The following is a 57,671-nucleotide window of genomic DNA, read 5'->3' as shown; positions in this document are numbered from 1 at the left end:
CAACATTGCAATGGAAAATAGATGGTATACCGCTATTATTAGTTTGTATCAATCGTATGGTAAACCCGAATTGTAATTACCTTTTATAGGATAAAAAAAGACGAAGCAATACTTCGTCTTTTTTTATTAAAAGGATTCGTTATAGATTGAAATTGATGCCCAGTATAATGTTTCTTCCCATATTGGCAATGCCGTCGGCTTTTAATCGGGACAAATGTGACACATAATTTCTATTCAAAAGATTATTCGCATTTAGGGTGGTTTCAAATTTAAAATTTCCGAAAGTAATTTTGCCACCCAATCCAAAATTCAATAAGGTATAATCAAGTGTTTTCGTTTCAAAAGGCGAAATGTTGTTTTGCGCCAATGTGGTTTCAACTGCAGTGTTTATATAACCGTCGGTAACCGTTTTACCTAGTTTAAAATCGGCACGCACGTTGGTATTCCATTTGTTGGCAGGAATTAAAGGCAGGTTGTCACCGTTATCGTTTTCAGCAGTCACACTTTCAAAACTAGACGTCAAATGCAACCAATCGATAGGATGTGGATGAATGTGGATGCCCGCTTCACCACCAAACAATTTGGCATTGTCTTGTACATAATTATAAACATCATTATCGTCTATTACATCGCCAGTGGGTGCGATAAAAATATAATTAGCAATATGGTTATAAAATCCGTTTACAAAGACTTCAAAATGCTCATTCCCATATTCCAAATTCAAATCGGCTTGAATATTTTGTTCGTTTTTAAGGTTTGTATTTCCAATTTCATAACGGTTACTGCCTTCGTGGACTCCGTTAGACGTTAACTCTGCTAAGTTTGGCGCACGAAATCCTGACGCTACATTTACTCGCATCGTTATTTTTTCAGTTAGATTGGTTTTATAGCCCAAGGAAGCATTAAAACTAGTAAACTGCTTGTCAATAGCTTCAAAATAACCTTCCTCTCCTATTACACCGTGGTTTTCGGTAGTGATGGTGCGACTGTCGAAACGAATTCCGGCTTGAATCACGTTTTTATTCCATTCGTAATTGGTGGTGATTAATCCGCCCAAGTCTTTGGTCGTCGCATTCGGAATTAATAATTCTTCGCCCAAATTGTCATTGGTTTGATTCATTCCTTGTACGCCGACAATCGTTTCAAAATTTCCAAACTTCGGAAGGAAATACTTCAAATCATAATTCAACGTTTGCAAATTCATGTCCAATAACGGAACATTCGAATCTTCAAACTCTTTTCTTTTGTTGGAAATGTATCCGAAATCGGCTTCAATTTTCGAATTTTTCAAGAAAAAAGTATTGTGCAAACTCATAATTTGTCCTAAAACGCCTTGACGTGGAAAATCAGGATTTCGTTTGGTGGTTTGATCTCCCACTTCTTCTGGCAAGCCTAAAGCCAGGTTGTTGATGTTGTAACGGAACGTACTCGAGAATTTCGAGTTGGCATAGCCCACACCAATTTTGGCATCGGTTTCTTCAAAACGGGTATTGGTCACACGAGTGCCATCGGCTACTTTATAATCGGCATGTGAATTATAACCACCACGGACTAAAAATTTCCAATTTTCGGAAGAAGATTTTAAACCAAATGAAGTGTTAGAACCCATAGTATTACTAAAGTATTTCTGACTTAAATCAGCCTGATACGTGTTGGCTTTGGCAAACTTCTCAGGATTCAAATACAACACACCACCCAAAGCATCGGAACCATACAATAAAGAGGCAGGCCCTTTGATGATTTCAACACTTTCCACACCACTGTCGCTCAAACCCAATCCGTGCTCTTCGCCAAATTGTTGGTTTTCTAGACGTACACCCTGCGAATAGACCAAGACGCGATTGCCGCTTAAACCTCTAATGACAGGCTTTCCAATAGAAGTTCCAGTAGAAATTTGTGATACTCCTGGAATGGTAGCCAAACCTTCAATTAAGGTAGCCGCTCCTTTTTGTTGTAGGGCTTTAATGGAACTGTGCTCGACTTTCATGACGTTTTGCGATTGCACTTTATTGAATTTAGTAGAAAGGATAACTTCTTCAATATGGTGTGTATGTTCTTCTTCTAAAGTAATATCAAGAACTATTTCTTTATTGATTGCAATTACAGATGATTGTGTGTCAAAATTTGGATGGGAAAAAGAAATGGTAAAATTTCCGCTCGGAAGATTGGTAATACTATATTCTCCTTTTTCATTTGTGGTAGTTTCTTTGTGCAATTCGGGGAAGGAAACCATTACACCTTCAATGGTATTTTTAGTAGGATCTGTAACGGTACCTTTTATAGTATTTTGTGCCGATACAAATATCGAAAACCCTAGAAAAAGGGCTAGTAAAATGTATTTCATGAGATTTTGATTATTGTTAAATAAGAAAACTCCAATTGATTCTTATACAGAATAATTGAATTAAATAATTTAAGCAGTAATCGAAGGTGGTCCACGGGAATTTAAAGCACTACCAGAGAAAAAAATTAATTTTTCACCGTAACCAAACAAACTGATAGTATTGTACTCGATCGAAATAGGAATTTCGAAAGAAATAAAGTCGGTAAACGTAAAATTATTAAAACTGTACTCACAACTAAAACAATGATCAAAATCGGTGTGAGCGTGAGAAATTACAGTATGGGAATGATCGTATTGATGCGCACAATGTTCTGTACTTAATTGTTTCACCAAATGTTCAAATGAATGCACCGATTGGAAGGTTATGGCGAACAATAACGCTCCTAAAAGGGAAAAACTAAATATGTTTATTTTTTTATTCATTTGAAACAAATATAATAACAAAAAACAAATCCGCTCAACAAAATGTTAAACGGATTTTAAATATTATAAAAATGGATAGGTTATACCAATTTGTGCTCCACTAAATATTCTGCAATTTGTACGGCATTGGTTGCAGCTCCTTTACGCAAGTTGTCAGCAACAATCCACATGTTTAAGGTATTCGGCTGACTTTCATCACGACGGATACGGCCTACAAATACGTCATTTTTACCTTCTGCATATAATGGCATTGGGAATGTGAATGTATCGATATTATCTTGTACGGTAATTCCAGAAGTATGGTGTAAAATAGAACGCACTTCATTCACTTCGAAATCATTTTCAAACTCCACATTTACCGCTTCACTATGACCACCCACTACTGGAACACGAACTGCTGTAGCCGTTACAGCTATCGTTCTGTCATCAAGGATTTTTTGAGTTTCTCTAACCAATTTCATTTCTTCTTTGGTATAACCGTTGTCTTCAAAAACATCACATTGCGGAATTAAATTACGGTGAATTGGGTATTTGTACGCCATTTCGCCTTGAATTCCAGCATATTCATTTTCCAATTGTTTAACCGCTTTAACTCCAGTTCCTGTAATCGATTGATAGGTAGAAACAATGACACGTTTGATATCGTATTTTTTATGTAGTGGTGCTAAAGTCATCACCAACTGAATCGTAGAACAGTTCGGATTGGCAATAATCTTATCTTCTTTTGTCAAAACGGAAGCATTAATTTCAGGAACCACTAGTTTTTTAGTCGGATCCATTCTCCATGCAGAAGAATTATCAATAACGGTAGTGCCTGCTGCTGCAAATTTAGGAGCCCATTCTTTAGACGTATCTCCACCTGCCGAAAATATAGCAATATCAGCTTTCATGTCTACAGCTGTTTGCATTCCCACTACTTTATAGGCTTTACCCATATATTCCACTTCCTTCCCTACTGATTTCTCAGAAGCAACAGGAATTAATTCGGTTACAGGAAAATTTCTTTCTGCTAAGACTTTAAGCATAACTTCGCCTACCATTCCGGTAGCACCTACTACGGCTATTTTCATTGTATGGAGTGTGTTTAAATTTTATTTGACAAAAGTAAATAATAATTGTTTTTAAAATACGAGTTAACAAATTTTTACAATATGTTAAAAAATAAAATCATGAAAAAGGAAAAACCGCATCTATCAAGGGGAACATAAACTTATATTTACGAAATGATAACATCAGAAGGTCATCAAATAAACTGTAAACAAATATTTTTGTCAAAAAAATACGAAACACCAACAAACTAAAAAAAATGAAAAAAATGCTTTTTATGTTGTTATGCGTGGGGATGCATAACGTACTGTTTTCACAAACAACACTGGTGAATACTGGTTCCTCTTGGAAATATTTAGACAATGGTTCCAATCAAGGCAATGCTTGGACCGCCACTACAATTAATGAAACCGGTTGGGCACAAGGGAATGCACAACTAGGTTACGGAGACGGAGACGAAACAACCATTGTTAGTTTCGGTGGAAATGCTTCAAATAAGCATATCACCACTTACTTTAGAAAAACCTTTACCATAGCCGATGCTAGTTTGTTTTTAAACTATACACTACGAGTAAAAAGAGACGACGGTGTTGCTGTTTATGTTAATGGTACTGAAGTGTACAGAGATAATTTAGCCGCTGGTGCCTCGTATACTACTTTGGCGTCTTTAGCGAGTGATGATGGTGCAGGTTTTCAAACGGCGACATTACCAATTGGAACTTTCGTAACCGGAAGTAATACAATTGCGGTTGAAATTCATCAAAACGTAGCCAATAGCTCCGACATCAGTTTCGATTTAGAATTACTTGGAAATACTTCTGCTCCGCCATCTCTTACACAAAAACACATTCGTTGGGGAACGACCAAAAATCCATTGGAAGGATTAACCATAGCTTGGACAAATTCAACTGCAGCAACAACTGACCAAATTAAATGGGGATATACTACAGGTTACGAACAAGGAACCACCAATGTTACTTCGAGAGCCGGTTATGCTGCTGCAACCAATAAGTTTTTCAGCTTTACTTTTCCGGGTGTGTTAACTTCAAATGCTACTATCTACTATTCGTTATTTGATTCGGTTTCTGGCAATTGGTCAGCACAAAAAACCTATACTACTTCACCTCCATTGAATACCAATACTTTTTCTTTTGCCGCTGTGGGTGATAGCAGAACAAATGTTGGGGTTTGGAATACGATTGCAACTTTAATCAATAATAGAAATCCTGCATTTGTAGTATTTAACGGAGATATCGTCGATACTGGAAGTTCTAATTCGCAATGGGACGCCTGGTTTGATAATGGAACCAATTTAATTGAAAACAAAATGATACTACACGCACAAGGCAATCACGATGTGGCGGCGGCCTCTTATTATCAGAATATTTTTGATTTACCAAAAAACAATGTTCCTACAACCGAATTGTATTATTCAGTAGAGTATGGAGAAGCTATTTTTATTTGTTTGAATTCAGAAACGCCAGGCGATGCTGCTCAACGCACTTGGTTGCATAATACGTTGATTGCCAATGCAGGTAAAAAATGGAAAATTATATCCTTCCACCGACCTTTCTATACGGTTGGACCGCATGCAGGCGAAATGGACAGCTATTGGAATACTTGGTTTAAAGATTTTGATGATTATGGTGTAGATTTAATTTTAACAGGTCACGATCATTTGTACGAACGATTCAAACCCATCAATAGAAATATAAGCACTACAAATGCAGTAGCCAATTATGGAAGTTTGCCAACCGAAGGCAGATGTCAAGTAGTTTGTGGTGGTGCTGGTGCTCCTTTGTATACGGCAGGAACCTCTTCCCTATTGCAAACTTTTAAATCCGATTATCATTATGTGATGTTTGACGTGACCAACACAACGCTTTGCGGAACGGTTTACGACGATTCGAATACTTCTATAGATAATTTCTGCATCAACAAACCGTATTTAACGACTGACGCTCCTAAAGGCATTTTTTATCCGATAAAATTATATCCAAATCCAGTAAAAGATGTGTTCAAAGTAGAGTATTCTTCTCCAAATACCGGAGACGTAACCATCAGTATTTATGACATAAAAGGAAAACTGGTAGCAACAGAAAAAACTACGAAATCAGCTACTGAGTTTACTTATAGCTATAATGCATCTGCATTAACTGCTGGAGTCTATGCTTTTGAAATTCAAATGGAAAATCAAAAAGATAGTTCAATTTTAATTAAAAAATAGTTCAGTACGATGGATAAAATTCTTGAAAAGTGCATTAGAGTTGGTGTTTTCGGAACGTTTTTAGGTCATGGAATAGTAGCACTTGGTATCAATCCAAAATGGATTCCGTTATTGACTTGTTTCGGATTTAGCGAAAGTCAAGCCATTACTTTAATGCCTTATATTGGAATTGTGGATATTATAGTCGCCATTTTGGTTTTATTCTATCCCATTCGCGCAGTAGTGGGATGGGCCATTTTGTGGGCATTTATGACGGCTTTGAGTCGACCCATTTCAGGAGAATCTATCGTAGAATTTATCGAAAGATCGTCCAACTGGTGCTTACCTCTAGTCCTTCTGATACTATTAGGAGTACCGCAAAAAGCCAAAAGTTGGCTCACCGTTAGAGAATAAAAAAAGGAGGACTTAGGTCCTCCTTTTTATTTATATACAGATTCTTATTTTTTAAGTAAGTCTCTAATTTGAGTCAATAATTCTTCTTGAGAAGGTCCTGCTGGTGCCGCTGGAGCTTCTTCGGCTTTCTTCTTCATTCCATTAAGGCCTTTAACTAATAAGAAAATCACAAATGCAATAACTAAAAAGCTAATGATTGCAGCTAAAAATTTACCATACAGAATTCCTCCATCGGTTTTTAAGCCCGCTAAATCTTCCACTTGTGCAGCCTTAAGCGCTGGATTTAAAAGTGCTGGAGTAATTACATCTCCAACAAGAGAAGTTACAATTCCGCTAAATGCACCTCCAATAATAACCCCTACGGCTAAATCCATTACATTGCCTTTTGCAATAAAATCTTTAAATTCAGAAATCATTCCCATAATCAATTGTTTTTTTTGGTTAGTTTTTATTAATTGAATAGCTAATTTAACATTTTATTTGAAAAATCACTAAAATTTTATTCGCGATAAAAAACGCGTTTTACTCTAGCGGAAATACTAGTCAAAATTTCATAAGGAATAGTATTGGTTGCTTTCGCGATATCGTTTACTGAAGGATCTTTTCCAAAAATGATTACTTCCCCTCCTTCAAAACAATTAATATCGGTTACATCCACCATTAACATGTCCATGCAAATGCTTCCCAAAATAGGTGCTTTTTTATTGTTGACAAGAACATAGCCTACACCACTACCCCATAGCCTTGAAATGCCATCTGCATATCCAATGGGTATTGTAGCCACTTTTGTTTTTCTAGTAGCTATAAATCGACGTACATAGCTAACGCTTTCACCAATTTCAATAGTTCTGATTTGTGAAATGACAGATTTTAACGTCCCAACATGTTCTAATTTACTTTGCTCGTGTGATTCGTTTGAAACACCATACAAACCAATCCCCAAACGAACCATATCGAACTGTGCTCCTGGATAATTACTAATGCCAGAAGTATTGCAAATATGTCGAATAGGATTAATATTCAATCCTTTCATCAAATAAGTCGAATCGTTATCAAAATCGGTTATTTGCTGCAGTGTAAAATCTTTATGCTCAGGAACATCACTAGAAGCTAAATGTGATAATATACTTTTTATCGTTACCCTTTTGGAATGGCTCAAAATCTCAACTAATTCAGGCAGCATTTCGGTATCGAAACCCAAACGATTCATTCCAGTATTAATTTTAATATGAATCGGGTAGTTTTCCAATTTCTTTTCTTCGGCGATTTTCAGAAAAGCTTTTAATCCACGAAAGCTGTAGATTTCAGGTTCTAATCCATATTGAATAATCGATTGAAAACTGGTCATTTCAGGATTCATCACCATAATGGGCAATTCAATTCCCGCTTTACACAATTCTATTCCTTCATCGGCGAAAGCCACACCCAAATAATCTACTTTATGATGGGCTAACAATTTGGCAATTTCATAACTCCCACTTCCGTAACCAAACGCTTTCACCATCACCATTAATTTGGTTTTAGGGTTCAATTTCGATTTGAAATAGTTCAAATTATGACTTATGGCATTTAGATTAATTTCTAGAACTGTCTCGTGTGTTTTTTCTTCTAATAACGAAACAATATTTTCAAATTCAAATTGACGTGAACCTTTAATTAATATTGTTTCATTGGCAAAATTCAAGTCTTCAAAGGCTTTAATAAAATCCTCTGTAGTTTGGAATGAAACCGCATTAAGGAATTTATTTTTAAACTTCGATACCGTTTCACCGATACAAAAAACACGATTGATTTTATGAGAAATAATCAATTGAGAAACTCTCGAATACAGCTCTTCATCCGACAATCCCGACTGAAAAATATCGGATAAAATCAGTGCCCTTTTTTTATGTTGATTTTGATTTTCAAGAAAGTCTAATGCAATCTTAAGTGATTGAAAATCGGAACTATAGCTATCATCAATTAAAGTACAATTATTACTTCCGTTTTTGACTTTTAATCGCATCTCTACAGGATACAATTCAGCAATTCTTTCTTGAATGGTTTCTTGACTGTACTTTAAATATAGAAGTGTTAAAACACAGTGCATAACATTTTCAAGTGAGGCTTCGTCCGTAAACGGAATGTTCACTTTAAAACACAACTGATTGTAAGTGATATTTAACTCCGAATAATCTTCATACGTATTTTTTTGAAAGAAAACATCGGCATTTCGATCTTGCGTACTCCAAGTAAAGGTTTTGATATTTTTATTCAGAAAAGCTTCAATTGTCTTGTTTTTATTCAGAATTAAGACCTCAACTTCTGTAAACAATCGTAATTTTTCCTTTATTTTTTGAGAAATATTATCAAATCCTTCGTCGTGAGCAGAACCTATATTCGTTAAAATACCAATGGTCGGCTTGATAATTTGCTGCAAATGAGACATTTCACCAACAGTAGAAATACCCGCTTCAAAAATTCCGAAATTGTGATGTTCGTTAATTCCAATCACAGATAAAGGCACACCTACTTGGGAGTTATAACTTTTGGGACTTCTAATGACATTATAATCGGGTGCTAAAAGAAAATTTAGCCATTCTTTGACAATGGTTTTACCGTTGCTTCCGGTAATTCCAATCACAGGGAAATGAAACAGACTTCGATAATAGCTAGCAAAATCCTGAAGTGCTTTCAAAGTATCTTCAACTAAAAGAAAATTGGCTTTACTTTCTAATTCCTGAGGAACATGATTGACCACAAAATAACGAATCCCTTTATTTATAAGCTCTTCGATATATATATGGGCATCATGATTAGGACCAACAAGTGCAAAAAACAATGTTTTTTCGTTGTTCTGGGAAGAACGACTGTCGATAGAAATCGTATTTATCGTCTCCGAAACAGTGTCAAAATTAATATCAGCCTGAATGCTTGCTATAATGTCTTTTAGTAAAACACTCATTATAAATCGTTGTGTTGTGTGTTGGTTTTGATTATTTCTTCATCAATCACATCCATATTGTTACGCATGGCATTAAAGTAGGCAGCACGACTTAGTGGTTCGTATTCTTCTGTTTCTCCTAACAAAACCAAACTATCACTATCGGCTTTTCTAAAACTATAATGCGCTAAATTTCCGGTGCGAGTGCAAACCGCATGCACTTTAGTTACATATTCGGCAGTTGCCATTAAAGCTGGCATGGGTCCGAAAGGATTTCCTTTAAAATCCATATCCAATCCCGCCACAATTACGCGAATTCCAGAATTGGCTAAATCATTACAAACGGAAATAATCTCATCGTCAAAAAACTGCGCTTCATCAATTCCTACTACCTCGCAACCTTGTGCAAGAATTCTAATATTGGCCGCCGCCGGAACGGGTGTAGAACGAATCTCATTTTTATTATGAGAAACCACCATTTCTTCATCATAACGAGTATCGACCGATGGCTTAAAAATTTCCACTTTTTGTTTGGCGAATTGAGCACGTTTTAATCGGCGAATTAATTCTTCGGTTTTGCCCGAAAACATAGAACCGCAGATGACTTCAATCCACCCAAATTGTTCTTTATGATTTACTGTATTTTCAAGAAACATTTTTTATTTTTATGACGATAAAAATGAATAGTTTTTATTACTTTGTAACATAACAAAAATAGTATAAAAGAAATTTGTTCTTCCACTATAATTTAAATTTATTAATAATTTTAGAATAAATTCAACTAAAAAAACAAAACAAACCGATGAAAAAGAAGTTAGAAGCCGAATTAATGAGTATTGCACACCGAATTTTAAAACTTAAAAACAAGGAAGATGTTCGTGAATTACATCACGAAACGCAAAAATTATACGAAAAGCTATCTGTTTTATTGTTTGTTGAAGAAAATTTTGATGAAGTAAAACCAACCATTGGTTTACATGATATTGAAGTGAAATTAGAACACGCTTTCGATTTTGACGAAAAGATTGTTGTGGCCGAACTGAAGGAAGAAGAGGAAGAAGTTAAAATAGTTGAAAAAGCGGAAGTCAAAAAGGAAGAAAAAATAATCAAGACCGAAGCAAAGCCTATTGAAACGCCTAAAGAAGCAGTAAAAGTTGCCGAAGCTCTTCCAGAACAAGTTTTGGAAGAAGTCAAAAAAGAAGAGCCTATTATTGCGATTCCAACTCCTGATAAAAAACAAATTTCTTTCGACGATATCCTGAATACCATTCAACCTGAACCTGTATTTGACCGTGTTTCGGAGGTAAAAAAAGAAGAAATTATTCCGACACCAATTACCAAAATTATTGAAGATAAAATCGAGGAAACTCCAAAAGAAAAAGTAGCATTAACCACCGAATTTGTTCCGGATTTTACAGAAATTGCTTTTGAAAAAGTAAGTGAAAAACCAGCTGCAAATTTGAATGATAAAATGACCAAAAGTTCGGGTTTGACCTTGAACGACAGGGTGGCGTTTGAAAAAAATCTTTTTGATGGAAGCACTGAGGATTTGAATAGAGTAATCTCTCAAATTGCCACGTTCGACAATTTTGAAGATGCCAAGAATTTTATTGATGAAATGGTAAAACCTGATTATAACGAATGGGAAGGAAAAGAAGAATTTGCTTCTCGTTTTATGGAATTTGTGGAAAGTAAATTTGCATAAATGGGAAAGTTATACCTCGTCCCTACTCCTATTGGAAATCTAGAAGATATGACCTTTCGCGCTATAAAAGTGTTGAAAGAAGTTGATTTAATTTTAGCGGAAGACACTCGAACTAGTGGGAAATTATTAAAGCATTTCGAAATTGCTACACACATGCATAGCCATCATATGCATAACGAACACAAGACCGTTGAAAACATCATCAAACGCATTCAAGCGGGAGAAAATATTGCACTGATTTCCGATGCAGGAACCCCTGCTATTTCCGATCCTGGTTTTTTACTTACCAGAGCTTGTGTAGAAAACAATATTGAAGTCGATTGTTTACCAGGAGCTACTGCCTTTGTACCGGCTTTAGTCAATAGCGGCTTACCGAATGATAAATTTGTTTTTGAAGGTTTTTTACCGGATAAAAAAGGGCGTCAAACGCGTTATTTGGCTTTAGCTGAAGAAACACGAACGATGATCCTATATGTTTCGCCTCATAAATTGGTTAAAACGTTAGCAGAATTCATCCAATATTTTGGAGCCGACCGACAAGTTTCCGTTTCTAGAGAATTGTCTAAGTTGCACGAAGAAACCGTTCGCGGTACTGCAGAAGAAGTCTTGAGACACTTTGAAGCCAAACCACCTAAAGGAGAAATTGTTGTATGTGTGGCAGGAAAAACAATATCCAAAGAAAAAAGAAAAGACGATGAATAATATCACCCTTTTTATAGAAAAATTAAAAAACAATACTGGATTTATCAGCTTTCCAGAAACCATTGCTGTTATAGACGAAAACTACCATTTCGCGCCTACTGCATTCAAAAATGGCAATCAACACAACGGAATTGGAGAAAACAATGGCTCCTGTAAAATATTTGCTTTTGCACAATTACATCAGTTGAACCAAGAGGAAACGCTGCGTTTATTTGGTAATTATTATCTAGATGTTATCAATACTCCTAAGGCTGAGGACCATCAAAACATTCGCAACTTTATGCAATTCGGTTGGAATGGAATTGCATTTGATGGAGACGCTTTAGCATTAATTTAGTTCCAAATTCACGAATTCGAACGATTTCCCACTAAACAATCCTTTATCAGAAAGTTTTAAGTCTGGAATTACCAATAAGGCCATAAACGATAAGGTCATAAAAGGTGCTTTTAATGGGCTTCCTAAACTTTTAGCCATTTCATCTATTTCCTGATACAATCGTCCTGCTTCCCAACCATCTTGATCACTCATAATTCCGGCAACAGGTAAAGCTAAGGATTTAGCTTCTGAGCCATTTACAGCACAAACGCCACCTCTATTTTCAATTAACAAATTAACTGCTTTGCAAATTTCTTCGTCAGAAGTTCCCACTACTACAATATTGTGACAATCGTGTGCAACCGAACTCGCAATAGCACCTTGTTTTAATCCGAAGTTTTTGATAAAAGCAATTGCTGGTTTTTCATTACGATAGCGATTCACCACTGCCATTTTTAACACATCATTAGCCACATCAGAAACTAATTTTCCGTTTTGAATCATCGACTTACAATGTATTTCATTGGTGATCAATTGTCCTTCCAAAGCTTCAATCACTCGAATGGTTTCCGCTTTACTGACTACTTCGAAATCCGCTACATCTTTCTTTTCAATATTGAAATTATTAGGGGTTTCAAAAGCCACTTTTTCAACAAAAGAAATGCCATTTTCAGCGACTAAATTTCCATTGATAAACGTTTTTTGAACTTTAAAATGCACTAAATCTTCCACCACAATAAAATCGGCAGCATCATTCACTTGCAGCAATCCTACATTCATATTATAATGATGCACTGGATTAACACAGGCTACTTGCAAGACTTTAAACAAATCCATTCCTTTGGCAACAGCTCTGGTGCACAACGCATTGATATGACTTACAATTAAATCATCCGGGTGTTTGTCATCCGAACAAAACATCATGTTTTCGAAATTATCAGGAAGCAAATCGACTAAAGCGTCAAAATTTTTAGCTGCACTTCCTTCACGAATAATCACTTTCATCCCTAAAGATAGTTTTTCTTTGGCTTCCTCATAAGTGAAACACTCATGGTCGGTCGTAATTCCCGCAGCAATATATTTTTTAATCGGCTCTCCTCTTAGTCCTGGTGCATGACCATCGACGGGTTTGTTAAAATGCTTCGCCCAGGCAATTTTCTTCATTACTTCTTCATCCTCAAACAAAACGCCTGGATAGTTCATCATTTCTGCCAAATAATGAATATCTGGAGAGGCTAATAATTCTTTAATTCCGTCCGAATCAATTACTGCACCAGCCGTTTCGAAGGAAGTTGCCGGCACACAAGAAGGTGCTCCAAAATGGAATTTCAACGGAACTTGTTTGCTATTTTCAATCATGTAATAGACACCCTCTTTTCCCAATACATTAGCAATTTCATGTGGATCTGAAATCGTTCCAACAGTACCATGTAAAACTGCTAGCCTTGCAAATTCAGAAGGAACCAACATAGAGCTTTCAATATGAATGTGAGCATCAATAAATCCAGGAAGAATAAAGGTTTTTACTTCGTGTTCTTTTTCAATAATACTGGTAATTTTTCCGTTTGCTACGGTAATTTCACCTGAATAAATGCGTTGGTTCGCTATATCTACAATTTGTCCTTGAATTTGCATAATCGAATTTAAATTAATGGGATTCAAAAGTAGTTATTTTTATTTGTTGAATTTGGAAATACTATCGATTATACATCAATTTTATTTAACTTTGAAATCTAAGACAATTCTACTCCTTTAAATTAAAATTTATGCGTTGGACATTAAAATCAAAGCCAGAAAAACAAAAAATTCAAGCCTTACAAAATGACTTACAAGTCGATGAAATCATTGCTACTTTACTCCTTCAACGAGGTATCGAAACGTTTGAGCAAGCCAAATCCTTCTTCCGCCCTACTTTAGATGATTTGCATAATCCGTATTTAATGAAAGATATGGACAAGGCTGTAAATCGAATTGAAAAAGCGATTTCAAACGAAGAAAACATTCTCATTTTTGGTGATTATGATGTGGATGGCACTACTGCCGTTTCATTACTCAGCAGTTACCTAAAAAGTTATTATCCTAACGTTGCAACCTACATTCCAGATCGCTATGACGAAGGCTACGGCATTTCTTTCAAAGGCATTGATTATGCTGAAGATAACGGAATTACTTTAATTATTGCCCTCGATTGTGGCATAAAATCTATAGAGCACATTGATTATGCCAATCAAAAAGGAATCGATTTTATCATTTGTGACCACCATCGCCCTGGAGATACTTTACCCAATGCGATTGCGGTTTTAGACCCAAAACGTTCCGATTGTAACTATCCCTATAAAGAATTGTGTGGTTGTGGTGTGGGTTTTAAGTTAATTCAAGCCTTAGCCAAAAACAGAAACCAAACAATTGCCGACTTGATTCCGTATTTGGATTTGGTTGCCACTGCTATCGCTGCAGATATTGTTCCCATCACTGGTGAAAATCGTGTATTGGCAAAGTTTGGATTGGAAGTCATCAATTCCAGTCCGCGTCCCGGAATAAAAGCCTTAATTCAAAACATCAAAAAGAAAATCTTAACCATTACGGATGTCGTTTTTATCATTGCTCCGCGAATTAATGCCGCAGGAAGAATTAAGCACGGAAATGAAGCAGTAGCGTTACTGACAGAATTTGATTTGCAACAAGCCGAACTGTTTGCTTCGGAAATTGAACAACACAATGCCGATAGAAAAGATTTAGACAAACAAATCACCAAAGAAGCCTTATTACAAATTGAAAACAACAACGAAATCGAACGTTTCACAACCGTTGTATACCAAGAGGATTGGCACAAAGGCGTGATTGGAATTGTAGCATCGCGATTGATTGAAACCTACTATCGACCAACATTGGTTTTTACTAAAAGTGGTGATAAATTGGCCGCATCGGCACGTTCTGTAAAAGATTTTGATGTCTATAATGCTTTGGAAGCAAGTTCCGAATATTTAGAACAATTCGGCGGACATATGTATGCCGCTGGAATGACATTGAAAGAAGAAAATTATCAAGCTTTTAAAAATAAATTTGAAGAAGTGGTCCATAAAACCATTCATCCAGATTTATTAATTCCAGAAATTTCGGTTGATGCAGAAATTGACTTATCCGATATTAATGAAAGAATGATGCGCATTTTAAAACAATTTGAGCCTTTTGGTCCCGAAAATATGACTCCGCTTTTTTTGAGTACGAAATTAAATGATACAGGTTACCCCAAAACATTAGGGAATGACAATGAGCATTTAAAATTATTTGTAAAACAATCAGATTCTGAAGGATTTGGCGCTATCGGATTTGGTTTAGGTAAAAAAATAAGTATTGCAAAAGATAGAAAATCATTTGATGCCATCTACTCTATTGAAGAAAACGAATGGAATGGAACGGTAAGTTTACAATTACAATTACGTGATATAAAATAATGAAGCAAAAAAAAGACCCTTACTCCTCTTTAAAAATAAAAGAATTCCAATGGTTTCTTCTCATGCGATTGGGAATGGTATTGGCATGGTCCATGCAGTTTGTATTGATTGAATGGGAAGTCTATCGTCTCACCAAAGACCCCTTATCTTTAGGATTAATAGGGTTAATGGAAGTGATTCCAGCCATAACCATGGCCTTATTTGCTGGGCATATCGTCGATCAGAACGAAAAGAAATCGATGCTGATCAAATGCCTTATCGGATTGCTATTCGTAAGTATTTTATTATGTGTATTGGTGAAACCTGAAATCACGGCAACCTTATCAAAAAACACCACTTTATATGCTATTTATGCACTGGTATTTTTAGGCGGAATTATTCGTGCTTTTATCATTCCTTCTGTTTTTAGTTTATTAGGATTAATAGTTCCGAATGCCGACAAACCGAATGCAGCAGCTTGGAGTAGTTCGACTTGGCAGGTAGCTGCAGTATTTGGACCTGCATTAGCTGGTTTTACTATTGGTTGGATGGGTGTTTTTGGCTCGATGGTTTTGGTGGTCGTAAGTATTTTATTGGCCTTTTTTGCAGTGACAAGAATTGCAGCAAAACCTATTATGAATCCGAAATTAGGCGAACCTATCTTTACCAGCTTAAAAGAAGGCATCACCTTTGTCTTCCAAAATAAAACCGTTTTGAATGCCCTTTCTTTGGACATGTTTGCCGTATTATTTGGCGGTGCTGTTGCCCTACTCCCTATTTTTGCTACCGATATTCTTAAAGTGGGTTCAGAAGGATTCGGAATTTTAAGAGCGGCTCCTGCTGTTGGTGGATTGCTCACGATGTTGGCTGCCACACAATTCGATTTGAATCACAATGCTGGAAAAAAACTTTTAGTTGCCGTTTTTGGCTTTGGAATTTGTATTATTATTTTCGGTCTATCCACAAATTTTTGGATTTCAGTCATAGCTTTATTCTTAAGTGGTGTTACTGATGGCATTTCGGTAGTAATTCGTTCTACCATTTTACAGTTATACACCCCAGATTACATGCGCGGTCGTGTCTCTTCTGTGAATTCAATATTTGTTGGTTCTTCTAACGAATTAGGCGCTTTTGAAAGTGGCTTTACTTCCAAACTTATGGGAGTAGTTCCAGCGGTAGTTTTTGGTGGAATAATGACCTTAGTGGTGGTTGGAACCACAGCAGTAGTTTCTCCTGAATTTAGAGATTTAGATGTTGACAATAAGGGATAAGTAGTAAGTCATAAGCTATAAGGGGTTAGTTTATAAATACATATTATTCATTTCCCTTTTTCTCTTTCCTCATTACGAATAACTAAAAATTGAGCCAAAAAAGCTACCTTTGTGTTTTGCCAAAAAACTATGCAGAATTCAGAAGATTTTATTGAAATCATTGGTGCTCGTGCACACAATCTTAAAAATATAGATGTTAAAATTCCTCGTGAAAAACTAGTGGTAATTACTGGTTTGTCTGGATCTGGGAAATCATCTTTAGCCTTCGACACCATTTATGCCGAAGGTCAACGTCGCTATATCGAAACTTTTTCCGCATATGCTCGTCAATTTTTGGGTGGATTGGAGCGACCTGATGTGGATAAAATCGACGGACTTTCCCCTGTCATCGCCATCGAACAAAAAACGACAAGTAAAAGTCCACGCTCGACCGTTGGTACTATTACTGAAATATATGATTTTTTACGTTTGTTATTTGCAAGAGCCGGTGATGCCTATAGTTACAACACTGGTGAGAAAATGGTTTCCTATTCCGATGAGCAAATCAAAGATTTAATTTCGCTAGATTTTAAAGGAAAACGCATTAATATTTTAGCACCAATTATCCGAGCACGTAAAGGACATTATGCCGAACTATTCCAACAAATAACCAAACAAGGCTTTTTGAAAGTACGCGTTAATGGTGAAGTACAAGATATTTTACCAGGCATGAAACTCGATCGATACAAAACACATGATATCGAAATTGTTATTGATCGATTGGTAATTGATGATAGCTTGGATAATGAAAAGCGACTTAATGAAAGCATTAAAACTGCGATGTACCATGGTGAAAACGTATTGATGATTTTAGATCAAGACACCAATGAAATTCGTTTTTTTAGTCGAAACTTAATGTGTCCGAGTACTGGTATTTCTTATCCAAATCCTGAACCCAATTTATTTTCTTTCAACTCCCCAAAAGGCGCTTGTGAACATTGTAAAGGCCTAGGAATTGTGAATGAAATCAACATCAAAAAGATAATTCCAAATCCGAAATTGTCTATTAAAAATGGTGGATTGGTGCCTATTGGCGAATACAAATCGAGTTGGATTTTCAAACAGTTAGAAATTATTGGAGAAAAATTCAATTTTAAACTGACTGATGCTGTTGAAACCATTTCAGAAGAGGCCATGGAGATGATTTTAAACGGAGGTAACGAAAAATTTTCGATTAATTCGAAAACAGCAGGTGTTACCAAAGAATATAAAATTGAGTTTGAAGGAATTTCCAACTTCATCAAATCGCAGCACGACGAATCCGAGTCAACTTCTATCAAACGCTGGGCAAAAGAATTCATGGATGAAGTCAATTGCCCTGAATGTGAAGGATCTCGATTAAAAAAAGAAGCCCTTTATTTCAAAATCAACAATAAAAATATTGCCGAATTATCCAATATGGATATTTCCGAACTAACCGAATGGTTTGCTAATATCGAAACCAAACTATCCGAAAAACAAAAAGCAATTGCTTCCGAGGTTTTAAAAGAAATTAAAGCCCGTTTGCAGTTTTTAATGGATGTAGGATTGAATTATTTATCCTTAAGCCGTAATTCGAAATCACTATCGGGTGGCGAAGCGCAACGCATTCGTTTGGCCACTCAAATTGGTTCGCAATTGGTTGGGGTACTCTATATTTTAGACGAGCCTAGTATTGGTCTACACCAAAGAGATAACGAAAAGCTAATCCATTCGTTGGAACAACTTCGCGACATTGGTAACTCCGTTTTGGTTGTCGAACATGACAAAGACATGATAGAGCGTGCCGATTATGTGATTGATATTGGTCCAAAAGCCGGTAAGTATGGTGGGCAAATTATTAGCGAAGGAACTCCTAAAGCATTACTTCAGGAAAAAACCACTACAGCTCAGTATATGAGTGGTATAATGAAAATTGAAGTACCTAAAAAACGTCGAAAAGGCAATGGAAAATCTTTAAAACTAACCGGAGCTTCTGGGAATAATTTAAAAAATGTTTCCATCGAATTGCCTTTGGGTCAGTTGATTTGTGTGACCGGTGTTTCGGGTTCTGGAAAATCAACTTTGATTAACGAAACCCTATACCCTATTTTAAACGAACATTTTTTCAACGCCGTAAAAAAACCACAACCCTATAAAAAAATTGAAGGTTTAGAGCATATTGACAAAGTTATTGATATTGATCAAAGTCCAATTGGGCGTACTCCACGTTCGAATCCGGCAACCTACACTGAAGTCTTTACCGAAATTAGAAGTTTATACACGCAAACACCAGAAGCGATGATTCGCGGATACAAAGCCGGTCGATTTAGCTTCAATGTGAAAGGCGGCCGTTGTGAAACCTGCGAAGGAAGTGGCGTTCGTACCATTGAAATGAGTTTCTTACCTGATGTGTATGTCGAATGCGAAAGCTGTCAAGGCAAGCGTTTCAACAGAGAAACTTTGGAAATTCGTTACAAAGGAAAATCCATTTCAGATGTGTTGAACATGACCGTAGATGAAGCAGTGCCTTTCTTTGAAAATATTCCGAAAATCTATCGCAAAATAAAAACCATTCAAGATGTTGGATTGGGTTATATCACCCTTGGCCAACAAAGCACTACGCTTTCCGGCGGTGAAGCACAACGTATAAAATTGGCTACCGAATTATCCAAAAAAGATACTGGTAATACCTTTTACATCATGGACGAACCCACTACAGGTTTGCATTTTGAGGATATCCGAGTATTGATGGATGTAATTCATAAGTTGGTCGACAAAGGAAATTCGATACTTATTATCGAACACAACATGGACGTAATTAAGCTTGCCGATTATATTATTGACATCGGTATGGAAGGCGGAAAAGGCGGTGGTGAAGTCATTGCCAAAGGCACTCCCGAAGAAATTGCAAAAAATAAAAAGAGCTATACTGCGCAGTTTCTAAAAAAAGAATTACTTTAGACGGCTGATTTTTCAGGTGCCTTCGTGAGCCTCAGGCACCAAAATGAAAACTCAAAAAAAATATAGATAATAACGATGAGCAAAATAATTAGATGCTCGAAATGACAAGAAAATGAAAGAAGATTTTTTAAATGAAGATGAAAAAATTCACGATAAGTTAAAACAAAAAACTTGGAACGAGATTCGCACGAACGATTCTTGGGCAATATTTAAAATCATGTCCGAATTTGTTAACGGATACGAAAGCATGGCTAGAATTGGTCCTTGTGTTTCTATATTTGGATCGGCAAGAACCAAACCAGACGATAAATATTACCTTTTGGCAGAGAGTATTGCTTACAAAATCAGTAAAGCGGGTTATGGTGTGATTACTGGTGGTGGTCCTGGAATTATGGAAGCCGGAAATAAAGGAGCACATCGTGGCGAAGGAACTTCCGTAGGATTAAACATTGAATTGCCTTTTGAACAACATTTCAATCCGTATATTGACAAAGACAAAAACCTAAATTTCGATTATTTCTTTGTCCGTAAAGTAATGTTTGTTAAATATTCACAAGGATTTGTAGTAATGCCGGGTGGATTTGGTACGCTAGACGAATTGTTTGAAGCGATTACTTTAATTCAAACCAAAAAAATTGGCAAATTCCCTATTATTCTAGTGGGAAGTCAATTCTGGAAAGGTTTAATTGATTGGGTAAAAGAAATCATGATCAACCAAGAAAAAACCGTTAGCCCTGGTGATATGGATTTAATTCAAATCGTTGATACCGAAGACGAAGTGGTAGCGGCGTTAGATAATTTCTATAAAAAATACAATTTATCTCCAAACTTCTAATAGCAAAACCTTCAGTAAAACTGGAGGTTTTTTTATAACTAAAAAGAAATACATAAAATATTATCTTTAAAATTTGCGAAACCGAAAAGTTGCATATATATTTGCAACTGATTAGTTGCTTAATAAAAAATAAAATGAGAAGAGATGTTTTTCAAGCCATTGCAGATCCAACAAGAAGAGCAATTATTTCTTTAATTGCTATACAAGCAATGACACCAAATACAATTGCTGAAAATTTCAACACTTCCCGACAAGCGATTTCAAAGCATCTGAAAATTTTAACCGAATGTGATTTGGTCAAACAAGAACAACTCGGCAGAGAAATATACTATTCGCTTGAAATAGAAAAAATGAAAGAAATTGATAAATGGTTAGAACAATATAGAAAAATTTGGGAAACTCGTTTTAACCAACTTGATAAGGTATTAACAACACTTAAAAAACTAAAAAATGAAGACTAATTTATTATTTGATTTTCTTGTAAATAAGGAAAACAAAACCATTACAATTCACAAAGAATTTGAGGCTGGTATTCAACTAGTTTGGGACGCTTGGACAAAACCAGAAATTCTCGACCAGTGGTGGGCGCCACTACCCTACAAAAACGAAACCATTTCAATGAATTTCGAAAATGGAGGTACATGGTTTTATGCTATGATAAGTCCAGAAAATGAAAAACATTATTGCAAAGCGAATTATAAAAAAATCGAAAACTTAAACTCATTTTCATACAAAGACGCATTTTGCAATGAAAACGGTGAAGATATGACAGAAATGCCAAGCATGAATTGGACAACTCGTTTTTCTGAAAACAATTCTATTTCAAAAGTTCAAGTAATACTAAATTTTGAAACCGTTGAAGCCTTAGAAAACATCATCCAAATGGGATTAAAAGAAGGCTTCACTATGGCAATAAACCAATTAGAAGATTTATTAACGCAACTAAATAACTAAAAAATGAAAACTAATTTGCAATTCGATTTTACGGTAGATAAATCTGCCCAAAAAGTGTATATCACTAGAGAATTTGATGCCGAACTTCCGTTAGTTTGGGATGCTTTTACCAAAGCTGAATTATTAGATCAATGGGTGGCACCAAAACCTTGGTCATCTAAAACAAAATATATGAATTTTGAAGTGGGTGGAAAACGATTTTATGCCATGGTCAGTCCCGAAGGATTAGAACGTTGGTCAATTCAAGAGTATACTTCTATTACGCCAAAAACCAATTTTAAAATGCACAATGCATTTGCCGACCAAAATGAAAACCCAGAATTACCAGGTTCTAATTGGGACTATAATTTTAGTGAACAAAATGGTATCACAAAAGTACATATCAGCATCTACAACGAATCGCTTGAACGATTAGAAAGAATGATAGAAATGGGCTTTAAAGAAGGCTTTACCATGTCAATTGAAAACTTAGAAAAATTATTGGTAACTTTAATAAAATAATACTATGAAAAAGTATACACTTATTTTTTTGACAGTATTAACGAGCGTTACTTTACTGAGTTGTACAAATTCTCAACAGAATTCAACCAAAAACAGTGAAAAGGATACTATTTCTAATCAAAATTCAACTAAAAAGACAGATATGATAGCTCAAAAAATAACCCCTTGTTTATGGGTAGACAAAGATGCGAAGGCTGTTGTGAATTATTACCTTTCTATTTTCAAGGACGGTAAACTGAAAGAATATAACCAGTACGACAACCCTCCGGAAGCAAAAGCACAAGGTGGTTTAGACACCTTTGAAACGGCTGTTATGGAAATTAATGGTATGGAATTTAGCATTTTAGCAGCCGGTCCGTATTTTAAGTTTAATGAATCTATATCCTTTGTTATTAATTGCAAAGATCAAGCGGAAGTCGATTATTATTGGAATGCCTTGACGGAAAACGGTGGTACTGAAGGATCTTGTGGCTGGTGTAAAGACAAGTATGGATTATCTTGGCAGGTTGTTCCCGTTGAATATTTTGACCTAATCAACAGCAAGGATGTTGCTGTGAGAGAAAAAGCGATGCGAAATACGATGAAACAAAAAAAAATAATACTTTCCGAACTTAAATAACCTTAAAACAATCTGTCAAGCATCTGAAAAATGAAGATCGAAGAGCAAATCAGGACGTATATTGCCAGTCAAACAGATTCCAAACGGAATGAATTAGAAGAATTACATCAATTTATTTTGAAAATAATGCCAGACTGTCAATTATGGTTTTTGGATGGTAAAGATGCGAATGGCAAAATAGTATCCAATCCCAATATTGGTTATGGATTGTACACCATTACCTATAAAGATGGAAAATCTAGGGATTTTTATCAAATTGGTTTGAGCGGAAATACAACTGGAATTTCGGTTTATATCATGGGCATCGAAGATAAAACCTATTTACCACAAAATTTTGGAAATGAAATTGGTAAAGCGAGTGTAACGGGTTATTGCATCAAGTTTAAAACGATAAAAGACATCAATTTACATACACTGGAAGCGGCAATTCGATTTGGTATTGCAAGTACAACTTTAAAATAATCTAAATTATAATGAACGCGTTACAATTGTAACGCGTTCATTAATAATAACCAAACCAAATTTATTCATTAACAAACTATTTAATAGATGCATGATAACATAAAAGGTTGCGTTGAATTAATAAAAAAAGCGTCCCGAATTTAGGACGCTTTTTATATGATGAATTTAGAACAGATTGCTTCGCTTCGCTCGCAATGACTATCCTAAAACTTCTTTTACTTTTTTACCGATTTCTGCAGGAGAATCAACTACGTGAATTCCGTTTTCTCTCATGATGCGTTTTTTAGCTTCAGCTGTATCATCAGCACCACCAACAATAGCACCAGCGTGCCCCATTGTTCTTCCTTTTGGTGCAGTTTCACCAGCAATAAAACCAACAACTGGTTTACGGTTACCATCGGCTTTAATCCATTTAGCAGCATCTGCTTCTAATTGACCACCAATTTCACCAATCATAATGATACATTCTGTTTCAGGATCGTTCATTAACAATTCTACTGCTTCTTTAGTAGTAGTTCCAATAATTGGATCTCCACCAATACCAATTGCAGTTGTAATTCCGAAACCTTGACGTACTACTTGATCCGCAGCTTCGTAGGTTAAAGTTCCTGATTTAGAAACAATTCCAACTTTTCCTTTTTTGAAAACGAAACCTGGCATGATACCAACTTTAGCTTCTTCTGGAGTAATTACTCCTGGACAGTTAGGACCAACTAAACGACAATCTTTTCCTTGGATGAAATCGTACGCTTTAATCATATCTGCCACTGGAATACCTTCAGTAATACAAATGATTACTTTGATTCCTGCGTCAGCAGCTTCCATAATCGCATCAGCTGCAAAAGCTGGCGGTACAAAAATGATAGAAGTATCGGCACCTGCTTGATCTACAGCATCTTTTACTGTATTAAATACTGGACGATCTAAGTGAGAAGTTCCTCCTTTTCCTGGAGTTACACCACCAACAACGTTGGTTCCGTATTCAATCATTTGTGAAGCATGGAAAGTTCCTTCGCTTCCTGTAAAACCTTGAACGATTATTTTTGAATTTTTATTGACTAAAACACTCATAGTATTTGTTTGTTATGTTTAATTTTTAGTGATGCAAAAGTATTAAAAAGTGTTCAGTATTCAGTAACTAGGATCCAGTTTTTTTGAATAAAACACCATTAAAATTTTAAAATTAATTCAATTGGCTCATTTGATACCCACGATACAATTTACCGTCTTTCAACTCCCAAATGACAATAAAATTGGCCAAAACCATTTCTTCTCTAGGGTTTTCGATAGTTTTAACATAGTGAATATAACGTACTGTAACCACTCCATCCTCTTCTAAAAGATGATTAATATAGACACGGGAAGACTCGTATGCCTTTTTTAATTCATCGGCAAGATTTAGCATTTCTTCTTTGTTCATGCGAAGAAACCCTTTACTACTGTGCCAATCTAAAGAAATATCAGGATGTAGGAAATTATCCAACAATTGACTATCTCTCAGTGCATCCGATTTATATAAATTCTTTACAATCTCTTTAGCCTTCATTTTGGTTCAGTTTATTAAGTATTTCGGGTAGTCTTTTAAGATTTGCTAATTGTTTCAATTTTTCACGAGATTCTTCTACTGGTGTTCCAAAGTAAGTTTTACCCCCATCAATCGATTTGGTTACACCTGTTTGTCCCATTACCACAGCTTTCGAACCAATTTTGATTCCACTGGTAGTTCCCACTTGTCCCCACAACGTAACCTCATCTTCAATCACCACACATCCTGCAATTCCAGTTTGAGAAGCGATTAAACATTTTTTACCGATTACAGTATCGTGTCCAACATGTACTTGATTGTCAATTTTAGTTCCGGCACCAATGGTTGTATCTCCAGTAACTCCTTTGTCAATGGTGCACAAAGCACCAATTCCAACATTATCTTCAATGACAACTCTTCCACCAGAAAGCAATTGATCGAAGCCTTCAGGACGTTTTTTATAATAAAAAGCATCGGCTCCTAAAATGGTTCCGGAGTGAATAATTACATTATCTCCAATTACCGTATTATCATAAATTGAAACATTGGAATGAATCAAACAATTACTACCGATTACTACATTATTTCCAACAAAACAGTTCGGTTGAATAATCGTTCCCTCTCCTATTTTAGCCGAAGGGGCAATCGCAACATTTGAAGACTGAAAAGGTCTAAAATGACGGGTCAGTTTATTAAAATCTCTGAAAGGATCATCAGAAATCAACAACGCTTTACCTTCTGGGCATGCTACTTCTTTGTTGATTAAAACAATAGTAGCCGCCGACTGTAACGCTTTGTCATAATATTTAGGGTGGTCAACAAACACAATATCTCCAGGTTCTACAACGTGAATTTCATTCATACCGAGAACAGAGAAATTTTCATCTCCAACAAATTGACAACCAATAATGGTTGCAATTTCTTTAAGTGTATGTGTTTGTGGAAACTTCATTATTATTCTTTTACACGCTCCATATAAGCACCAGAAGCGGTATCAATTTTAATTTTATCTCCTTCGTTAATAAACAAAGGTACATTTACTTGCGCTCCTGTTTCAACTGTAGCTGGTTTAGTAGCGTTAGTAGCAGTGTTTCCTTTTACTCCTGGTTCCGCATAGGTTACTTCCAAAACAATAGAAGCAGGCATATCAACGGCAAGAGGCAAATCGGTTTCTGTATTAATTTGAACCATTACATTAGTTCCTTCTTTCAATAAATCGGGAGCATCTAAAATGTCTTTGTTTAATGTAATTTGCTCAAACGTTTCGTTATTCATGAAATGAAATTGATTTCCTTCAGCATATAAATATTGGAAAGTATGCGTTTCAACACGTACTACATCAATTTTATGTCCAGCAGAAAAAGTATTGTCTAATACTTTTCCATTAGTTAACGATTTCAGTTTCGTTCTTACGAAAGCTGGTCCTTTACCTGGTTTTACGTGGAGGAATTCAATGATTTTATAAATATCGTGATTGTGTTTAATACATAATCCGTTTCTAATGTCTGCAGTACTTGCCATTTTGTTTTATTTCTAAATTTTTATTTATGCTAATTTTTAAATACTTCCGGTGTAGCCTTTCATAATTCCGCGTGATGAATTTCTGATAAAATCTAAAATTTCGTCACGTTCTGGAGTAGCTTCCATTTCGGCTTCGATAATTGCCATAGCTTGAGAAGTATTGTAATTTTTTTGGTATAAAATTCTGTAGATATTTTGCACTTCTCTAATTTTTTCAGAAGTAAAACCTCTACGTCGTAATCCAACCGAATTAATTCCGACATAAGAAAGTGGTTCTTTAGCAGCTTTTGTAAATGGTGGAACATCTTTACGAACCAATGAACCTCCAGAAATCATTGCATGATCACCTATAGAAATAAACTGGTGTACAGCTGCTAAACCACCAATAATAGCAAAATTACCAACTGTTACATGTCCGGCCAAAGCTACTCCGTTTACTACAATCGCGTTATTACCAATATGGCAATCGTGAGCAATGTGTGCCGTTGCCATGATAAGGCAATTGTTTCCAATAGTTGTTTGTCCAGAGGCAACAGTTCCTCTATTAATGGTAACACATTCACGAATAGTGGTATTATCTCCAATTACAGCAAGTGAATCTTCACCACCGAATTTCAAATCTTGTGGCACAGCCGAAATTACTGCACCTGGGAAAATATTACAGTTTTTTCCAATTCTGGCGCCTTCCATGATGGTCACATTAGAACCAATCCAAGTACCTTCTCCAATCACTACATTATTATGAATTGTAGTAAAAGGTTCAATCACTACATTTTTGGCGATTTTTGCACCAGGATGTACATATGCTAAAGGTTGATTCATATCTTATTGTTTTTTAGCGATTTGTGCCATTAATTCTGCTTCTGCCACTAATTTACCATTAGCATATGCATTTGCCTGCATATGACAAATTCCTCTACGAATTGGAGAAAGTAAATCAAGTTTAAAAGTTAAGGTATCGCCTGGTAATACTTTATGTTTGAATTTAACATTATCTATTTTCATAAAATAAGTCAAATAATTTTCTGGGTCTGGAACAGTACTTAAAATTAAAATCCCTCCAGTTTGTGCCATCGCCTCCACGATTAAAACACCTGGCATAACGGGTGCTCCTGGAAAATGCCCAATAAAGAAATCTTCATTCATTGTTACATTTTTCAATCCAACCACATGCGTATCCGACATTTCTAAAATACGATCCACTAATAAAAATGGAGGTCTGTGAGGCAGCATCGCCATGATTTTATGAATATCCATTAATGGCTCTTTATTCAAGTCATAAACAGGAATATTATTTCTTTGCTCGTTTTTGATAATTTTAGCTATTTTTTTTGCAAACTGTGTATTGGCAAAATGCCCCGGTTTGTTTGCAATTACTTTACCTTTAATTTTAGTTCCGATTAAAGCCAAATCACCCACAACATCAAGTAGTTTGTGTCTTGCTGCTTCATTTGGGTAATGCAGCGTTAAGTTATCCAAAACTCCATTTGGCGTTACTGATATTTTTTCTTTTCCGAAAGCTACTTTTAATTTTTCCATTGTTTCTGGAGACAATTCTTTATCTACATATACAATAGCATTATTTAGGTCACCTCCTTTTATTAATCCGTGCTCTAAAAGCATTTCCAATTCGTGTAAAAAACTGAAGGTTCTACAATCGGCGATTTCAGATTTAAATTCTGAAATACTTTTCATATTGGCATTTTGAGTTCCTAACACTTTAGTACCAAAATCGACCATGGCAGTTACACAATAATCATCAGATGGAATTACTGTAATTTCACTTCCCGTTGTCTCATCAGTATAAGAAATCACTTCTTTAACCACATATACAAAACGTTCAGCTTCTTGTTCTACAACTCCAACTTTCTCGATAGCTTCCACAAAATATTTGGAAGAACCATCTAAAATAGGAAGTTCAGAAGCATCTAATTCAATAATAACATTATCTAAATCACATCCTACCAAAGCTGCCAAAACATGTTCTGGAGTTTGAATCATTACTCCTAATTTTTCTAAATTAGTGCCTCGTTGCGTATTTACAACATAAGTAGCATCTGCTTCAATTATGGGTTGTCCTTCTAAATCGACACGAACAAATGTAAATCCGTTATTCACTGGCGCAGGTTTAAAAGTCATTGTTACTTCTTTCCCTGTATGTAATCCAACACCTTTTAGTGTAATTTCTGATTGGATGGTTTTTTGCTTAACCATGATTTAATTATTTTTCTTTTTTAATTCTTGAATTTCTGAAACTATTTTTGGAAGATTTTTAAAGTGAACGTACGATTTATTGTAATCGGCATATCCTAAAGCTGGACTTCCTTGCAACACTTCGTTGTCTTTTATATTTCTTCCGATACCCGATTGGGCTTGAATTTTCACTCCGTTTCCAATAGTCAAATGACCTGCAATACCTACTTGTCCACCAATCATGCAGTTTTTTCCAATCTTGGTAGAACCCGCAATTCCGGTTTGTGCCGCAATAACGGTATTCTCTCCAATTTCTACATTATGAGCAATTTGAATTTGGTTGTCCAACTTCACTCCTTTTCGAATAACCGTTGAACCCAAAGTAGCTCTATCGATAGTAGTCGTGGCACCGATATCTACGTTATCTTCAATAATAACATTACCAATTTGTGGCACTTTACTGTATTCTCCATTTTCATTTGGAGCAAACCCAAAACCATCTGCTCCTACAACAGCTCCCGAATGAATGGTACAATTTTTACCAATTACGGTTTCGGAATATATTTTAGCACCTGCAAAAATTATAGTATTATCACCAATCGTGACATTATCGCCAACGAATGAATTTGGATATATTTTTACATTATTTCCAATAACAACATTTTCACCAATGTAGCTAAAAGCCCCTAAATAAAAATGGTCACCGTGTGAAGCCGATTCCGACAAAACACAAGGGACTTCTATTCCGACTTTATTCAATTTTATTTGGTTGTAAAATTCCAATAGTTTTGAAAAAGCTTTATAGGCGTCTTCTACTTTTATTAAAGTAGTCGAAATTTCATTTTCAGGTACAAAAGTATTGTTTACAATGGTAATCGTAGCTTTTGTTTCGTAGATGTAGTTGTTGTATTTTGGATTCGCCAAAAAAGTCAAAGAACCATCGATTCCTTCTTCAATTTTAGACAATTTAGAAACTTCAGCATTAGGATTACCTACTACTTCACCCTCTAAAATTCCCGCTATCTGTTCGGCTGTAAATTTCATTTAAAACTTTTAGAACTTATAAAGTAAATATACTCAAAAGTCATTTAGCGCAACAAAAGTAAAAAATTTTGTTAAGATAATTTAACTTTTAAGCAGTTGTTTTGGATAACACAAAAAATACTTGGTGACTTGTTTTGATAAAGCTTTTAAACTCAATTGGTCGGATAAAATAGCGACATCTTCTAAACTACCGTCTTTTTGAAGAATTCGAATAGGTTCGGCTACTTTACTATAGGCTTGATTTTTAATTTTTCCTTTAAACACAAAATATTTTGCTTCTTGAAGCGAAACATTGTTTTCGCTTGAAAACTGCTCTATTAAATCCTGAATCTCCTCAGAAGAAAATTTATCCTCTCCCATTTTTATTTTTAGCAAATCTCTGTTAATTATAATCTTGCTCAAAGTACTTAATGTAAAATCCTCGTGATACTGCCAGTTCTTTATAGCTCCAATTATATCTGTATCATCTAATTTCGCAAATTCATTCAATACATCATCATTAAAATCGGCAAAAGAAATTTTATTTTCAACAAAGAAGTAAAGTGGTTTACTACATTCAATTGCAACCCCTTTTTGATACAATTCTTTGGCTCTTTTTAAGGTTTTTGTCAGAATTAATTCCGCCACCAGACTTGTCTTATGCAAATACACTTGCCAATACATTAAGCGCCGTGCCATTAAAAATTTCTCAACCGAATAAATCCCTTTTTCTTCAATTACCAAGACATCATCCACCACATTCATCATTTGAATCAAACGATCCGAATTGATTTTTCCTTCTTCTACTCCACTATAAAAACTATCGCGTTTTAGATAATCCATTCGATCCATATCCAACTGACTCGATATCAATTGCAACATAAATTTTCGATGGTATTCTCCTTTAAATATTTGAATCGCTAGATCTAATTTTCCGTCAAATTCTTTATTTAGTTTCGTCATAAACAATAAAGAAATTTCTTCATGATGCACATCTTCCACAATACTATGTTCCATGGCATGCGAAAAAGGTCCGTGACCAATATCATGCAATAAAATTGCAATGTAAAGGGCGTTTTCTTCCGCTTCAGAAATCTGCACATTTTTAAAACGTAAAACTCCTACTGCTTTTTGCATGATATGCAAACAACCCAAAGCATGATGAAAACGAGTGTGATTGGCTCCCGGATATACCAAATAAGACATTCCCATTTGAGAAATACGACGTAACCGTTGGAAATACGGATGTTGAATTAAATCGTAAATTAAGGGATTGGGAATTGTTATAAATCCGTAAATTGGATCGTTAAATATCTTAAGTTTATTGGTATTGCTCACTTTTTTTTTGAATTTAGACAAATATAACAATTCGGAAGGATTAAAAAAAACTCGAATCTTTATACTATTTTTAAGAAACCAAAGTTTATTAAATAGTAAATTGCAACAGAAATTAAGAAACTATGAACATAAAAATCCTTTGGGTAGACGACGAAATAGACTTATTAAAGCCTCACATTTTATTTCTTGAAAAGAAAAATTATCAGGTGACCACTTGTAATAATGGCCGTGATGCAATTGATTTGTTTCAAGAAGAAAACTTCGACATTGTATTTTTAGACGAAAATATGCCGGGTATGAGCGGATTGGAAACCCTTTCGGAAATGAAAGAGAAAAAATCGGCAGTACCTGTAATTATGATTACCAAAAGTGAAGAAGAATATATCATGGAAGAAGCAATTGGTTCTAAAATTGCCGATTATTTGATTAAACCCGTGAATCCGAATCAGATTTTATTGAGTTTGAAAAAGAACTTAGATCATTCTCGATTAATTTCTGAAAAAACCACTTTAGATTACCAAAAAGAATTCCGTAAAATAGCCATGGATATGGCAATGGTGAATTCTTTTGAAGAATGGACTGAATTTTACAAACGCCTTTTGTTTTGGGAATTGGAATTGGAAAATATAGACGACCAAAACATGTTTCAAATATTGGAATCGCAAAAGGCAGAAGCCAATTCGCAATTCGGAAAATTCATTGAGAAAAACTACGAAAAATGGTTCGATGCCAATGCAAACAAGCCTGTACAATCGCACGAAGTTTTCAGAAAACTAGTCGTTCCAGAACTTAGAAAAGAAGAGAATGTACTTTTTATCGTGATAGACAATTTGCGTTACGATCAATGGAAAGCCTTTGAAAGCGTCGTAAACAATCATTACAAATTAGAAGAAGAAACCGCATATTACGCCATACTTCCGACAGCAACGCAATATGCTAGAAATGCTATTTTTTCTGGGTTATTGCCACTCGATATGGAAAAACAATTGCCGCAATATTGGAAAAACGATATTGATGATGGTGGTAAAAATTTATACGAAGCCGAATTTCTTACCGAGCAGTTGAAGCGTTTACGCATGGATATTCCGCACGAATATTTTAAGATTACTAATTTTGCCAACGGAAAAAAATTAGCCGAAAATTTCAAAGCTTTAAAAGATAAAAAACTGGTTGCGTTGGTGTACAACTTTGTTGACATGCTTTCGCACGCTAAAACCGATATGGACGTAGTAAAAGAACTGGCTTCCGATGACAAAGCGTATCGCTCCTTAACATTGAGCTGGTTTAAAAACTCTCCCCTATTAGACATTATTCAACAGGCTCAAAAATTAGGGTTCAAATTAATTTTAACTACTGATCACGGAACTATTAATTGTAAAAATCCATCCAAAGTAATTGGCGACAAAAACACGAGTTTGAATTTACGCTACAAAACGGGACGCAGTTTGACATACGAACAAAAAGATGTGTATGCCGTAAAAGATCCTAAAAAAATTGGATTACCTATTGTAAACATGACCAGTTCGTATATTTTTGCCAAAAATGATTATTTCTTGGCTTATGTAAACAATTACAATCACTATGTAAGCTATTACCGAAATACCTACCAACATGGAGGAATCTCGTTAGAAGAAATGATTGTACCGTTTTTAGTTTTTTCACCTAAAAAATAAAATGAAACTAGAATATTACTTACAAGACATTCACGAAGTGGCACAAAAAATAATTGATGCCAATCCCGAAAAAGTCATTCTTTTTAATGGCGAAATGGGTGCCGGAAAAACCACTTTGATTAAAATATTGTGTAAAACATTAGGAGTTGAAGACGCTACTAGTAGTCCAACCTTTAGTTTAGTTAATGAATACCAAACCGCTAACAATCAATTAGTTTACCATTTTGATGTTTACCGATTAAAATCGCAAGCTGAGGCCTTGGACATGGGGATTGACGAGTATTTATATTCCGGTAATTGGTGTTTTATTGAATGGGCAGAAAAAATTCCTGATTTACTTCCAGAAAACTACTCGGTAATTACTATATCCGTTTTAGAGGACGGAAAAAGACAGCTAATTTTGGAGTAGTTGTGATAATTTTCGTAATTTGTGCCAAACAAACTATCAATCATGGCCATTACCCCATTTAGCAAGAAAGATTTACTTCCACAGGAAGAAAAATTAGAAGTTGCTAGACATAAAAGTGAACTTTTCATTGGAATACCAAAAGAGACTTCTTTTCAAGAGCGTCGTATTTGCCTTACTCCCGAAGCCGTTAGTTCGATTACTAATCATGGGCATCGTATTTTAATGGAAGCAGGCGCAGGTAAAAATGCCAGTTATTCCGACAAAGAGTACAGCGATGCCGGAGCTGAAATCACACACGATACTCAAAAGGTTTTTGATTGTCCACTGATTTTAAAAGTGGAACCAGCTACAATTGCAGAAATTGAAATGATGAAATCACAAACTATTGTGATCTCTGCCATACAATTAAAAACAAGAAAAAAAGAATATTTCGAAGCCTTAAAAAAGAAAAAAATCACTGCTTTGGCTTTCGAATATATTAAAGACGACGACAATTCTTTTCCAGCAGTAAAATCATTGAGTGAAATCGCAGGAACCGCATCCGTTCTGGTTGCCGCCGAATTAATGACTTGTGGAAAAGGAGGAAACGGATTGCTTTTTGGAAACATTACAGGAGTTCGACCAACCGAAGTAGTGATTCTTGGCGCCGGAACTGTTGCCGAATATGCCGTTAAAACCGCTCTAGGCCTAGGTGCTTCGGTAAAAGTATTTGATAATTCGATTACAAAATTACGTCGTTTACAAAACAATTTACAACAACGCGTTTTCACATCAACCATTCAAAATAAAACCCTTTTAAAATCATTACGCCGTTGCGATGTCGCTATTGGTGCCATGCGAGGAAAATATAGAACTCCGATTGTTGTCACTGAAGACATGGTTTCGCACATGAAAAAAGGCTCTGTTATTGTTGACGTAAGTATTGACACGGGCGGCTGCTTTGAAACTTCCGAAATTACGACACACGAAAACCCAACTTTTATCAAACACGGCGTTACCCATTATTGCGTTCCTAACATTCCTTCACGTTATTCCAAAACCGCTTCGTTATCCATAAGTAACATCATCACCCCTTACCTATTACAAATCGCTGATGATGGCGGATTGGAAAGTGCTATTCGATGTGATGCTGGACTAAAAAATGGCGTTTATTTTTACCACGGAATTCTAACCAACAAGAATATTGGCGAATGGTTTGATTTAACATATAGAGATATTAATTTAATTGTGTTTTAACACTATTCTTTAGTACTTTTGCCAAAAAAAAGGAAATGAATTTTATATCTCGTTTAAGTTATTACTTATTTGGCGCGTTAGGCGGAAGTATTATTGTGTATTTTGTTTTCAGTAAAAAAGCCACGCGCTGTAGTTATTTCCCTAACGAAAGAGTATTAAATAACATCCGAACCAAGTCGTTTCATTATTCGGATGCTGCTTCTAAAGTTCTAGCCGAAGAATGGATTGACACCTTAGATATAAAAAACACCTTAACCCTTGGAGATGTTGACTTCGACAGAAGTAATGTAAAAGTTGGTGCTGCCAAACTATACGTAATTGAAGGACAAACCACCAAAAATCAAAAAATCGAATTAACAGTGGAAAACTACGAGAACAGAGCTGTTTTAAAAGATATTAAAAAACTATAAATACCTTTCTCGTATTACGTTTTGATGGTGAATGCAATGTCCTGAGATTATAATCCCCAGAGCACGCACAGAAATTTCCTTATTCGAAGAAATCCCTTTATGTGCTAACATTTCATCTGTAAAATTTTCAAACAAAGCGATAGTTGCTTTTCTAACTGCAATAAATTCAGCTAATAGCGATTTCATATCTCGATTATTTGCATTAGAAATAGGCACATAATCATTTTCTTCAAAACCTGCTAAAGGAGTAGCGTCAAATCTCGCAAAACGAAGCGCTCTATATCCAAATATACGTTCAGCATCAGTGATATGAAGCACAATTTCTTTGATTGTCCATTTCCCTGGAAGATACTGAAACTCGTGTTTTTCCAAAGGAATGCTTTCAATAAAATTCACAAAATCATTAAGATTGTCTTTTAAAGCCTCAACTATATCAAGACTTTTAACTTGATTGATATACGGAGTGTAATTTTCCGGGTATTCTGATGGATGTAAATTTTTCATAAATATAAAGATATAAAAAAAGACCTTTTTCAAGGTCTTTCTATATTACATTTCTCTAAAAATAGTATGCATTAAGCGTTTTTTATCATTGATACTTTCGTCTAGCGAAATCATCGTTTCGGTTCTGTACACCCCTTCAATATCATCTATCATATAGATTACATCTTTAGCATGCTTAGTATCTCTAGCTCTAATTTTACAGAAAATGTTGAATTTTCCAGTAGTTACGTGCGCTACCGTTACATAAGGAATCTCATTAATACGCTCCAAAACAAATTTAGTTTGAGAGGTATTGTTTAAAAATACACCAACATACGCTATGAAAGAATAACCCAATTTTTCATAATCCAATGTCAAAGAAGAACCTTGAATAATTCCTGCATCTTCTAATTTTTTTACACGAACGTGCACTGTACCCGCAGAAATTAAAAGTTTTTTTGCAATATCAGTGAAAGGAATTCTTGTGTTGTCTATCAACATATCAAGAATTTGATGATCTACTTCATCTAGACGAAACTTGCTCATATATTTATATTTGTGTTTATGCTATTTGCTTACTTTCTTACCATTTACAAAAGAAATTACTTTGTTTAGATAAAAATTAGCCTTTTTGTCAATTTCCGGAATATCATTAAAATCATCACTATAAACCCCATTTTCACCATCGTACTCCAAATGACCAAAATTGGTAATTCCTTCCCCCACTTCAACAATAGTTGCTTCAAAAATTATTTTATCAGCAACCAATATTTCTTTATAATGCGCCGCAAAGTTAGTAATTATATTTAAAGAATTGGTATTAACTTTAAATTTTCTGTAAACAAAATCGTAAAAAAGCGATTTATTTTGAGGAATATTTAAATACTCGTTCAAATTTTCTCCTTCAATAGCATTTTTACTAATATATTTTAAACCAGACAAATAAGCAATAAAAATATATTTTCTAGTTGCTTCACGTTCGTAATCGTTCTGAAAGTGTCCCGCTTCGAACAATATCGTTGGCACACCTAACATTTGAAATTGATCACCAATGCAATTACTATTAAAGGAATCATCGAAACACCCTACCTGATTAGGAATATGCTTTTGAAGCTCCGTATTCATAGCTACAATAACATCTACTGCCTTTAATCGAATATCGTTGTATTCTCTGGCTTCATTATATGCAGGCGCTAAAAACGATACTGTTGCAGGGTTTCTAGTCGCTCCGGCCGCAAAAATCGAACGTTGATCATGCAGGTTAAAACAAAAAACAGGTTTAAATGTTTCAAAAGTCTTTCGCAACAACTGACTTTCGGGCTGTGACAAGTCATTTGAATCACGATTTAAATCAATTTCATTCGCATTGACACGGGTATAAACTTCGGCACCATCAGGATTAAGTATCGGAATACATAATAACGTAAAATTATCCTTCAGTTCTTTTGCTTCTTTTTCATCAGATTGCAAGAAATTAAACAAATCAAACAATGCTTTAGTGGTTGTTGATTCGTTACCATGCATTTGAGACCACATGAAAATTTTAGTTTTTCCGGTTCCAATTTTAAGTGCATAAATCGGTTTTTGTTGTACCGACTGACCAATCACCGAAACTTCAAAATCGCTTTTTAAATTTTCCAATAAAGGCTCTATATGACGATTTGTAATATATCTTCCTGAAATTGATTGTGCTTTAAATCGATTAAACAATTGTATGAAATCCATGCTATAATTATCTTGTTACAAATGTAAACAACTTATAATTTACAATTGTAAATAGATGAAATTCAAGATTTGTATACTTATGTAAACAGTCTTGTAGTCAATCGTACGCCCTTTATTATAGTTGATTTCGAATTAAATTTACATTTGTATTTTATATAATAAAGTATTTAATTATCAATACTTTATAATAAATTATATAAACTTATATATTAACTAAATTTAGTTATTTACAATTGTAAAATAGGTTAATTCAATTCGTTTTGTTACATTTGTAAACCGAATATATTTTAGATTAATTTACAATGGTAAACATCGATGATTTCATAAAAAGATTGGAAATAATCTTAGAGTATTACAATTTATCAGCCTCTTCTTTTGCTGATAAAGTTGGGGTACAACGTTCCAGTTTGTCTCACCTACTCTCGGGCAGAAACAAACCAAGTTTGGATTTAATCATGAAAATTGTGAGTGAATTTCCAGAAGTAGATTTGTATTGGATTGTAAATGGAAAAGGAAATTTTCCAAAATCTGAAAATCAAAATTTAGAAATTCAGTCTACTCCTATTTCTCAAAATGTACAACAAGAAATCAAAATAGATAATCAACCTGATTTATTTTCGACCGAACCAAGTGTCGAAAAAAATCGCGTAAATGAAATTTCGGAAGAAAAATTTTCAAATACGCGAATTTTAGATAACATACATTCCGATCAAGATATTGACCGAATTGTAATTTTTTTCAAAGATGGAACTTTTAAGAATTATAAAAATTAAATCTATTCATAACACTTCTACCTTCTTCTTATAATAAAAAGAGAAGTCTCCCTAAAATCAGGAAGACTTCTCGAACAAAATCAAATCAAATAAACTGGATCTTATTTTCGGATGAGATATACTGAAGAAACTCCTGGTTCCAAAACTGATTTTTCAGGTGTTGCATCAGCAGTGGAAGTTGGCAACGCAAATGTTAACACTTGTCCGCCAGCATTCAATCGTTCTGCAACATAAATTTTATTCGTCACATTATCATAGGCAACATCTACTGGATTACCTAATTTTGAGTTTGGACCATATATTCTAATCTGATCGGCTAATGCAACAGTACCACCGTTTGAAGTATTTGCGATAACGTTGGAGAAATTATTAATTACGATTAAACCACCATCCACATCGGAAGCCGCACTTCCAACATCGGTTAAAATCATTCTATTATCGGTTTTAGAAAATGTAATTCCATGCGTACGAATTAAACCTTCAATAGTAACTCTTTTGGTTGGAGTAATTGCACCGTCTGCGTTTGAGAAGAAATCATTAAATACCACTACATCCCCTGTCAAATCAGCAATAGCATATAAAGTTGTACCATCGATATGAATTCCCCACACTTTAAAATTTAAAGTATAAGAATTTAAAAGAGTAAAACTTGATGTCGTTTTTTGATACACTAAAAACTTATTAGTATTTCCATTGGCAGCATTTTGATCTTGTGTTACCACTACTTTATCCTTAACAACAAAAATTTCCCTTGGATTATTGAATTCTGAAGCAGTACTCGAAAATTGTAAGCTAACATTATCAGTGTTGTTTTTAACAGAACTAGAAACACCTTTGTATAATTCTAATCTGTTATTGGTTCTGGAAGCCAAAATAAATTCATCTTTAGAGCTGTCATAATAAGCTCCGTCTGCATCGGTGGACGTAATGGTTAGATTTTTAGTTTCCGGATTGGAAGCTAATAAATTGGTGTAAGAGATTTTACCAGATGTGTTACTGGTCGTTACTAATTTTGATTCATTAATAACAGATGGAAATATTGGAATCATTTGTTCGTCATCTTTTGAACAACCGATTACTAATAAACCAACAATAGCTAATGGAAAAAATACGTTTTTCATAGTTTGAATAATTTAATGTTTTACTCATTTACGAAAAACGTGGCACTATGGTTTTAAAAAAAGTTATTTTTTTGTAAAACTATTTTCTGGCACCTTCCCGATTATTCCATTAAAGTAATTTTCAAGAATTTCAAAATCGGCTTCTTTATCACCTGACGGCATTAATTCCGGGAATATGATGACTTGTTTATTCTTCCAATCAAAACCAACTGGAACAATAGGAACACCCGCTTTTAAAGCAATATAATAAAAACCCGTTTTCCATTCGGTTACTTTTTTACGAGTCCCTTCAGGAGAAATAGCCAATCGGAAGGTTTCTTTATTAGCAAATATTTTGGCGATGGCATCTACTTTATTTTCGTTCTTAAATCGGTTTAAAGGTTCACCACCTACGGCTTTAAAATAATAGCCAAAAGGAAAAATAAAAAGTTCTTTTTTTCCAACAAAATTAATTTCTAAACCCAAACTACCGCGTGTGCACAAACCTATATAGAAGTCGTGCCAACTGGTATGCGGAACCACAGGCATCACACATTTTTTGGCTATATTACCGTAGTTGCCTACAATTTTCCATCCCATTATTTTGTAAAACACAAACTGATAGATTCTTTTCTTCATACTTCAAAAATAACATTATATTTACGATTGGAAGTTCTCGATACATTTTTTGTTTGTTTCAGAGAACAACTTCAACTGACAAAAATACTCGAACTGACTGAAATAATATGAATTTCAAGAGACTTTTAAGTTATATACTTCCCATCAAAATTTATCAAACAGCATCTAAAATCAATCAAAACCTTGAAGTTACCTGGAATAACGGTCAATTGGTTTTAGATTCCAAAAACACCAATTTTTCTTTTGGAAGTTTAGAGCGCGTGATGCGAATTGGCCTGAATACTCTTGGAAAAGAAAAGATAACAACGTATCAATCGGTACTGGTTCTTGGTGTAGGTGGCGGTAGTGTAATTAAACTATTGCAAGATGAAATTCAATTTGGCGGAAAAATAATAGGAATCGAACTAGATCCTAAAGTAATTGAAATTGCGAACCAATATTTTGGATTGGATAAAAGGAAAAATATTGAAATCAACCTTAAAGATGCCTTTGAGTTTGTAAAAAATACAACCACAACGTATGATTTAATTGTCATTGATATTTTTCAAGACAAAATCATGCCTGATTTCTTGTTTTCGGAACCATTTATTTTCAATTTGAATAGAATTTTATCCAAAAAAGGCAGTGTTTTATTTAATTCTATCGTAACTTTAAGTGTTGATTTTGAGAGAAATGCTGCTTATAACCGATTGGTCGCGGCGCATTTTTCATCAGTGCAAAGACTATCAAATGTAGAAGGCGATAATGAACTCTTTATTCTGCGTAAATGAGAAATTTTATTCGAAAATTAATTTTAGGAAAAAACTACAAAAAGGACAAACCTAAAAGTAGTCCCATTCGCAAACGAATCCAAAATATCAAATCGATTTGGAATAATGACCACCAAGACGATAATGGAATTGAAAAAATTGTTCGTTTAGTTCTATCTTCTTCTCAATTACTTTTTCCTGGAATTTATATCAAACAAATCGCCTACAAAATCGGATTTGAATATCAAGACATTGCGATGGATGTATATGTTTTGTGTAAAGTGCTTTTTCCTGTTGTCATTTTATACAATGGATGGCAAAATAATACGATACTTATCGTGTGTGTAGTGTATGTATTGTTGGAAACCGTTTTATATATTCCAACATTGATTTTTGCTTCTGATTTGTTTTCGCGTCCAAATTCTTATAAACGATCGATGCTTTTGTTGTTCTTCAATTATATTGAAGTAGTATGTTCGTTCGCTGTTTTATATTCTATTGGAAATCAAATGAATAAATCTTTTTTACATTGGGTTGAACCGATTTATTTCAGCACTATAACTTCTAATTCTGTGGGTTATGGTGATTATTATCCTATTACAGTATTTGGAAAAATATTGGTGAGTATTCAATCGATGTTTTTTTTGTCGTTTGTGGTGTTGTTTTTGAATTTCTTTTCGACCAAAGTAAAATCGAAAGGGTATTTTGATTTAGAAAATGAAAATTGAGAAGATGATTTTTTAATATTTTGTTTATGAAAAATTTAGTGTTACTTATACTAGTTTTTTTATCCTTAACAAGTTTAGGTCAGCAGACTTTAAATAAAGAATGCCCTATTGATGTTTCAAAATTTAAAATTGATACCGTATCGAATCGAGGAACTTATACTGGTCTCCCCTTTTTTATCACTTTAGCTGTAGATGAAGCTGTTTTGATTGCAGACAATTTAAACAAGGGCAAAAAGAGAACAAACTATTTTTTACATTATAAGATTTCTGCTGACGGTAAAATTTACTTCGTTACAGGAAAAAATAACCCAAAAAAAGATGTTACACCTAAAAATTATAGTGGAATTGCTATTTCTGAATCGTACACAAACAATCAAAAATTCATACAGTTATTGAATGAAGAGATGCAGCAATTACAATTTAGTTTTTACAAAGACGGAAAAAAAACATTCAATTTTGCTGCTTTTTCCGATATTGTTTTTTCAAATGATATTACTTTATATTCTAAGCACTATTATACTAAAAATTAATCGTGTAGCGGTCTTCTTTTAATCATTCCGCCTTTAGTATCTTTCACGCTATTCATCACAATAAAACAATGCGAATCTATTTTTTCGATTTCAGTATTGAGTCGGTTTAATTCCAAACGAGTAATAACAGTGTAAATAATTTCGGTATCTTTGGTTTCGCCTCGTTTACCAAAACCTCTTTTTCCACTGTAAACAGTAACTCCTCTTCCCATGACATCGATAATCATTTGTCTGATTTCTTCACTTTTGGAAGAAACAATAGTAACACCTATATATTCATCAATACCTTCTACAATAAAATCTAAGGTTTTGGAAGCCGATAAATAAGTTATCATCGAATACAAAGCGATATCAATCCCTAAAAAATAGGCGGCCGATGAAAATATCAAAATATTGATGACAATAATAATATCTCCAATGGTAGTTCCTAATTTTCGACTTAAAAATATAGCTAAAACTTCAGTACCATCTATGACTGCACCACCACGGATGGAGAATCCGATACCGGCACCAAGAAAAAATCCGCCAAAAATAGCGACCAATAAATTATCATTGGTCACATTAGGAAATGTTAATGTAGCCAAACAGAGGGATAATCCAGATATGGCAATAGCCGTTTTAATTGCAAATTGTTTGCCTACAACTTTATACCCCATCAAGACAAATGGAATATTCACTCCAATAATTAACCAATACAACGGAATTTTTGTAAGAGCAGAAATCAATAATGAAATACCGGTTGCCCCACCATCAATAAAATCGTTAGTAAGTAGAAAACCCTTAAAACCAAAGGAAGCAGATAGAATTCCAATACCAATAAGAATAAAATCTTTAATCCCTCTTTTCAAATTAACAACGAACTCACGCTGTTTTTTGGCTATTTGATAGCGGGTTAATACCTTATCATTCGATTTGATTATTAGTTTTAGAATTAATTTAGTGAAGATTGATTGCATTCCTTTTATTTGGTTTGAACTAAAGTTACTGAAATCCTGATAATAAAAAAAATGGAATGATACATTTACAATAGTAATCTGGCTTTTTCTAAATCTTCTGCAGTATCAATACCAATACTTCCGTGGGTAGTTTCTACCATTCTAATGCGTTTTCCGTATTCTAAATAACGAAGTTGCTCTAGTTTTTCGGAAGCTTCTAAAGATAACATAGGTAATCGATAAAAATCCATCAAAGCATCTTTTCTAAAACCATAAATACCGATGTGTTTCATATAACGAACTCCAGCGTTTTCATCTCTTGGATAGGGAATAACCGATCGCGAAAAATACAATGCAAAGCCCTTCTGATCTACAATTACTTTTACATTATTGGGATTGTTGATTTCTGCGTTTTCTTTAATTTCAAACATGACAGAAGCTAAATCGACATTCTTATCATGGTCATTTTTAAACACTTCAATGATTTGTTCCAGAGGTTTTTTATCGATGAAAGGTTCATCACCTTGCACATTGATTACAATATCAACCTCCAAATTCTCTACAGCTTCTGCAATACGATCACTCCCACTTTCATGTTCCTTGATACTCATAATAGCTTTTCCTCCATTGGAAATAATTTCATTATATATCAAAATAGAATCGGTTGCCACAAACACATCGTCAAACAATTGTGTTTGAACTGCTGCTTCATAGGTTCTTAAAATAACTGTTTTTCCACCTAAATCCTGCATTAACTTGGCAGGAAAACGTGTGGAAGCATAACGAGCGGGGATTACGGCAATGATTTTCATTATAAATTTTCTTTTTCTTTTTGTTGAATTCTTAATCTAACTTCATTTTTATAAACTTTAAACATAATAAATGAAAATAATAATATTAAAATACCCAAAAATATTGTTCCATTTCCATCAATAAAATCATTACTACTAAGTACTCCACTTCTTCTATAATCAAAATTAGCATTTGAAACTTTTGACTGTATTTTTAAATAAATACCCAAAATTAAAATTATAATAGCTCCATAAAATGATAATTTACTTACAATAAGTGTTGAATACATTATTATCTTATTTAATTTCTAAATTTTCTAAACAACCAAAATATAATAACAAATATAATGACAACAACAATAAGTGCCACTATTGGTAAAAAAATGGATAAGGAACTTAAAGTAATTGCCGTACCTGTTTCGGCAGTAGAAACGACTGGATTCCCTAGTCCCGCTGTTTTTACCGATGAAGCCAATCGAGTAACACTGGTCATACCCTGCATTGCGGTAGCTGTTCCTCCCCCAGCAATTATGGCCAATCCCCAAGTTAGCATCGGATCTAAATCGATTAAGGTTGAGGCCATAGCGGCAGTTCCTGCTATTGCCGCTAATGGTGCGGCGATAGTATCTAATAGATTATCCACGAACGGAATGTAATACGCAAATATTTCGCCAATCATGGCTACTCCAAGTGTTATCATGGCAGGAAATCCGCCTACCCAAGACCAACTTTCATTTAAGGGTATAATATTAAAATGGGAAGCCAAACTCATTGCAAAAAGTGGCAAAAACACTCTAAATCCTGCAGAAGCTGCTAGTCCAATTCCCAAAAACAAACTTAGTATGGTTTCTGTGGTCATATGCTTTTAATTTTGAAAATAATCATCCTTAAACCCTATCAAATACAATTTATCTTTTGCTCTAGTGATGGCCGTGTACAACCAACGGACATAATCTCTATCAATCCCATTAGGCAAATAGGGCTGTTCTATAAAAACGGTATTCCATTGTCCACCTTGCGATTTATGACAAGTAATTGCATACGAAAACTTCACTTGCAAAGCATTAAAATACTCATTTTCTTTGACTTTCAAAAACTTTCGATAGGCAGCCGTTTCCTTTTCGTAATCCTTCATTACTTCTTGATACAATTTATTCGATTCTTCATACGTAAGCGATGGTGATTCGCTCATAATGGTATCTAACAATAATATCGTTTCAAAAGGTTTCTGATTGGGATAATCGACCATTCGTATTTTAACCACCGCAAATTTGAAGCCATACAATTCTTTAATGTTTCTTATTTCCAATACTTCAATAATATCACCATTGGCAATAAAACCCGCTTCATCCGTTTCTTTTAACCAAAAATAATTGTTTTTGACCACCATTAATAAATCACCCGTGGCCAATTCACTTTCTTTTCCTAAAATTTTGGAACGAATTTGTTGGTTGTACTGATTGGCTCTTTTATTCGAACGTACAATAAAGGTAGTATCCTCAATACTGTAATTACTGTAGGATTGATTGATGGCATCCTCAATTTCGTAGCCATCTGTTAATCGGACAATATCTTTATAACCTTTAAGGTTGAACTTGAATTCAGTTATAAAACTATCTTTCAATAATTCACGTAATTCGGTGGCGTTGTATAAAATTCCTGAGTTTTCTTCCTGACGCATGACTTCATCTAACTCAATCGAAATAATTTCCTTATCATAATTTAACGCCAACGTATCAATATTCAACGCCGGTGAAATATCCAAATGCACGGGAGGTAACTGAGCCGTATCTCCCAACAAAATCATTTTACAATTGGTCCCTGAATAGACATAGGAAATCAAATCGTCTAATAATGATCCGTTGGCATACATTTTAGATTCGGAATCAGCGTCGGAAATCATTGATGATTCGTCTACAATAAAAATGGTATTGGTGTGCTTGTTGGTTTGCATCGTAAAACTCACTCCTCCTCCTTTTGCCTTTTTAGGAAAATAGATTTTCTTGTGAATCGTATGTGCTGGTTTGTTGGAATAATTGGCAATTACTTTGGCAGCACGACCGGTTGGTGCCAATAAAACATACTTTTTTTTGACTTCAATTAAGTTATTTACAATGGTCGAAATTACCGTTGTTTTTCCAGTTCCTGCATATCCTTTTAGTACAAAAAGTTCGTTTTTATTGGAATTGGAAATGAATTCGGATATTTTTGAAAAGAAAATATCTTGTTTTGCAGTGGGCAGAAACGGAAAATTTTTTCGTAAAATACTGTAAAACAATTGTGAACTCATTTTAATATAAAATAACTTAGTATACGTCAAATATACACAGTTAAAAATGGGAACTTGCGAATAACACAAAAAAAATTGTAGCTTTGCTTCATAACGTAGAAAAGAAAAATGCTGACTTCTTCATCGACAATTCTTGATAAAAAATACATCAAATTAGTATTGCAGATTTCGCTTACCGAAATTTCGTTTTGCATTTTTGATACCTTAAAAAAAACAATTGATACTTTCGGACAGTATCCGTTGCCAAAATCGGCAAGTTTTACAGATGTTGAAACGGCTATTATTCAGTTTATCAAGCAAACACCTATTTTACAATCGAAGTTTGACGATGTTATCGTGCTACACAATAACAATTTGATGAGTTTTGTACCTCAGGCTTTTTTCAACGAAGACTATTTGGGAAGTTATTTACAATATAATGTAAAGGTATTTGAAACCGACTTTATCACTTTTGATGTTATCGAGAATTATGAAATGAATAATGTATACATTCCGTACGTGAATATAAACAATTCGTTACTAGATTGTTATGGAAGTTTTAATTATAAACATGCCCATTCGATTCTAGTCAAAAAAGTACTAGATTTGAGTAAAAACAATGATGAACCTCAAATGTTTGTGCATTGTCAACAGGATAATTTTCAATTGATTGCGGTAAAAAATCAAAAGTTACTTTTGTTTAATTCGTTTGAATTCAAAACCAAAGAAGATTTCATTTATTACTTACTATTTACAGCCGAGCAATTGCAATTGAATCCAGAATCGTTTCAATTGAAATTATTCGGAAACATAACAAAAGAGAGCGAAATCTATCAAATTGCCTATAAATATGTCCGAAATGTATCTCTTTTTATCGAAAACATCAATTTAGAGGCAGCCATTTCACAAGAAGATTATTTAAAAAACTTTATCCTCATTCACGCATGCGAATAATTTCGGGAAAATACAAAGGCAGACGCATTAGTCCACCCAAAAACTTACCAGTCCGTCCTACCACCGACATGTGTAAAGAAGCCTTATTTAATATTTTAAACAACAACTTCAATTTTACCGAATTGCGCATTCTGGACATATTTGCCGGTACAGGAAGTATTAGTTATGAATTTGCATCGCGCGGCGCCACACCCATTACAAGTGTTGATGGCGATATGGGTTGTATTGGATTTATAAAAAAAACTGCTCAGGAATTCGATTTTGATATTACCGCAATAAAAAGTGATGTCTTTAAATTTTTAGAAAAAAACAAAGCCTCTTACGATATCATTTTTGCAGATCCTCCGTATGATTTACCTCAAAAAGATTTTGAAAGAATCGTCGAATTGGTCTTCGAAAACGAAATGTTAGAACAAGATGGCATGATGATCATTGAACATTCCAAATACACCAAACTGAATCACATGGAAAACTTCTCCTATGATAAAACCTATGGTGGTTCGGTATTTACTTTCTTCGAATTTGAATATGATGAAGAAGAAGTGGAAGAAGACGAATAATTTTAAATTATTTTAATCGCTTATTCGTATTCTCAAGCGCCTTTCTGTTTTTATAATCAATCCAAGCCTGTCCTTTCCATTTACGCATCAACGAATCGAAATGGCGCATAATCAACAAATTATATAGGGCTTTAGTCAAACTACCAATATTTCTAGGATACGAACGTAAACTCATTGAAAAACCAGGGGTGAGATATTTCATATAATGCCAATATCCTTCAGGCATATAAAGCGTTTCGCCATGATTCAAATTACAAATCAATCCTTTGGCTTTTAGTAGCGCAGGATATTTTTCAAAATCCGGATTGTCAAAATCAATATCTTCAATGGCAATTAAGGCATGAGGTACTTTATACAAATAGGGTGATTCAGAAGGAGGAAATAAAATACATTGTTTTTTTCCGTGAAAATGGAAGTGGAAAAGATTCGGATAATCGATATCATAATGTATAAATACCTTTGAGTTTTCTCCTCCAAAAAACAACATAGGCATTTGTTTAATTAAACGTAATCCTAAATCTGGCCAAATAAAATCATTTCTCAGACTTGGAATTTTACTCATAAAATTATACGCAAAAATTCGGTAATTGGTGGGTTTCGATAATAGCAAATCGACATAATCGCTCATTTTCATGGTAGCATGAGCTTCGTTAAAACCATCTTTGTGCGATACAGGGCGATCGTCATACAAAGGCACTACTTCGTTCCCTGCAATTTGTTTGATATATTCTAATTTCCATTTGGAATAAGCGGGCCAATCGGTGGTTAGTTCTTCAATAACTAATGGCTTTTGCTTTTTGACGTAATTATTATAAAAATCTTCTTTAGAGATTGTTTTTACTCTTTCTATTTCAGTCAAATTTAATTTCATAAGTTTAAATAAAATATACAATTCGAATATAATAAAAAAAATGCAGACCTATAAGCCGGATTCTGTCTCTGATGAATCAGAGCCTTATCATTTATCTAGATTATTCATTACTGAATAACTCAAGCTGCCTACCCTTCAACATCGGACGAGAAGCCCTTATCTAACCGAAATCAGAATTGTTGATATACTTGACATTTCACCGCATAGAGTTTACCTGGTTTCACTACAGCATTACCTGTACCTGCTTTCTGTTGCACTTGTCCTCGCCTCTCGACGGACGGGCGTTACCCGTTATGCTTCTCTTTGGTGTCCGGACTTTCCTCCCTTCCAATAAATCGGAACGACGATAAGGCGGTCTGCTGCGCAAAAATACAATAAAAAAATTAACTATATTTTTTAGTTCCTTACTTCAAAATTTGTAGATAAAATCGTAATTTTATAAAATAAATCTTTAAACTTTAAAATCATGATGCATACTTATAATTATGATAGTGTTTTAAATGCATTAGCAGAACTCAAAGGGGAAGGATTTAATATTGACTACAATATAAATACAAAAGAATTTTTTAGCAATCCGCACGACTTTGAAATTGTTCATATTTTTAGATATGAAGGCGATTCTAGTTCGGATGATGAAGCGACAGTCTATGGCATTCGTTCCAAATCTAAAAGGGACAAAAAAGGAGTTTTTGTATCCGGATATGCCGCCAATTCGGAATGTGATGCTACCCGTTTTTTGATTGGTTTATCCATCAAATCTAGAAGAGGACTTTAATCGTATTCCAATTCTTTCTTTTTTAAAATTCGTTTAAAAATTCCTCCACAAAATCTTTTGATTATTGTGAATAACTTTTCGGGAAATAACCAAATCTGGAAATTCCGATTTCAACAAAAAACCTATATTTGTAATCCAAACCAATTCTATGGAACAATTTATCGTATCGGCCCGTAAATACCGTCCACAAACGTTTAAAGACGTGGTGGGACAACAGGCTATTACCAATACGTTATTGAACGCCATAGAAAGTAATCATTTGGCGCAAGCCTTACTTTTTACAGGACCTCGTGGGGTTGGAAAAACGACTTGTGCGCGTATTTTAGCGCGTAAAATCAATCAAGAAGGGTATGATGATCCGAATGAAGATTTTGCATTCAATGTTTTTGAATTGGATGCGGCATCAAACAACTCGGTAGATGATATTCGAAGTTTAATTGATCAAGTAAGAATCCCTCCACAAACGGGTAAATACAAAGTGTATATTATTGATGAGGTACACATGCTTTCAACGGCAGCTTTTAATGCTTTCCTAAAAACATTAGAAGAACCGCCACGTCACGCCATTTTTATTTTAGCTACTACCGAAAAACATAAAATTATTCCAACGATTTTGTCGCGTTGTCAAATATTTGATTTTAAAAGAATCACGGTAAAAGATGCTAAAGAACATTTGGCAGAAGTTGCACAAAGTCAAGGTGTCGCTTTTGAAGATGATGCTTTACATATTATTGCACAAAAAGCAGATGGTGCCATGCGTGACGCTTTGTCAATTTTTGATCGAGTGGTTTCGTATTGTGGTAACAACTTAACTCGTGCTGCCGTTACCGAAAACTTGAATGTCCTTGATTTTGAATATTATATAAAAGTAACCGATTTAATTTTAGAGAATAAGATTCCAGAATTATTATTGGCTTATAATGATATTTTAGCCAAAGGTTTTGATGGCCATCATTTTATTGCTGGTTTGGCTTCTCATTTCAGAGATTTGATGGTTTGCAAAAACCCTGCTACTTTATCTTTATTAGAAGCTGGTGAGCACGCACAGAAATTATACGGAGAGCAAGCGCAAAAAACCTCTCAAGAATTCTTACTACAAGGAATAGATTTAGCCAACGATTCCGATTTAAAATACAAAACGTCTCAAAACCAACGATTATTAGTTGAACTTTGTTTGATGCAATTGGCCTCTATCACTTTTGATGGAGAAAAAAAAAAGCTAAGTCCTTTATAATTCCTCCGACTTATTTTAGAAATTCTGGATATTCAATAACCGAAGTACAAAGTACAAAGTTAGAAGTTGAGATTGCTTCGCAAGCTCCAAGTCATGTTGAGATTGCTTCTCAAGCTCGCAATGACGTTGAGATTGCTTCGCAAGCTCCTAGTCATGTTGAGATTGCTTCGCAGGATCGTAATGATGTTGGGATTGCTTCGTCCCTCGCAATGTCTGATGCTCCAAAAGTTTCGGCATTATCCTTATCAAGTATTCGTGCAAAAAAAGAATTGGAAGCACAATTAAAACCGGTTCAGAGACACCACGACGAATTGCCTACAGAGCCTTTTACGGAAACTCAAATGTTGGAGCAATGGGTAAAATATGCCAACCGATTAGGAGAAAAAGGTTATAAAATTGTAGAAGCATTATTGTTAATTAATGACCCGAAATTAGACGGGACAAGAATCATTCACGAATTGCCTAACGAAAGCTCTAAGATTGATTTTGAAAGTGAAAAACACGATTTATTAGGCTATTTACGTGGAAAATTACACAATCATAACATCACCATTGACATCAAAATTAACGAAAGTATTGAATTGAAAAAGGCATTCACGACACAAGAAAAATACGATCGTTTAAACGGAATTAATCCAGCTTTAGACTTGCTTAGAAAAACCTTTGATTTGGATTTGTAATCTACAAATTATTTTATAATTACTTGGGTAATAATCAGCCCTGCAAATACTTTTATCTTTTTGTTTTCGTATGTAAATAAAAGTTGCGTATATTTATGATATTCAGACAATTATTTCAAAAAAATAGAATAATATGAAAACATACCATAAACAATTTATTATTTTTTTATTAATTGTATTATTTACATTTAGTTGTAGTAAAAATGAAGAAAATCAAGTAATTCCAATAATTCAAAATTCAAATATAACTTTTTCAAATTCTCCATTTGATTTGCAAGGTACGAATGCAAAATTTGCAAAAGACATTGCATATGATAACAAATCAAGAACTCAATTTGATATTTGGCTACCAAATTCAAGCACTCCAACAGGTTTAGTTATATATGTTCACGGTGGAGGTTTTACAAGTGGTGACAAAGATTTTGTATATACTGTTCAATCAGGTGGAGCATGGGATTTCCCAACAGACATTCGTTACTTTTTACAAAACAAAATTGCTTTTGCTACTATTCGTTATACCTATCTAAATAATACGGGAGAAACGGAAGGCGTTAAAAAGCCTATGTCAGATGTAAGGAGAGCTTTACAATATATCCGGAGCAGGGCAAGTGATTTTAACATTAACAAAAATAAAATAGTTTTAGCAGGAAATTCAGCTGGAGCAAGCACTTCACTTTGGATAGCATTTAATAATGACTTTGCAGATTCTCAAAACAGCGACCTTGTTTTGAGAGAATCAAGTAGAGTAAAAGGTGTAGTAGCAAGAGAAACTCAAGCGAGCTACAACATTGAAGACCGTTGGGTTAATGATGTTTTTATTGATTATGGAGTAACTTGGTCACAAATATTGTCGAATGAAACAGGAAACATTCAAAAAATTTATGGAGTTTCCTCAAATGTTCAATACGAATCGCCTAGCATTGATATTTATAGAGCAGAAATTGATATGTTATCTTTAATGACTTCCGACGACCCTGAAATTTGGATAAATAATACACTGAGAGATGTAGTTAACCCTTATAGTCCATATACTTCAGACATACCTTCGCATCACGCTTTTCACGCAAGAGAATTAAAAGAAAGAGCAGATGCAGTTGGAGTTGAAAATGTGACATTTTATGGAAAAAATCCAATCCTATATTCTGACCCAAGCAATGAAAGTTGGACACAATTTTGCAAAAGAAAAATTAATGAATAAATACCTACGACAGTAGTTTTAAAAATAGCTCGAATTATTTAATATCTATGCATTTTTCACTATTCATTTAAATTGTAAGGCATTAATTCTAAACTCATAATAACCTATATCTTATCATAATACATCGCTTTCACAATTCCGTCGGAAAGTCCAATTTTTGGAACGTAAATTTTATTAGAACCACTCCATTTCATTGCTTTCAAATAAATACTCAATGCGTGAATGATTACGTCGGCACGGTCAGTATTTAACGCTAATTCGGCGATGCGTTGTTCGTAAGAAAGTGAATTTAAATATTGGTATTGTGTATTCAAATAAATATACGACAACGGTTTGTCTTGCAATTTTCCAGAGAGTTTGAAAATTTTATTGATGTTGCCACCCGAACCAATTAGAGTGATGTTATCGTAATCTTGGGTATTGGTTTTAATCCATTTTTCAATTTCTTCCCACACCACTTCGTTAACCATTTTATTTAACAGACGAACCGTTCCGTTTTTGAAGGATTTGGAAGCTACCATTTTTCCTTCAGAAAATAATGAAAACTCCGTACTTCCACCACCAACATCGACATATAAATAGGTTTGTTCGGTTTTGATAAACTGATGTAAATCGGAACTCGCAATAATCGCTGCTTCTTTTTTACCATCAATAATTTCAATTTTGATATCGGCTTTTTTCTTGATGATATCGACTACTTCTTTTCCGTTATACGCTTCACGCATGGCAGAAGTAGCACAGGCCATATAGCGTTCCACTTTATAAACGCCCATTAGTAATTTATAGGCTTTCATAGCATCAACCATTCGGTCAATGTTTTCCTCAGTTATTTCACCCACAGTAAAAGCATCCTGTCCCAAACGAATAGGCACACGAAACAAGGCACTTTTATTAAACTGCGGTGCGGCACCTTCTTGTTCAACAATATTCATAATCAACAAACGCATGGCATTGGAACCAATATCTATTGCTGCATATTTTTTAATTGTAATCATTCTAATTTGTCAATTTTTGAACTGTTGATTTACTAATTGTATTAAACTTTTTCAGTTAATACTTCTAGTTTGTCTCGGTAATATTTATAGGTTTCAAGCTGAGCTCTAAAAACTGGATTATCCCCACGCATTCTATACTTATTATCTAATTTTTCAGAGTGAAAACGGACTTTTACATTTCCTTTCCAACCAATATCGAAGGTTTCAATTAATTCTCTTTTGATGTCTTCATCATAAATCGGGCAGGTTACTTCTACTCTACTATCTAGATTTCGACTCATAAAATCGGCCGAAGAAATAAAAACTTCTGGATTATCTTCGTTTCCAAAAATATATACGCGAGAGTGCTCTAAATAGGCATCTACAATAGAAATGGCCTCAATATTTTCGCTCATTCCTTCCACACCAGGAATTAAAGAACAAATGCCACGGACAATCAATTGAATTTTTACACCTGCTCTACTGGCGTCGTAGAGTTTATCGATCATTTTATAATCCGACAAACTATTCATTTTCAGTTTAATATAAGCAGGTCGACCTAAATTGGCATTCAAAATTTCTCTGTCTATGAGTTTCATAAACTTAGAACGTGTATAATGTGGCGAAACAATTAAATGTTTGTAGCGGTGTACTCTATAATTGATTTGGAAAAATTCGAAAACTTTCGCCATATCTTTCAGTATTTGCTGATGTGCCGTAAACAAAGTCACATCGGTGTACACTTTGGCACTTCCTTCGTTAAAATTACCGGTAGAGACAATACCATAACGTTTCAATTTTCCTTTTTCGTCGATACGCTCAATATAACATACTTTACTATGTACTTTTAAACCTTTTACTCCAAAAATCAGTTCCACCCCTTCTGTTTGCATCATTTCAGCATAAGAGATATTACTGGCTTCATCAAAACGTGCTTGCAATTCAATTTGTACGGTAACTTTCTTTCCGTTTTTAGCGGCATTAATTAATGAACTAACAATTTGCGAATTTTTTGATAATCGGTATAAGGTAATTTTTATCGCTGTAACTTTTGGATCAAGCGCCGCTTCTCTCAAAAATTTGATGATGTAAGCAAATGATTGGTAAGGTGCATTGACCAAATAATCTTTGTTTTCAATTCTTTTCAATATACTACCTTCAAGACTCAAACCTTCGACTGGAAGAGGTGTATTGGTTTTGTACAGTAAATCGTAACGTCCCAGATTTGGAAAATCCATGTAATCACGACGGTTATGATAGCGTCCACCCGGAATTAAACTGTCTTTAGAATCAATTCCCATGCGGTGTAAAAAGAATTTTAGCGTATCCTTTTCAATGGTTTGATCGTACACAAATCGGACGGGTTCCCCAATTCTTCTGTCTTTCACACTCGAAGAAATTTTTTCCATAAAGCTTTTATTCAAATCCGAATCCAATTCCAATTGGGCATCACGCGTAATTTTGATCATGTGTGCCGAAATACTTTCATAATCGAAAATATTAAAGATTTGATTTAAATTAAATCGGATCACGTCGTCCAATAGAATAATATATTGTTTGTCATTATTCGATGGAAGCACTACAAAACGATTGATGGTCTTCGGCATTTCGATAACGGCATACCGAATGTCTTTCTTGATTTTTATTTTTTCAAGGATGGAAGAGGTTTCGCTTGGTTTCATCACCAATTTTACGGCTAAATAACCCGAAGTATCTCGCAATAATGGAAATTCATCCAAATCATTTAAGATAATGGTTACCAACTCCGGACTTACTTTCTGGATAAAAAAATCGCGAATAAAATCTTGTTGTTCTTTATTGATTTCGGTTTCGTTGATGATGAATACGTTTTCTTTTTCAAGTTCCTTTTCGATAATACTCAAAATACGTAAACTTTCCGATTGTTGATCGATAACTGTTTCGGTAATATATTTTAACAAATCTTGCGCTGAAATTCCACCCAATTCTCTTTCACCAGTTATACCTGATAAGGCCAAACGACGTATAGCAGCATAACGTACTCTAAAGAACTCATCCAAATTATTGGAAAAAATTCCAAGGAAACGCAATCTATCTAACAATGGTACTCGCTCATCGCCCGCTTCTTGTAATACTCTAAAATTAAAAGCCAACCAGCTTTTTTCTCGGTCTATGTATTTATTTTCTGTCAATGACGTATGTTTTTAAATCTCTTTAGGAAATATTTTTTTAATAGTTCTTCCTTTGTTAATGTCTTCCCAATTTTTAACATCAAATTGTAAGAAAACCAATCCTGCTGTTGGAACATTAAAAATGGTTTCATCTCCAAATTTATTGACAAAATTTGTAATAGCCTCATTATGTCCAAAAAGAATTAGTTTATTTTTTTTATTACTGCATTTTTTTATTTCTTTTTCTAATTGACTTTCATTAAATGTATACAAACTATCCTCAAATTGAATTTTTGAAGGCGAAATTCCAACGGATTCACAGAAAATTAAGGCCGTTTCGGTTGCTCTAACTGCGGTACTACTCCAAACTTCATAGTCAGCAGTAATCAATTCTTGTGCAATTTGTCCTACCTTTTTAATAGCCTGTCTACCCCCATCGATTAAAGGTCTTTTTTTATCGTCAAGTGGTGTATCCCAACTTGATTTCGCATGCCTAACTATTATTAATGATTTCATAAACTACTGATTATTAGTGAAAAATGGCTACTTGAAACAGTGTATTAAAAGTTGATATTTACAAAAAAATTGTTAATTCATAGATATTATTGGCGTGTTTATCGAAAAACGGAAACAAAATGAAAATCGTAATACTTAATATAATAATTTAGCTCTGTTAAAGGTAAGAAAAGCTTTTAATACAAATTCTCCAAAATGTAAATTCTAACAACCACTTTTTGAATTTACAACAGATTTTCCCTCAGAATAAATTATATAATTTATTGATTAACAATTTATTATTGCTATAACTCAAAAAGTTTTAGCCGAGTCGTTGTCTCAAATAATTTAATCTAAAAAAATCTAGGCTTATGAAAAGTATTACTCATTTGCTGTTTCAGGGAAAAAACATAGTACAAATCTTTATTTTATTTATGCTTTCCCTATTTGCAAATACTGCGTTTGCACAGTCAACTTACCAATGTAATAATTGTACCTCAAATGACATTAACATAAAAAGGGTTGAGCTAGTTTCCTCAACTCCGGATGGTCTAGGAGGTTACTTACCTTTACCCACTACATGTTTAAGTGGCACTCCTATTGATGGATATCTAAAAGTAACCTTGGATCAAAATGCAACAACTCGATATGGTACTCAAATTGAGGCTGATGTTTTTGTTGATAATGTATTTCAACAACACATTCGATATGAAAGTTGTGCCACTACAAGCTCAGGTACTTTTTTTATTTATTTACCTAATGCACCTGCTGCGATTCAATGGTCATGTGGTGAAATTCTTTCTCTGAAAAATATTATTATTGGATGGGGGAATTCAGCGGGTTCAAATGTTTGTAATATCTCCGATTGTGATTTAGGTCCAAAATGTTTTAAATATGATTTAAGTACAAATTTTATTGTTATAACTCCAATAAAACCTGATTTTACTGCCGTAGGAACTTGTCCTGTAAATAGTGCAGCACAATCGTATACATTTACCTCTACTACAACAGGTGGAGTTACTTGTTCAAACCCTCCTCCTTACTCTTCTTTTAAATGGGATATTACCAAAAATGGAGTGCCAATTTCTCATCCTACTCTTCCTGATTCTCCATTTTACGGAAGTCCATTAACCATTGATTTTTCAAATTATGGTGGTGCGGGTGATTACGTAGTTACATTAACGATTGTTGATTGTAATACTCCTCCAACCACAGCTGTTGGGGTACCTAGAACAATTTCGGTATCCTCATGTTGTGTACCTGCTGCAACTTGTTTATTATCACCAATAAACGTTGAAGGTTGTTCGGTTCCTAGCCCACTTACAAATCCATCATCTGTTTTTAATTACAATGCCTGTGGCAAAACTGTGACGATAACCAGTAGCGATTCTGGAGACACATCAGTTTGTTCTGATGGTGATGGTGCCGATTTTAATAGAACCTATATATTGTTTTTTGATGGTGTACCCTTTTCCACTTGTATTCAAAACATTAAAATAAATGATACAACTCCTCCTGTATTGCCAACTTCTTTACCTCAAAACACTATTGTTTCCTGTGATAATGTACCTGCAAACAGTTCACTAACTGCGAATGATGCTTGTGCTGGAAACATTACAGTTTTAGGAGTAGATACTATTACCTCTACAAGTTGTGCAAGCCAGTATACCATCAACAGAAAATGGACTTTTACTGATGCTTGTGGAAATTCATCTTCACATACACAAACAATCACAGTTCAAGATACAACAAATCCAGTATTCAACGGAAGTTTACCAGCCAATGTAACGGTACAATGTGATGCTGTTCCGGCTCCTGTAGTCCTAACTGCTTCCGATACTTGTGATAACAATGTGGTAGTGGTGTACTCAGAATCTTTTGCCGGTCAAAACGATGCTTGTGCTAATACTTATACCATCACTCGCAACTGGTCGGTAACCGATTGTGCTGGAAATAATACCCAACACACTCAAATTGTCAATGTGATTGATACTACTGCGCCAACATTCAACGGACAACTTCCTAGTGATGTGACCGTTCAATGTGATGCCGTGCCTGCTCCAGTAGTCCTAACTGCTTCCGATACTTGTGATAACAATGTGGTAGTGGTGTACTCAGAATCTTTTGCCGGTCAAAACGATGCTTGTGCTAATACTTATACCATCACTCGTAACTGGTCGGTAACCGATTGTGCTGGAAACAATACCCAACACACTCAAATTGTCAATGTGATTGATACAACTGCGCCAACATTCAACGGACAACTTCCTAGTGATGTAACCGTTCAATGTGATGCCGTGCCTGCTCCAGTAGTCCTAACTGCTTCCGATACTTGTGATAACAATGTGGTAGTAGTGTACTCGGAATCCTTTGCGGGTCAAAACGATGCTTGTGCTAATACTTATACCATCACTCGCAACTGGTCGGTAACCGATTGTGCTGGAAACAATACCCAACACACTCAAATTGTCAATGTGATTGATACAACTGCGCCAACATTCAACGGACAAGTTCCTAGTGATGTGACCGTTCAATGTGATGCCGTGCCTGCTCCAGTAGTCCTAACTGCTTCCGATACTTGTGATAACAATGTGGTAGTAGTGTACTCGGAAT

59 protein-coding genes and 1 other RNA gene (1 of these 60 running past the window's edge) are annotated in these 57,671 nt (G+C 34.6%); 30 read left to right on the top strand and 30 right to left on the bottom strand.

The genetic code is table 11. The features are described from left to right. Positions 1-76 carry the final stretch of a TolC family protein gene (locus EQG63_RS05755; protein WP_129435402.1) on the top strand. It extends 1,310 nt beyond the left edge of the window, so the window shows 76 of its 1,386 coding nt (coding positions 1,311-1,386); the start codon falls outside the window, past its left edge; its stop codon occupies positions 74-76. Between the two features lie 63 nt (positions 77-139). Here the strand turns inward: EQG63_RS05755 and EQG63_RS05750 are convergent, their stop codons facing one another. The 3 genes from EQG63_RS05750 to EQG63_RS05740 all read right to left on the bottom strand — a co-directional run bounded on the left by EQG63_RS05750 (position 140) and on the right by EQG63_RS05740 (position 3,837). Then, entirely contained in the window at positions 140-2,344 is a 2,205-nt protein-coding gene (locus EQG63_RS05750; RefSeq protein ID WP_129435401.1) for a TonB-dependent receptor, read from the bottom strand. Positions 2,345-2,413: 69 nt separating this feature from the next. After that, positions 2,414-2,767: a hypothetical protein gene (locus EQG63_RS05745; RefSeq protein ID WP_129435399.1), complete on the bottom strand. Its 354-nt coding sequence runs from the start codon at positions 2,765-2,767 to the stop codon at positions 2,414-2,416. 80 nt (positions 2,768-2,847) lie between these two features. Continuing rightward, positions 2,848-3,837 (bottom strand): aspartate-semialdehyde dehydrogenase, encoded by a 990-nt coding sequence (locus tag EQG63_RS05740; RefSeq protein ID WP_129435397.1) that lies wholly within the window; start codon positions 3,835-3,837, stop codon positions 2,848-2,850. Positions 3,838-4,073: 236 nt separating this feature from the next. Here EQG63_RS05740 and EQG63_RS05735 point away from each other — a divergent pair, with 236 nt between their 5' ends. Together EQG63_RS05735 and EQG63_RS05730 are read left to right on the top strand one after the other, a co-directional pair. Then, complete coding sequence (locus EQG63_RS05735; RefSeq protein WP_129435395.1) at positions 4,074-6,041, top strand: T9SS type A sorting domain-containing protein; 1,968 nt, start codon at positions 4,074-4,076, stop codon at positions 6,039-6,041. 9 nt (positions 6,042-6,050) lie between these two features. Continuing rightward, complete coding sequence (locus EQG63_RS05730) at positions 6,051-6,434, top strand: hypothetical protein (protein ID WP_129435393.1); 384 nt, start codon at positions 6,051-6,053, stop codon at positions 6,432-6,434. A 44-nt stretch (positions 6,435-6,478) separates the two neighbouring features. On the opposite strand, the gene mscL is transcribed toward EQG63_RS05730, so the two are convergent. The 3 genes from mscL to EQG63_RS05715 form a co-directional block, all read right to left on the bottom strand. After that, positions 6,479-6,856, bottom strand: coding sequence for a large conductance mechanosensitive channel protein MscL (mscL, locus tag EQG63_RS05725; RefSeq protein WP_129435391.1), 378 nt, complete (start codon positions 6,854-6,856; stop codon positions 6,479-6,481). A 77-nt stretch (positions 6,857-6,933) separates the two neighbouring features. Then, positions 6,934-9,378, bottom strand: coding sequence for a bifunctional UDP-N-acetylmuramoyl-tripeptide:D-alanyl-D-alanine ligase/alanine racemase (locus tag EQG63_RS05720; RefSeq protein ID WP_129435389.1), 2,445 nt, complete (start codon positions 9,376-9,378; stop codon positions 6,934-6,936). Further along, a complete protein-coding gene (locus EQG63_RS05715) occupies positions 9,378-10,013 on the bottom strand; it encodes a thymidine kinase (protein WP_129435387.1) in 636 nt (211 codons plus the stop codon). Before EQG63_RS05715 ends, EQG63_RS05720 begins: the two co-directional genes overlap by 1 nt. A 146-nt stretch (positions 10,014-10,159) precedes the next feature. Between EQG63_RS05715 and EQG63_RS05710 the strand changes: the two genes are divergently transcribed. From EQG63_RS05710 to EQG63_RS05700, 3 genes are read left to right on the top strand one after another with little or no spacing between them, the layout of a single operon-like run. Further along, a complete protein-coding gene (locus tag EQG63_RS05710; RefSeq protein ID WP_129435384.1) occupies positions 10,160-11,062 on the top strand; it encodes a hypothetical protein in 903 nt (300 codons plus the stop codon). Next, positions 11,063-11,764, top strand: a complete 702-nt coding sequence (rsmI, locus tag EQG63_RS05705; protein ID WP_129435382.1) for a 16S rRNA (cytidine(1402)-2'-O)-methyltransferase — start codon at positions 11,063-11,065, stop codon at positions 11,762-11,764. It abuts the gene before it with no gap. Further along, entirely contained in the window at positions 11,757-12,101 is a 345-nt protein-coding gene (locus tag EQG63_RS05700) for a HopJ type III effector protein (protein ID WP_129435380.1), read from the top strand. Before rsmI ends, EQG63_RS05700 begins: the two co-directional genes overlap by 8 nt. Here EQG63_RS05700 and ade read toward each other — a convergent pair. Then, a complete protein-coding gene (gene ade / locus EQG63_RS05695; protein ID WP_129435884.1) occupies positions 12,093-13,715 on the bottom strand; it encodes an adenine deaminase in 1,623 nt (540 codons plus the stop codon). The genes EQG63_RS05700 and ade overlap by 9 nt on opposite strands. Before the next feature lie 131 nt (positions 13,716-13,846). Between ade and recJ the strand changes: the two genes are divergently transcribed. The 9 genes from recJ to EQG63_RS05650 all read left to right on the top strand — a co-directional run bounded on the left by recJ (position 13,847) and on the right by EQG63_RS05650 (position 23,117). Continuing rightward, on the top strand, positions 13,847-15,535 hold the full coding sequence (gene recJ, locus EQG63_RS05690; RefSeq protein ID WP_129435377.1) for a single-stranded-DNA-specific exonuclease RecJ: 1,689 nt from the start codon (positions 13,847-13,849) through the stop codon (positions 15,533-15,535). Next, positions 15,535-16,785: an MFS transporter gene (locus tag EQG63_RS05685; RefSeq protein ID WP_129435375.1), complete on the top strand. Its 1,251-nt coding sequence runs from the start codon at positions 15,535-15,537 to the stop codon at positions 16,783-16,785. Before recJ ends, EQG63_RS05685 begins: the two co-directional genes overlap by 1 nt. Positions 16,786-16,914: 129 nt before the next feature. Next, on the top strand, positions 16,915-19,746 hold the full coding sequence (gene uvrA, locus EQG63_RS05680; RefSeq protein ID WP_129435373.1) for an excinuclease ABC subunit UvrA: 2,832 nt from the start codon (positions 16,915-16,917) through the stop codon (positions 19,744-19,746). A 112-nt stretch (positions 19,747-19,858) separates the two neighbouring features. Further along, the gene (locus EQG63_RS05675) at positions 19,859-20,581 is read left to right on the top strand and encodes an LOG family protein (protein WP_129435371.1); all 723 of its coding nucleotides are present in this window, start codon (positions 19,859-19,861) and stop codon (positions 20,579-20,581) included. Between the two features lie 134 nt (positions 20,582-20,715). Then, entirely contained in the window at positions 20,716-21,042 is a 327-nt protein-coding gene (locus EQG63_RS05670; RefSeq protein WP_129435369.1) for an ArsR/SmtB family transcription factor, read from the top strand. Further along, positions 21,032-21,535 carry an SRPBCC family protein gene (locus EQG63_RS05665; RefSeq protein ID WP_129435367.1) on the top strand — a complete coding sequence of 168 codons (504 nt, stop codon included), beginning with the start codon at positions 21,032-21,034 and terminating at the stop codon, positions 21,533-21,535. Before EQG63_RS05670 ends, EQG63_RS05665 begins: the two co-directional genes overlap by 11 nt. 3 nt (positions 21,536-21,538) lie before the next feature. Beyond that, complete coding sequence (locus EQG63_RS05660) at positions 21,539-22,036, top strand: SRPBCC family protein (protein ID WP_129435365.1); 498 nt, start codon at positions 21,539-21,541, stop codon at positions 22,034-22,036. Positions 22,037-22,040: 4 nt separating this feature from the next. Next, positions 22,041-22,655 (top strand): VOC family protein, encoded by a 615-nt coding sequence (locus EQG63_RS05655; RefSeq protein WP_129435363.1) that lies wholly within the window; start codon positions 22,041-22,043, stop codon positions 22,653-22,655. Between the two features lie 30 nt (positions 22,656-22,685). Next, positions 22,686-23,117, top strand: coding sequence for a DUF1801 domain-containing protein (locus EQG63_RS05650; RefSeq protein ID WP_129435361.1), 432 nt, complete (start codon positions 22,686-22,688; stop codon positions 23,115-23,117). A 198-nt stretch (positions 23,118-23,315) separates the two neighbouring features. Here EQG63_RS05650 and sucD read toward each other — a convergent pair whose 3' ends face one another. The 8 genes from sucD to EQG63_RS05610 all read right to left on the bottom strand — a co-directional run bounded on the left by sucD (position 23,316) and on the right by EQG63_RS05610 (position 30,717). Beyond that, positions 23,316-24,188, bottom strand: coding sequence for a succinate--CoA ligase subunit alpha (sucD, locus tag EQG63_RS05645; RefSeq protein ID WP_129435359.1), 873 nt, complete (start codon positions 24,186-24,188; stop codon positions 23,316-23,318). A gap of 112 nt (positions 24,189-24,300) precedes the next feature. After that, a complete protein-coding gene (locus EQG63_RS05640; protein WP_129435357.1) occupies positions 24,301-24,663 on the bottom strand; it encodes a nuclear transport factor 2 family protein in 363 nt (120 codons plus the stop codon). Next, entirely contained in the window at positions 24,653-25,594 is a 942-nt protein-coding gene (locus EQG63_RS05635; protein ID WP_129435355.1) for a UDP-3-O-(3-hydroxymyristoyl)glucosamine N-acyltransferase, read from the bottom strand. Before EQG63_RS05635 ends, EQG63_RS05640 begins: the two co-directional genes overlap by 11 nt. Positions 25,595-25,596: 2 nt before the next feature. Then, positions 25,597-26,163: an elongation factor P gene (efp, locus tag EQG63_RS05630; RefSeq protein WP_129435353.1), complete on the bottom strand. Its 567-nt coding sequence runs from the start codon at positions 26,161-26,163 to the stop codon at positions 25,597-25,599. A 36-nt stretch (positions 26,164-26,199) separates the two neighbouring features. Further along, positions 26,200-26,985 (bottom strand): acyl-ACP--UDP-N-acetylglucosamine O-acyltransferase, encoded by a 786-nt coding sequence (gene lpxA, locus EQG63_RS05625; protein WP_129435351.1) that lies wholly within the window; start codon positions 26,983-26,985, stop codon positions 26,200-26,202. A gap of 3 nt (positions 26,986-26,988) precedes the next feature. Continuing rightward, a complete protein-coding gene (locus EQG63_RS05620; RefSeq protein ID WP_129435349.1) occupies positions 26,989-28,377 on the bottom strand; it encodes a bifunctional UDP-3-O-[3-hydroxymyristoyl] N-acetylglucosamine deacetylase/3-hydroxyacyl-ACP dehydratase in 1,389 nt (462 codons plus the stop codon). Positions 28,378-28,380: 3 nt separating this feature from the next. Then, a complete protein-coding gene (lpxD, locus tag EQG63_RS05615) occupies positions 28,381-29,400 on the bottom strand; it encodes a UDP-3-O-(3-hydroxymyristoyl)glucosamine N-acyltransferase (RefSeq protein WP_129435347.1) in 1,020 nt (339 codons plus the stop codon). 81 nt (positions 29,401-29,481) lie between these two features. Then, positions 29,482-30,717, bottom strand: coding sequence for an HD domain-containing protein (locus EQG63_RS05610; RefSeq protein WP_129435883.1), 1,236 nt, complete (start codon positions 30,715-30,717; stop codon positions 29,482-29,484). A gap of 122 nt (positions 30,718-30,839) precedes the next feature. Between EQG63_RS05610 and porX the strand changes: the two genes are divergently transcribed. The 4 genes from porX to EQG63_RS05590 are packed head-to-tail and all read left to right on the top strand — an operon-like array spanning position 30,840 to position 34,445. After that, positions 30,840-32,390: a T9SS response regulator signal transducer PorX gene (porX, locus tag EQG63_RS05605; RefSeq protein WP_129435344.1), complete on the top strand. Its 1,551-nt coding sequence runs from the start codon at positions 30,840-30,842 to the stop codon at positions 32,388-32,390. A gap of 1 nt (position 32,391) precedes the next feature. Next, complete coding sequence (gene tsaE / locus EQG63_RS05600; protein ID WP_129435342.1) at positions 32,392-32,799, top strand: tRNA (adenosine(37)-N6)-threonylcarbamoyltransferase complex ATPase subunit type 1 TsaE; 408 nt, start codon at positions 32,392-32,394, stop codon at positions 32,797-32,799. 42 nt (positions 32,800-32,841) lie between these two features. Next, a complete protein-coding gene (locus EQG63_RS05595; RefSeq protein ID WP_129435340.1) occupies positions 32,842-34,035 on the top strand; it encodes an alanine dehydrogenase in 1,194 nt (397 codons plus the stop codon). 35 nt (positions 34,036-34,070) lie between these two features. Further along, positions 34,071-34,445 carry a DUF4258 domain-containing protein gene (locus EQG63_RS05590; protein WP_129435337.1) on the top strand — a complete coding sequence of 125 codons (375 nt, stop codon included), beginning with the start codon at positions 34,071-34,073 and terminating at the stop codon, positions 34,443-34,445. Here EQG63_RS05590 and EQG63_RS05585 read toward each other — a convergent pair. The 3 genes from EQG63_RS05585 to EQG63_RS05575 are packed head-to-tail and all read right to left on the bottom strand — an operon-like array spanning position 34,440 to position 36,653. After that, positions 34,440-34,949, bottom strand: coding sequence for a DinB family protein (locus EQG63_RS05585; protein WP_129435335.1), 510 nt, complete (start codon positions 34,947-34,949; stop codon positions 34,440-34,442). The two genes, EQG63_RS05590 and EQG63_RS05585, sit on opposite strands and share 6 nt — an antisense overlap. A gap of 45 nt (positions 34,950-34,994) precedes the next feature. Then, positions 34,995-35,474, bottom strand: coding sequence for an Lrp/AsnC family transcriptional regulator (locus EQG63_RS05580; protein ID WP_129435333.1), 480 nt, complete (start codon positions 35,472-35,474; stop codon positions 34,995-34,997). A 21-nt stretch (positions 35,475-35,495) separates the two neighbouring features. Further along, the gene (locus tag EQG63_RS05575; protein ID WP_129435331.1) at positions 35,496-36,653 is read right to left on the bottom strand and encodes a M14 family metallopeptidase; all 1,158 of its coding nucleotides are present in this window, start codon (positions 36,651-36,653) and stop codon (positions 35,496-35,498) included. 302 nt (positions 36,654-36,955) lie between these two features. Between EQG63_RS05575 and EQG63_RS05570 the strand changes: the two genes are divergently transcribed. Next, positions 36,956-37,426, top strand: a complete 471-nt coding sequence (locus EQG63_RS05570) for a helix-turn-helix domain-containing protein (RefSeq protein ID WP_129435329.1) — start codon at positions 36,956-36,958, stop codon at positions 37,424-37,426. 101 nt (positions 37,427-37,527) lie between these two features. On the opposite strand, the gene EQG63_RS05565 is transcribed toward EQG63_RS05570, so the two are convergent. Both EQG63_RS05565 and EQG63_RS05560 read right to left on the bottom strand, forming a co-directional pair. Further along, positions 37,528-38,547 carry a hypothetical protein gene (locus EQG63_RS05565; protein WP_129435327.1) on the bottom strand — a complete coding sequence of 340 codons (1,020 nt, stop codon included), beginning with the start codon at positions 38,545-38,547 and terminating at the stop codon, positions 37,528-37,530. Positions 38,548-38,610: 63 nt separating this feature from the next. Then, complete coding sequence (locus EQG63_RS05560) at positions 38,611-39,165, bottom strand: 1-acyl-sn-glycerol-3-phosphate acyltransferase (protein ID WP_235827812.1); 555 nt, start codon at positions 39,163-39,165, stop codon at positions 38,611-38,613. A gap of 107 nt (positions 39,166-39,272) precedes the next feature. Here EQG63_RS05560 and EQG63_RS05555 point away from each other — a divergent pair, with 107 nt between their 5' ends. The 3 genes from EQG63_RS05555 to EQG63_RS05545 are packed head-to-tail and all read left to right on the top strand — an operon-like array spanning position 39,273 to position 41,172. Next, positions 39,273-39,935 carry a spermidine synthase gene (locus tag EQG63_RS05555; protein ID WP_129435325.1) on the top strand — a complete coding sequence of 221 codons (663 nt, stop codon included), beginning with the start codon at positions 39,273-39,275 and terminating at the stop codon, positions 39,933-39,935. Continuing rightward, entirely contained in the window at positions 39,932-40,642 is a 711-nt protein-coding gene (locus EQG63_RS05550) for a potassium channel family protein (RefSeq protein WP_129435323.1), read from the top strand. The genes EQG63_RS05555 and EQG63_RS05550 overlap by 4 nt, the downstream gene beginning before the upstream one ends. 26 nt (positions 40,643-40,668) lie before the next feature. After that, positions 40,669-41,172, top strand: coding sequence for a hypothetical protein (locus tag EQG63_RS05545; RefSeq protein WP_129435322.1), 504 nt, complete (start codon positions 40,669-40,671; stop codon positions 41,170-41,172). On the opposite strand, the gene EQG63_RS05540 is transcribed toward EQG63_RS05545, so the two are convergent. From EQG63_RS05540 to EQG63_RS05520, 5 genes are all read right to left on the bottom strand, one after another. After that, positions 41,169-42,128: a YitT family protein gene (locus EQG63_RS05540; protein WP_129435320.1), complete on the bottom strand. Its 960-nt coding sequence runs from the start codon at positions 42,126-42,128 to the stop codon at positions 41,169-41,171. The two genes, EQG63_RS05545 and EQG63_RS05540, sit on opposite strands and share 4 nt — an antisense overlap. Before the next feature lie 65 nt (positions 42,129-42,193). Further along, positions 42,194-42,919, bottom strand: coding sequence for a 3-deoxy-manno-octulosonate cytidylyltransferase (kdsB, locus tag EQG63_RS05535; protein WP_129435318.1), 726 nt, complete (start codon positions 42,917-42,919; stop codon positions 42,194-42,196). Next, positions 42,919-43,188, bottom strand: a complete 270-nt coding sequence (locus EQG63_RS05530; protein WP_129435315.1) for a hypothetical protein — start codon at positions 43,186-43,188, stop codon at positions 42,919-42,921. Before EQG63_RS05530 ends, kdsB begins: the two co-directional genes overlap by 1 nt. Positions 43,189-43,199: 11 nt before the next feature. Continuing rightward, positions 43,200-43,757 carry a DUF4126 domain-containing protein gene (locus EQG63_RS05525; protein WP_129435313.1) on the bottom strand — a complete coding sequence of 186 codons (558 nt, stop codon included), beginning with the start codon at positions 43,755-43,757 and terminating at the stop codon, positions 43,200-43,202. Positions 43,758-43,763: 6 nt separating this feature from the next. After that, entirely contained in the window at positions 43,764-45,188 is a 1,425-nt protein-coding gene (locus EQG63_RS05520) for an ATP-dependent DNA helicase (protein WP_129435311.1), read from the bottom strand. 108 nt (positions 45,189-45,296) lie between these two features. Between EQG63_RS05520 and EQG63_RS05515 the strand changes: the two genes are divergently transcribed. Together EQG63_RS05515 and rsmD are read left to right on the top strand one after the other, a co-directional pair. Next, positions 45,297-46,121 (top strand): DUF3822 family protein, encoded by an 825-nt coding sequence (locus EQG63_RS05515; protein WP_129435309.1) that lies wholly within the window; start codon positions 45,297-45,299, stop codon positions 46,119-46,121. Then, entirely contained in the window at positions 46,112-46,681 is a 570-nt protein-coding gene (rsmD, locus tag EQG63_RS05510; protein ID WP_129435307.1) for a 16S rRNA (guanine(966)-N(2))-methyltransferase RsmD, read from the top strand. The genes EQG63_RS05515 and rsmD overlap by 10 nt, the downstream gene beginning before the upstream one ends. 7 nt (positions 46,682-46,688) lie before the next feature. Here rsmD and EQG63_RS05505 read toward each other — a convergent pair whose 3' ends face one another. Beyond that, a complete protein-coding gene (locus EQG63_RS05505; protein ID WP_129435306.1) occupies positions 46,689-47,552 on the bottom strand; it encodes a cupin-like domain-containing protein in 864 nt (287 codons plus the stop codon). A 35-nt stretch (positions 47,553-47,587) separates the two neighbouring features. After that, positions 47,588-47,915: RNase P RNA component class A (gene rnpB, locus EQG63_RS05500), an RNA gene on the bottom strand. Between the two features lie 103 nt (positions 47,916-48,018). Between rnpB and EQG63_RS05495 the strand changes: the two genes are divergently transcribed. The 4 genes from EQG63_RS05495 (at position 48,019) to EQG63_RS05480 (ending at position 51,439) form a co-directional block, all read left to right on the top strand. Continuing rightward, positions 48,019-48,327 (top strand): hypothetical protein, encoded by a 309-nt coding sequence (locus EQG63_RS05495; RefSeq protein ID WP_129435304.1) that lies wholly within the window; start codon positions 48,019-48,021, stop codon positions 48,325-48,327. Between the two features lie 148 nt (positions 48,328-48,475). Beyond that, positions 48,476-49,561, top strand: a complete 1,086-nt coding sequence (gene dnaX / locus EQG63_RS05490) for a DNA polymerase III subunit gamma/tau (RefSeq protein ID WP_129435302.1) — start codon at positions 48,476-48,478, stop codon at positions 49,559-49,561. 209 nt (positions 49,562-49,770) lie between these two features. Beyond that, positions 49,771-50,241 carry a DNA polymerase III subunit gamma/tau gene (locus EQG63_RS05485; RefSeq protein WP_129435300.1) on the top strand — a complete coding sequence of 157 codons (471 nt, stop codon included), beginning with the start codon at positions 49,771-49,773 and terminating at the stop codon, positions 50,239-50,241. Positions 50,242-50,374: 133 nt separating this feature from the next. Further along, on the top strand, positions 50,375-51,439 hold the full coding sequence (locus tag EQG63_RS05480) for an alpha/beta hydrolase (protein ID WP_129435297.1): 1,065 nt from the start codon (positions 50,375-50,377) through the stop codon (positions 51,437-51,439). 104 nt (positions 51,440-51,543) lie between these two features. On the opposite strand, the gene EQG63_RS05475 is transcribed toward EQG63_RS05480, so the two are convergent. From EQG63_RS05475 to EQG63_RS05465, 3 genes are read right to left on the bottom strand one after another with little or no spacing between them, the layout of a single operon-like run. Next, a complete protein-coding gene (locus EQG63_RS05475) occupies positions 51,544-52,434 on the bottom strand; it encodes a Ppx/GppA phosphatase family protein (RefSeq protein ID WP_129435295.1) in 891 nt (296 codons plus the stop codon). A 41-nt stretch (positions 52,435-52,475) separates the two neighbouring features. After that, positions 52,476-54,584, bottom strand: coding sequence for a polyphosphate kinase 1 (ppk1, locus tag EQG63_RS05470; protein WP_129435293.1), 2,109 nt, complete (start codon positions 54,582-54,584; stop codon positions 52,476-52,478). Between the two features lie 12 nt (positions 54,585-54,596). Continuing rightward, on the bottom strand, positions 54,597-55,079 hold the full coding sequence (locus tag EQG63_RS05465) for a SixA phosphatase family protein (RefSeq protein WP_129435291.1): 483 nt from the start codon (positions 55,077-55,079) through the stop codon (positions 54,597-54,599). 350 nt (positions 55,080-55,429) lie between these two features. Here EQG63_RS05465 and EQG63_RS05460 point away from each other — a divergent pair. After that, on the top strand, positions 55,430-57,671 hold a 2,242-nt coding region (locus EQG63_RS05460; RefSeq protein WP_449403999.1), incomplete at its 3' end, for an HYR-like domain-containing protein.

The organism is Flavobacterium amnicola (assembly GCF_004122165.1).
Taxonomy (GTDB): domain Bacteria; phylum Bacteroidota; class Bacteroidia; order Flavobacteriales; family Flavobacteriaceae; genus Flavobacterium; species Flavobacterium amnicola.
Note: the sequence above shows the minus strand (reverse complement) of the source record. Positions and strands in the feature narration are given on the sequence as shown.

Bases quoted from the DNA above. Each gene is read 5' to 3' on its own strand.
- dnaX (WP_129435302.1), top strand. From the start codon at position 48,476: ATGGAACAATTTATCGTATCGGCCCGTAAATACCGTCCACAAACGTTT.
- EQG63_RS05620 (WP_129435349.1), bottom strand. From the start codon at position 28,377: ATGGTTAAGCAAAAAACCATCCAATCAGAAATTACACTAAAAGGTGTT.
- tsaE (WP_129435342.1), top strand. From the start codon at position 32,392: ATGAAACTAGAATATTACTTACAAGACATTCACGAAGTGGCACAAAAA.
- EQG63_RS05495 (WP_129435304.1), top strand. From the start codon at position 48,019: ATGATGCATACTTATAATTATGATAGTGTTTTAAATGCATTAGCAGAA.
- EQG63_RS05710 (WP_129435384.1), top strand. From the start codon at position 10,160: ATGAAAAAGAAGTTAGAAGCCGAATTAATGAGTATTGCACACCGAATT.
- EQG63_RS05585 (WP_129435335.1), bottom strand. From the start codon at position 34,949: ATGAAAAATTTACATCCATCAGAATACCCGGAAAATTACACTCCGTAT.
- mscL (WP_129435391.1), bottom strand. From the start codon at position 6,856: ATGGGAATGATTTCTGAATTTAAAGATTTTATTGCAAAAGGCAATGTA.
- EQG63_RS05670 (WP_129435369.1), top strand. From the start codon at position 20,716: ATGAGAAGAGATGTTTTTCAAGCCATTGCAGATCCAACAAGAAGAGCA.
- porX (WP_129435344.1), top strand. From the start codon at position 30,840: ATGAACATAAAAATCCTTTGGGTAGACGACGAAATAGACTTATTAAAG.
- EQG63_RS05520 (WP_129435311.1), bottom strand. From the start codon at position 45,188: ATGAGTTCACAATTGTTTTACAGTATTTTACGAAAAAATTTTCCGTTT.
- recJ (WP_129435377.1), top strand. From the start codon at position 13,847: ATGCGTTGGACATTAAAATCAAAGCCAGAAAAACAAAAAATTCAAGCC.
- EQG63_RS05575 (WP_129435331.1), bottom strand. From the start codon at position 36,653: ATGGATTTCATACAATTGTTTAATCGATTTAAAGCACAATCAATTTCA.
- lpxA (WP_129435351.1), bottom strand. From the start codon at position 26,985: ATGAATCAACCTTTAGCATATGTACATCCTGGTGCAAAAATCGCCAAA.
- EQG63_RS05505 (WP_129435306.1), bottom strand. From the start codon at position 47,552: ATGAAATTAAATTTGACTGAAATAGAAAGAGTAAAAACAATCTCTAAA.
- EQG63_RS05665 (WP_129435367.1), top strand. From the start codon at position 21,032: ATGAAGACTAATTTATTATTTGATTTTCTTGTAAATAAGGAAAACAAA.
- EQG63_RS05730 (WP_129435393.1), top strand. From the start codon at position 6,051: ATGGATAAAATTCTTGAAAAGTGCATTAGAGTTGGTGTTTTCGGAACG.
- sucD (WP_129435359.1), bottom strand. From the start codon at position 24,188: ATGAGTGTTTTAGTCAATAAAAATTCAAAAATAATCGTTCAAGGTTTT.
- EQG63_RS05550 (WP_129435323.1), top strand. From the start codon at position 39,932: ATGAGAAATTTTATTCGAAAATTAATTTTAGGAAAAAACTACAAAAAG.
- EQG63_RS05530 (WP_129435315.1), bottom strand. From the start codon at position 43,188: ATGTATTCAACACTTATTGTAAGTAAATTATCATTTTATGGAGCTATT.
- EQG63_RS05570 (WP_129435329.1), top strand. From the start codon at position 36,956: ATGGTAAACATCGATGATTTCATAAAAAGATTGGAAATAATCTTAGAG.
- ade (WP_129435884.1), bottom strand. From the start codon at position 13,715: ATGCAAATTCAAGGACAAATTGTAGATATAGCGAACCAACGCATTTAT.
- EQG63_RS05480 (WP_129435297.1), top strand. From the start codon at position 50,375: ATGAAAACATACCATAAACAATTTATTATTTTTTTATTAATTGTATTA.
- EQG63_RS05745 (WP_129435399.1), bottom strand. From the start codon at position 2,767: ATGAATAAAAAAATAAACATATTTAGTTTTTCCCTTTTAGGAGCGTTA.
- EQG63_RS05720 (WP_129435389.1), bottom strand. From the start codon at position 9,378: ATGAGTGTTTTACTAAAAGACATTATAGCAAGCATTCAGGCTGATATT.
- EQG63_RS05580 (WP_129435333.1), bottom strand. From the start codon at position 35,474: ATGAGCAAGTTTCGTCTAGATGAAGTAGATCATCAAATTCTTGATATG.
- EQG63_RS05650 (WP_129435361.1), top strand. From the start codon at position 22,686: ATGAAGATCGAAGAGCAAATCAGGACGTATATTGCCAGTCAAACAGAT.
- EQG63_RS05635 (WP_129435355.1), bottom strand. From the start codon at position 25,594: ATGAAGTTTCCACAAACACATACACTTAAAGAAATTGCAACCATTATT.
- EQG63_RS05485 (WP_129435300.1), top strand. From the start codon at position 49,771: ATGTCTGATGCTCCAAAAGTTTCGGCATTATCCTTATCAAGTATTCGT.
- uvrA (WP_129435373.1), top strand. From the start codon at position 16,915: ATGCAGAATTCAGAAGATTTTATTGAAATCATTGGTGCTCGTGCACAC.
- efp (WP_129435353.1), bottom strand. From the start codon at position 26,163: ATGGCAAGTACTGCAGACATTAGAAACGGATTATGTATTAAACACAAT.
- EQG63_RS05465 (WP_129435291.1), bottom strand. From the start codon at position 55,079: ATGAAATCATTAATAATAGTTAGGCATGCGAAATCAAGTTGGGATACA.
- EQG63_RS05555 (WP_129435325.1), top strand. From the start codon at position 39,273: ATGAATTTCAAGAGACTTTTAAGTTATATACTTCCCATCAAAATTTAT.
- EQG63_RS05655 (WP_129435363.1), top strand. From the start codon at position 22,041: ATGAAAAAGTATACACTTATTTTTTTGACAGTATTAACGAGCGTTACT.
- EQG63_RS05750 (WP_129435401.1), bottom strand. From the start codon at position 2,344: ATGAAATACATTTTACTAGCCCTTTTTCTAGGGTTTTCGATATTTGTA.
- EQG63_RS05565 (WP_129435327.1), bottom strand. From the start codon at position 38,547: ATGAAAAACGTATTTTTTCCATTAGCTATTGTTGGTTTATTAGTAATC.
- EQG63_RS05560 (WP_235827812.1), bottom strand. From the start codon at position 39,165: ATGAAGAAAAGAATCTATCAGTTTGTGTTTTACAAAATAATGGGATGG.
- EQG63_RS05675 (WP_129435371.1), top strand. From the start codon at position 19,859: ATGAAAGAAGATTTTTTAAATGAAGATGAAAAAATTCACGATAAGTTA.
- EQG63_RS05735 (WP_129435395.1), top strand. From the start codon at position 4,074: ATGAAAAAAATGCTTTTTATGTTGTTATGCGTGGGGATGCATAACGTA.
- EQG63_RS05640 (WP_129435357.1), bottom strand. From the start codon at position 24,663: ATGAAGGCTAAAGAGATTGTAAAGAATTTATATAAATCGGATGCACTG.
- EQG63_RS05475 (WP_129435295.1), bottom strand. From the start codon at position 52,434: ATGATTACAATTAAAAAATATGCAGCAATAGATATTGGTTCCAATGCC.
- lpxD (WP_129435347.1), bottom strand. From the start codon at position 29,400: ATGAAATTTACAGCCGAACAGATAGCGGGAATTTTAGAGGGTGAAGTA.
- rsmI (WP_129435382.1), top strand. From the start codon at position 11,063: ATGGGAAAGTTATACCTCGTCCCTACTCCTATTGGAAATCTAGAAGAT.
- EQG63_RS05700 (WP_129435380.1), top strand. From the start codon at position 11,757: ATGAATAATATCACCCTTTTTATAGAAAAATTAAAAAACAATACTGGA.
- EQG63_RS05540 (WP_129435320.1), bottom strand. From the start codon at position 42,128: ATGCAATCAATCTTCACTAAATTAATTCTAAAACTAATAATCAAATCG.
- EQG63_RS05685 (WP_129435375.1), top strand. From the start codon at position 15,535: ATGAAGCAAAAAAAAGACCCTTACTCCTCTTTAAAAATAAAAGAATTC.
- EQG63_RS05595 (WP_129435340.1), top strand. From the start codon at position 32,842: ATGGCCATTACCCCATTTAGCAAGAAAGATTTACTTCCACAGGAAGAA.
- EQG63_RS05545 (WP_129435322.1), top strand. From the start codon at position 40,669: ATGAAAAATTTAGTGTTACTTATACTAGTTTTTTTATCCTTAACAAGT.
- EQG63_RS05590 (WP_129435337.1), top strand. From the start codon at position 34,071: ATGAATTTTATATCTCGTTTAAGTTATTACTTATTTGGCGCGTTAGGC.
- rsmD (WP_129435307.1), top strand. From the start codon at position 46,112: ATGCGAATAATTTCGGGAAAATACAAAGGCAGACGCATTAGTCCACCC.
- EQG63_RS05715 (WP_129435387.1), bottom strand. From the start codon at position 10,013: ATGTTTCTTGAAAATACAGTAAATCATAAAGAACAATTTGGGTGGATT.
- EQG63_RS05515 (WP_129435309.1), top strand. From the start codon at position 45,297: ATGCTGACTTCTTCATCGACAATTCTTGATAAAAAATACATCAAATTA.
- EQG63_RS05660 (WP_129435365.1), top strand. From the start codon at position 21,539: ATGAAAACTAATTTGCAATTCGATTTTACGGTAGATAAATCTGCCCAA.
- EQG63_RS05740 (WP_129435397.1), bottom strand. From the start codon at position 3,837: ATGAAAATAGCCGTAGTAGGTGCTACCGGAATGGTAGGCGAAGTTATG.
- EQG63_RS05525 (WP_129435313.1), bottom strand. From the start codon at position 43,757: ATGACCACAGAAACCATACTAAGTTTGTTTTTGGGAATTGGACTAGCA.
- kdsB (WP_129435318.1), bottom strand. From the start codon at position 42,919: ATGAAAATCATTGCCGTAATCCCCGCTCGTTATGCTTCCACACGTTTT.